43 protein-coding genes, 1 tRNA gene and 2 pseudogenes (2 of these 46 cut by a window edge) are annotated in these 57671 nt (G+C 50.2%); 24 read left to right on the forward strand and 22 right to left on the reverse strand.

Translation table 11 applies throughout. The annotated features are described in order from the left end of the window. Positions 1-989, forward strand: the 3' portion of a protein-coding gene (gene epmB, locus GW590_RS03360) for an EF-P beta-lysylation protein EpmB (protein WP_169401580.1). It extends 40 nt beyond the left edge of the window; the window shows 989 of its 1029 coding nt (coding positions 41-1029); its start codon lies beyond the left edge, outside the window; it ends in the stop codon at positions 987-989. A 118-nt stretch (positions 990-1107) separates the two neighbouring features. Here the strand turns inward: epmB and GW590_RS03365 are convergent, their stop codons facing one another. The 4 genes from GW590_RS03365 to GW590_RS03380 form a co-directional block, all read right to left on the reverse strand. Continuing rightward, complete coding sequence (locus GW590_RS03365) at positions 1108-1452, reverse strand: DUF4156 domain-containing protein (RefSeq protein WP_169401581.1); 345 nt, start codon at positions 1450-1452, stop codon at positions 1108-1110. A gap of 288 nt (positions 1453-1740) precedes the next feature. Next, positions 1741-3387 (reverse strand): chaperonin GroEL, encoded by a 1647-nt coding sequence (gene groL / locus GW590_RS03370; RefSeq protein WP_169401582.1) that lies wholly within the window; start codon positions 3385-3387, stop codon positions 1741-1743. A 52-nt stretch (positions 3388-3439) separates the two neighbouring features. Continuing rightward, the gene (locus GW590_RS03375) at positions 3440-3733 is read right to left on the reverse strand and encodes a co-chaperone GroES (RefSeq protein WP_009636718.1); all 294 of its coding nucleotides are present in this window, start codon (positions 3731-3733) and stop codon (positions 3440-3442) included. A 155-nt stretch (positions 3734-3888) separates the two neighbouring features. Next, positions 3889-4371 carry an FxsA family protein gene (locus GW590_RS03380; protein WP_169401583.1) on the reverse strand — a complete coding sequence of 161 codons (483 nt, stop codon included), beginning with the start codon at positions 4369-4371 and terminating at the stop codon, positions 3889-3891. 366 nt (positions 4372-4737) lie between these two features. Here GW590_RS03380 and aspA point away from each other — a divergent pair, with 366 nt between their 5' ends. The 4 genes from aspA to GW590_RS03400 all read left to right on the forward strand — a co-directional run bounded on the left by aspA (position 4738) and on the right by GW590_RS03400 (position 9332). Continuing rightward, a complete protein-coding gene (gene aspA, locus GW590_RS03385) occupies positions 4738-6174 on the forward strand; it encodes an aspartate ammonia-lyase (protein ID WP_169401584.1) in 1437 nt (478 codons plus the stop codon). Positions 6175-6484: 310 nt separating this feature from the next. Further along, the gene (locus GW590_RS03390; protein ID WP_328803032.1) at positions 6485-8227 is read left to right on the forward strand and encodes a protein-disulfide reductase DsbD; all 1743 of its coding nucleotides are present in this window, start codon (positions 6485-6487) and stop codon (positions 8225-8227) included. 333 nt (positions 8228-8560) lie between these two features. Continuing rightward, on the forward strand, positions 8561-9136 hold the full coding sequence (gene dicD / locus GW590_RS03395) for a division control transcriptional repressor DicD (RefSeq protein WP_169401585.1): 576 nt from the start codon (positions 8561-8563) through the stop codon (positions 9134-9136). Between the two features lie 120 nt (positions 9137-9256). Beyond that, positions 9257-9332, forward strand: a tRNA-Phe gene (locus GW590_RS03400). Between the two features lie 4 nt (positions 9333-9336). On the opposite strand, the gene GW590_RS24600 is transcribed toward GW590_RS03400, so the two are convergent. Both GW590_RS24600 and GW590_RS24275 read right to left on the reverse strand, forming a co-directional pair. Next, a complete protein-coding gene (locus tag GW590_RS24600) occupies positions 9337-9561 on the reverse strand; it encodes an integrase core domain-containing protein (protein WP_408014906.1) in 225 nt (74 codons plus the stop codon). Positions 9562-9672: 111 nt separating this feature from the next. Continuing rightward, a pseudogene (locus GW590_RS24275) lies at positions 9673-9895 on the reverse strand (transposase); the annotation flags it as partial. 158 nt (positions 9896-10053) lie between these two features. Between GW590_RS24275 and GW590_RS03415 the strand changes: the two are divergent. From GW590_RS03415 to GW590_RS24280, 3 genes are all read left to right on the forward strand, one after another. Continuing rightward, entirely contained in the window at positions 10054-10413 is a 360-nt protein-coding gene (locus GW590_RS03415; RefSeq protein WP_169401587.1) for a hypothetical protein, read from the forward strand. 179 nt (positions 10414-10592) lie between these two features. Next, positions 10593-10721, forward strand: a complete 129-nt coding sequence (locus GW590_RS03420) for a transposase (RefSeq protein ID WP_169401588.1) — start codon at positions 10593-10595, stop codon at positions 10719-10721. A gap of 148 nt (positions 10722-10869) precedes the next feature. Next, positions 10870-11037 (forward strand): hypothetical protein, encoded by a 168-nt coding sequence (locus GW590_RS24280; RefSeq protein WP_235955837.1) that lies wholly within the window; start codon positions 10870-10872, stop codon positions 11035-11037. Between the two features lie 602 nt (positions 11038-11639). On the opposite strand, the pseudogene GW590_RS03430 reads toward GW590_RS24280, so the two are convergent. The 3 genes and pseudogenes from GW590_RS03430 to GW590_RS03440 form a co-directional block, all read right to left on the reverse strand. After that, positions 11640-11828 (reverse strand): annotated as a pseudogene (locus GW590_RS03430) (Rpn family recombination-promoting nuclease/putative transposase); the annotation flags it as partial. Between the two features lie 187 nt (positions 11829-12015). After that, complete coding sequence (locus tag GW590_RS03435) at positions 12016-12780, reverse strand: DeoR/GlpR family DNA-binding transcription regulator (RefSeq protein ID WP_169401589.1); 765 nt, start codon at positions 12778-12780, stop codon at positions 12016-12018. Between the two features lie 130 nt (positions 12781-12910). Next, positions 12911-14179 (reverse strand): DUF1479 domain-containing protein, encoded by a 1269-nt coding sequence (locus tag GW590_RS03440; RefSeq protein ID WP_169401590.1) that lies wholly within the window; start codon positions 14177-14179, stop codon positions 12911-12913. A gap of 692 nt (positions 14180-14871) precedes the next feature. Here GW590_RS03440 and sgrT point away from each other — a divergent pair. Further along, entirely contained in the window at positions 14872-15030 is a 159-nt protein-coding gene (sgrT, locus tag GW590_RS03445) for a glucose uptake inhibitor SgrT (RefSeq protein ID WP_169401591.1), read from the forward strand. A 206-nt stretch (positions 15031-15236) separates the two neighbouring features. Here the strand turns inward: sgrT and fsa are convergent, their stop codons facing one another. Continuing rightward, the gene (fsa, locus tag GW590_RS03450) at positions 15237-15899 is read right to left on the reverse strand and encodes a fructose-6-phosphate aldolase (protein WP_169401592.1); all 663 of its coding nucleotides are present in this window, start codon (positions 15897-15899) and stop codon (positions 15237-15239) included. Between the two features lie 139 nt (positions 15900-16038). Here fsa and GW590_RS03455 point away from each other — a divergent pair, with 139 nt between their 5' ends. The 3 genes from GW590_RS03455 to GW590_RS03465 all read left to right on the forward strand — a co-directional run bounded on the left by GW590_RS03455 (position 16039) and on the right by GW590_RS03465 (position 20460). Next, complete coding sequence (locus tag GW590_RS03455) at positions 16039-16938, forward strand: glycyl-radical enzyme activating protein (protein WP_169401593.1); 900 nt, start codon at positions 16039-16041, stop codon at positions 16936-16938. A gap of 4 nt (positions 16939-16942) precedes the next feature. Then, the gene (locus GW590_RS03460) at positions 16943-19375 is read left to right on the forward strand and encodes a formate C-acetyltransferase/glycerol dehydratase family glycyl radical enzyme (protein ID WP_169401594.1); all 2433 of its coding nucleotides are present in this window, start codon (positions 16943-16945) and stop codon (positions 19373-19375) included. A gap of 131 nt (positions 19376-19506) precedes the next feature. Continuing rightward, positions 19507-20460 carry an ROK family protein gene (locus GW590_RS03465; RefSeq protein ID WP_169401595.1) on the forward strand — a complete coding sequence of 318 codons (954 nt, stop codon included), beginning with the start codon at positions 19507-19509 and terminating at the stop codon, positions 20458-20460. Positions 20461-20582: 122 nt separating this feature from the next. Here the strand turns inward: GW590_RS03465 and GW590_RS03470 are convergent, their stop codons facing one another. Beyond that, positions 20583-21689 carry a glycerol dehydrogenase gene (locus GW590_RS03470; protein ID WP_169401596.1) on the reverse strand — a complete coding sequence of 369 codons (1107 nt, stop codon included), beginning with the start codon at positions 21687-21689 and terminating at the stop codon, positions 20583-20585. A gap of 231 nt (positions 21690-21920) precedes the next feature. On the opposite strand from GW590_RS03470, the gene GW590_RS03475 reads away from it, so the two are divergent. Next, a complete protein-coding gene (locus GW590_RS03475) occupies positions 21921-22670 on the forward strand; it encodes a DeoR/GlpR family DNA-binding transcription regulator (RefSeq protein WP_169401597.1) in 750 nt (249 codons plus the stop codon). Between the two features lie 267 nt (positions 22671-22937). Here the strand turns inward: GW590_RS03475 and fucP are convergent, their stop codons facing one another. Continuing rightward, positions 22938-24191: an L-fucose:H+ symporter permease gene (gene fucP, locus GW590_RS03480; protein ID WP_169401598.1), complete on the reverse strand. Its 1254-nt coding sequence runs from the start codon at positions 24189-24191 to the stop codon at positions 22938-22940. Positions 24192-24561: 370 nt separating this feature from the next. Continuing rightward, positions 24562-25998, reverse strand: coding sequence for a PTS glucose transporter subunit IIBC (gene ptsG, locus GW590_RS03485; RefSeq protein WP_169401599.1), 1437 nt, complete (start codon positions 25996-25998; stop codon positions 24562-24564). A gap of 561 nt (positions 25999-26559) precedes the next feature. Between ptsG and GW590_RS03490 the strand changes: the two genes are divergently transcribed. Continuing rightward, the gene (locus GW590_RS03490) at positions 26560-30531 is read left to right on the forward strand and encodes an SET domain-containing protein (protein WP_169401600.1); all 3972 of its coding nucleotides are present in this window, start codon (positions 26560-26562) and stop codon (positions 30529-30531) included. Between the two features lie 607 nt (positions 30532-31138). Beyond that, positions 31139-32065: a glycosyltransferase family 2 protein gene (locus GW590_RS03495; RefSeq protein ID WP_235955838.1), complete on the forward strand. Its 927-nt coding sequence runs from the start codon at positions 31139-31141 to the stop codon at positions 32063-32065. 373 nt (positions 32066-32438) lie between these two features. Here GW590_RS03495 and dhbA read toward each other — a convergent pair whose 3' ends face one another. From dhbA to GW590_RS03515, 4 genes are read right to left on the reverse strand one after another with little or no spacing between them, the layout of a single operon-like run. Next, positions 32439-33197 (reverse strand): 2,3-dihydro-2,3-dihydroxybenzoate dehydrogenase, encoded by a 759-nt coding sequence (gene dhbA / locus GW590_RS03500; protein WP_169401601.1) that lies wholly within the window; start codon positions 33195-33197, stop codon positions 32439-32441. Then, complete coding sequence (locus GW590_RS03505) at positions 33197-34051, reverse strand: isochorismatase (RefSeq protein WP_169401602.1); 855 nt, start codon at positions 34049-34051, stop codon at positions 33197-33199. The genes dhbA and GW590_RS03505 overlap by 1 nt, the downstream gene beginning before the upstream one ends. A gap of 3 nt (positions 34052-34054) precedes the next feature. Then, entirely contained in the window at positions 34055-35683 is a 1629-nt protein-coding gene (locus tag GW590_RS03510) for a (2,3-dihydroxybenzoyl)adenylate synthase (protein ID WP_169401664.1), read from the reverse strand. A 9-nt stretch (positions 35684-35692) separates the two neighbouring features. Continuing rightward, complete coding sequence (locus GW590_RS03515) at positions 35693-36901, reverse strand: isochorismate synthase (protein WP_169401603.1); 1209 nt, start codon at positions 36899-36901, stop codon at positions 35693-35695. A 169-nt stretch (positions 36902-37070) separates the two neighbouring features. Between GW590_RS03515 and fepB the strand changes: the two genes are divergently transcribed. Further along, positions 37071-38033: a Fe2+-enterobactin ABC transporter substrate-binding protein gene (gene fepB / locus GW590_RS03520; protein ID WP_169401604.1), complete on the forward strand. Its 963-nt coding sequence runs from the start codon at positions 37071-37073 to the stop codon at positions 38031-38033. On the opposite strand, the gene entS is transcribed toward fepB, so the two are convergent. Further along, positions 38023-39291: an enterobactin transporter EntS gene (gene entS, locus GW590_RS03525; RefSeq protein ID WP_169401605.1), complete on the reverse strand. Its 1269-nt coding sequence runs from the start codon at positions 39289-39291 to the stop codon at positions 38023-38025. The two genes, fepB and entS, sit on opposite strands and share 11 nt — an antisense overlap. 224 nt (positions 39292-39515) lie before the next feature. Between entS and fepD the strand changes: the two genes are divergently transcribed. From fepD to GW590_RS03540, 3 genes are read left to right on the forward strand one after another with little or no spacing between them, the layout of a single operon-like run. Beyond that, entirely contained in the window at positions 39516-40529 is a 1014-nt protein-coding gene (gene fepD / locus GW590_RS03530) for a Fe(3+)-siderophore ABC transporter permease (RefSeq protein ID WP_235955839.1), read from the forward strand. Positions 40530-40531: 2 nt separating this feature from the next. After that, the gene (fepG, locus tag GW590_RS03535) at positions 40532-41554 is read left to right on the forward strand and encodes an iron-enterobactin ABC transporter permease (protein ID WP_169401607.1); all 1023 of its coding nucleotides are present in this window, start codon (positions 40532-40534) and stop codon (positions 41552-41554) included. Then, on the forward strand, positions 41554-42354 hold the full coding sequence (locus GW590_RS03540; RefSeq protein ID WP_169401608.1) for an ATP-binding cassette domain-containing protein: 801 nt from the start codon (positions 41554-41556) through the stop codon (positions 42352-42354). The genes fepG and GW590_RS03540 overlap by 1 nt, the downstream gene beginning before the upstream one ends. A gap of 57 nt (positions 42355-42411) precedes the next feature. Here GW590_RS03540 and GW590_RS03545 read toward each other — a convergent pair whose 3' ends face one another. The 3 genes from GW590_RS03545 to fes form a co-directional block, all read right to left on the reverse strand. After that, positions 42412-46305: an enterobactin synthase subunit F gene (locus tag GW590_RS03545; protein ID WP_211186626.1), complete on the reverse strand. Its 3894-nt coding sequence runs from the start codon at positions 46303-46305 to the stop codon at positions 42412-42414. 96 nt (positions 46306-46401) lie between these two features. Beyond that, positions 46402-46611, reverse strand: coding sequence for an MbtH family protein (locus GW590_RS03550; RefSeq protein ID WP_169401610.1), 210 nt, complete (start codon positions 46609-46611; stop codon positions 46402-46404). Further along, complete coding sequence (fes, locus tag GW590_RS03555) at positions 46598-47968, reverse strand: enterochelin esterase (RefSeq protein WP_169401611.1); 1371 nt, start codon at positions 47966-47968, stop codon at positions 46598-46600. Before fes ends, GW590_RS03550 begins: the two co-directional genes overlap by 14 nt. Positions 47969-48305: 337 nt before the next feature. Between fes and GW590_RS03560 the strand changes: the two genes are divergently transcribed. Beyond that, positions 48306-50597, forward strand: coding sequence for a TonB-dependent siderophore receptor (locus GW590_RS03560; RefSeq protein WP_169401612.1), 2292 nt, complete (start codon positions 48306-48308; stop codon positions 50595-50597). A 62-nt stretch (positions 50598-50659) separates the two neighbouring features. Then, positions 50660-51352 carry a 4'-phosphopantetheinyl transferase family protein gene (locus GW590_RS03565; RefSeq protein ID WP_169401613.1) on the forward strand — a complete coding sequence of 231 codons (693 nt, stop codon included), beginning with the start codon at positions 50660-50662 and terminating at the stop codon, positions 51350-51352. 127 nt (positions 51353-51479) lie between these two features. Here GW590_RS03565 and GW590_RS03570 read toward each other — a convergent pair whose 3' ends face one another. Continuing rightward, positions 51480-53132 carry a methyl-accepting chemotaxis protein gene (locus GW590_RS03570; protein WP_169401614.1) on the reverse strand — a complete coding sequence of 551 codons (1653 nt, stop codon included), beginning with the start codon at positions 53130-53132 and terminating at the stop codon, positions 51480-51482. 872 nt (positions 53133-54004) lie between these two features. Between GW590_RS03570 and acs the strand changes: the two genes are divergently transcribed. The 3 genes in view from acs to actP are tightly spaced (at most 54 nt apart) and all read left to right on the forward strand, a layout consistent with a single transcriptional unit that may run on beyond the window. Next, positions 54005-55966, forward strand: a complete 1962-nt coding sequence (gene acs / locus GW590_RS03575) for an acetate--CoA ligase (RefSeq protein WP_169401615.1) — start codon at positions 54005-54007, stop codon at positions 55964-55966. 54 nt (positions 55967-56020) lie between these two features. After that, positions 56021-56332, forward strand: coding sequence for a DUF485 domain-containing protein (locus GW590_RS03580; RefSeq protein ID WP_169401616.1), 312 nt, complete (start codon positions 56021-56023; stop codon positions 56330-56332). Then, positions 56329-57671: the 5' portion of a cation/acetate symporter ActP gene (gene actP / locus GW590_RS03585; protein WP_169401617.1), read on the forward strand. Its footprint extends 313 nt past the window's final position; only the first 1343 of its 1656 coding nucleotides appear in the window; it begins with the start codon at positions 56329-56331; its stop codon lies beyond the right edge, outside the window. Before GW590_RS03580 ends, actP begins: the two co-directional genes overlap by 4 nt.

The raw sequence follows: 57671 nt of genomic DNA on the forward strand, positions 1-57671 counted from the left end.
ATTGGTTGTATCAACTCGGCGATGTTATTACAGACCCGGACGAACTGCTTACGCTTCTGGCACTTAACGATCATGCAGAATTGCAGCAGGGCCGCGATGCCCGTCGTTTATTCCCGTTACGCGTGCCTCGCGCCTTTGTCGCGCGCATGCGGCCGGGCGATCCTCAAGACCCGTTACTTTTGCAGGTACTGACTGCCCGCGAAGAATTTCTCGCGGCACCCGGCTTTTCCGCCGACCCGCTTGATGAACAAAAAAGCGTGGTGCCGGGGTTATTGCACAAGTATAGCAATCGCGCATTGCTGCTGGTCAAAGGCGGTTGTGCGGTCAACTGCCGCTACTGCTTCCGACGCCATTTCCCTTATCAGGATAATCAGGGAAACAAAAATAATTGGTCTCAGGCGCTGGAGTATATCCGCACCCAGCCAGAACTGGATGAAATAATTTTCTCCGGTGGCGATCCATTGATGGCCAAAGACCATGAACTGGACTGGCTGATTGGCCAGCTGGAAGCAATACCGCATATCAGGCGACTGCGTATCCACAGCCGTTTACCGGTGGTGATCCCTGCGCGCATCACCCCAGGGCTCTGTCAGCGGCTTGCAGACAGCCGTTTGCAGGTGCTGCTGGTTACCCATATCAATCATGCCAATGAGATTGATGACGAGCTGCGTGAGAGCATGATGCGCCTGAAAAAATCCGGCGTCACCCTGCTTAACCAAAGTGTGTTGCTGCGAGGAGTTAATGATTGCCCGGATAAGCTGGCCAGTCTCAGTAATGCGCTGTTTGACGCCGGCATTCTGCCCTACTACCTGCACGTACTGGATAAAGTGCAGGGAGCCGCGCATTTTATGGTAGAGGATGACCAGGCACGGTTGCTGATAAAAGGTTTGTTGCGCCGCGTATCGGGCTATCTGGTGCCGACACTGACGCGTGAAATCGGCGGCGAGCCGAGCAAAACACCGCTCGATTTACGGCTAACCCAGAGCTGATAGACAACGAGTGGTGCGATGGCGCTGTATCGCGATCATCAACACCACTTTGTTATAAAACTAAGGGATGCTCACGGCATCCCTTTTTTATCAGACAGTGTTTATCAGTTGCGGATACTTATGGGCACTTATAAACCTGACCAACCATTTTGCTATCCAGCGGCGCAAGGCTGGACAAAATATTTTGCGTCGGGCTATTAGCTCCGTAAATGGTATTACCACCCATCTCAGCCGCTTTATTGCGTAAATCGTTCGCTGCACCGCGCATAGCGCTACCGTCGGCGTTAGTGCCTGACAACCAGTTGCTTTGTGTACCGGTTACGGTTCCCAGAAGCTGACAGTGGCTGCTTGGCTTATCATCGGTAAATTTTACTTGCTGGCCGGCAGAGCTTAACTGTTGTGTTGTGCTACAACCTGCCAGCAACATGGCTGCTGCAAGGCCAAGCAACATTTTAATCCGCATCTCTTTCCCCATTTGATGTTGAGAATTACCTAACGCCTATCAGATGACTTCTAGCGTAGTCAGGCATCCATTGCCACGTTTACCAAAAATTCAACGCATTATCTGACACGGAACCGTAGCTGCACTAGTTTACACGTTATTTAATCATGACGATGAGACTTATCTTACTGAACGCGACAAAATATAGGTACAAATAAAAAAACCCGACCTTCTCAGGCCGGGCTTCTTTATTCCTGCGAGTATCGAAACACCCGCAAGATCAAGCAGAAAAGCTGCCTGGGGGGATGATTACATCATGCCGCCCATGCCGCCCATTCCACCCATACCACCAGCGCCACCCATATCGACTTTATCGTCTTTAGGCAGGTCGGTGATCATGCATTCGGTGGTAATCATCAGGCCAGCGATAGAAGACGCGTACTGCAGAGCAGAACGAGTCACTTTCGTTGGATCCAGGATACCCATCGCGATCATATCGCCGTATTCTTCGGTGTAAGCGTTGTAGCCGAAGCTGCCTTCGCCCGCTTTCACTTTATTGGCAATAACAGAAGCTTCTTCACCGGCGTTGATAACGATCTGACGCAGTGGCGCTTCCATGGCACGCAGTGCCACTTTGATACCTACGGTCTGATCTTCGTTATCGCCTTTCAGGCCAGCCAGTTTGTGAGCTACGCGAACCAGCGCAACACCACCACCAGCAACCACGCCTTCTTCTACGGCAGCACGGGTTGCGTGCAGCGCATCTTCTACGCGTGCTTTCTTCTCTTTCATTTCAACTTCAGTTGCTGCGCCAACTTTCAGAACGGCAACGCCGCCTGCCAGTTTAGCTACACGCTCTTGCAGTTTTTCTTTATCGTAGTCAGAGGTTGCTTCTTCGATCTGTTGACGGATCTGAGTCACACGGCTCTGAATAGTTGCTTCGTCACCTACGCCATCGATGATGATGGTGGTGTCTTTGTTGATCACAACGCGTTTGGCCTGACCCATATCTTCCAAGGTGGCTTTTTCCAGCTCCATACCGATCTCTTCAGAGATAACGGTACCGCCAGTCAGGGTTGCGATATCTTGCAGCATTGCTTTACGACGGTCACCGAAACCAGGTGCTTTAACCGCAGCCACTTTCACGATACCGCGCATGGTGTTAACCACCAGCGTTGCCAGGGCTTCGCCTTCAACATCTTCGGCAATGATCAGCAGTGGTTTACCGGCTTTAGCAACCGCTTCCAGCACTGGCAGCATTTCGCGGATGTTAGAAATTTTCTTGTCAGCCAACAGGATGAACGGGCTTTCAAGTTCAATAGCACCAGTTTCTGGTTTATTGATGAAGTAAGGAGAAAGGTAACCGCGGTCGAACTGCATACCTTCAACAACGTCCAGCTCGTCGATCAGGCCAGTGCCTTCTTCAACGGTGATGACGCCTTCTTTACCCACTTTTTCCATCGCCTGAGCGATCAGTTTACCCACAGTTTCGTCGGAGTTGGCAGAGATAGTACCAACCTGAGCGATAGCTTTAGAGTCTGAGCAAGGAACGGAGAGCGCTTTCAGCTCTTCAACAGCAGCGATAACGGCTTTATCGATACCGCGTTTCACGTCCATTGGGTTCATACCGGCAGCAACAGCTTTCAGGCCTTCAGTGATGATCGCTTGTGCCAGCACGGTCGCCGTAGTGGTACCGTCACCTGCAGCATCGTTAGCTTTGGACGCGACTTCTTTCACCATCTGTGCGCCCATGTTTTCGAACTTGTCTTCCAGTTCGATTTCACGCGCTACAGAGACGCCGTCTTTAGTGATGGTCGGCGCACCAAAAGATTTGTCCAAAACTACGTTACGGCCTTTAGGGCCCAAGGTAACTTTAACTGCGTTAGCCAGAATGTTAACGCCGTTGAGCATTTTTACGCGGGCGTCATTACCGAATTTGACTTCTTTAGCTGACATTATAATTTCCCTTCAATTCGTTCAGTTCAGAATAAGTGATGGAGAGAGGCGATTAGGCTTCAACGATAGCCAGGATGTCGCTCTCAGACATGATCAACACTTCTTCATTGTCGATCTTCTCAGCTTTCACGCCGTAACCGTCGTTGAAAATGACGATATCGCCAACTTTCACGTCCAGCGCTTTCACTTCACCATTTTCCAGAATGCGACCATGACCGACAGCCAGGATTTCACCACGGGTTGATTTACCCGCAGCAGAGCCAGTCAGAACGATGCCGCCAGCAGATTTGGATTCAACTTCTTTACGCTTGACGATAACGCGGTCATGCAATGGACGAATTTTCATTGATAACTCTCCTGTGAGCAGGTCCATATCTAATAATTTAGGGTTGAATGCCAGGCATTAACGCTATCCTGACCTCGTGGTTTGTTTAATGGGGGCATTACGCGCCCCTTCAAGGGCAGAAAAGAAAAATTTTTGCATTTTCTTTATCTGCAATCTTAACGATCCTTAGGATCCGAGCCGCGATCATCACGCGGAGAAACCAGGCGCTCCGGGTTTTCATCCTTGCGCTGGAACTCTCCCTCGAACGTCTGCCCGTTGGCAGCACCGGCACCGCCAGAACGATAGATATTCAAATGCGGCATCAATTTTAGCGTCAGCGATTTTTGCACCGGCGGCAACAATAACAGCAGGCCGAGGATATCGGTGAAAAAACCCGGCACCAACAACAGGAATCCGGCGAAAACCAGCGAGACACTTTTCACCATTTCTGCGGCAGGGCTTTCACCCAGCGCCAGCTTTTGCTGCAACTGCATAATGGTTTTCATGCCCTGATTACGCACCAGAGACACCCCGACACAGGAGGTAAAGACCACCAGCAGCAGGGTTATCGCGACGCCCAAAACGGCCGCCACTTTAATAAATAAAGTTATTTCTATATATGCCAATAGAAATAACAACAGTAAAGGTAACCAGCGCACTGCGCTCTCCTTATAAGATTAAGCCCGGAACCATCGCTATCTGATGACGTTTCAGAACTCTGCAAGAGGGGCCCCATAGGCTTATCCTATGAAGACTGACACTAAGGAGATGGTATCGTTAGCAGGCCATTTCAACCTGTTGGCGAGATTTAATTCGTTAATGGGTGAATTGTGAGAAATTTCACAGATATGTAAACCTTTTGTCGAAAAGCATCACCATGCTCTACTTATTACGTGCATTTCGTCATGAGCAGCATATGATCGCACTGGCTAGCGGCTATTGTGGTGTAATATTTTATTTTCCCCGGCATCATTAACATATTTTTAATTAGCCCGTAACTACTTAGCACCAAAAAGAAGGTTCTCATGTCAAATACGATCCGTATCGAGGAAGATCTGCTGGGTACACGTGAAGTTCCCGCCGATGCCTACTGGGGTATCCATACCCTGCGCGCTGTTGAAAACTTTTATATCAGTAACACTAAAATCAGCGATGTACCGGAATTTGTCCGTGGCATGGTGATGGTAAAGAAAGCCGCCGCATTGGCCAATAAAGAGCTGCAAACCATCCCGCGCAAAATTGCCGATGTCATTATCCAGGCCTGTGATGAAGTGTTAAACAAAGGGAAATGCATGGATCAGTTCCCGATCGATGTTTTCCAGGGTGGTGCCGGAACTTCCGTAAACATGAATACCAATGAGGTGCTGGCCAATATTGGGCTTGAATTGATGGGCCATCAAAAAGGCGATTACCAGTTTCTCAATCCCAATGACCATCTCAATAAATGCCAGTCGACCAACGATGCCTACCCAACCGGCTTTCGTCTGGCCGTGTATGCCTCCTTGCTCAAACTGGTAGATGCCATTGCGCAACTGGGCGACGGCTTTGAACGCAAGGCCGTAGAGTTTGAAAAAATCCTGAAAATGGGGCGCACCCAGTTGCAGGACGCGGTCCCGATGACCCTCGGTCAGGAGTTTCATGCCTTCAACGTATTGTTGAGAGAAGAAACTCGCAATCTGCTGCGCACCGGCGAACTGCTGCTGGAAGTCAACCTCGGGGCAACGGCTATCGGTACTCGCCTCAATACGCCAGATGGTTATCAGGCGCTGGCGGTGCAGCGACTGGCCGAAGTCAGCAACCTGCCCTGCATACCGGCAGAAGATTTGATTGAAGCCACCTCCGACTGCGGTGCCTATGTCATGGTGCACAGCTCGCTGAAACGGCTGGCGGTCAAGTTGTCGAAGATCTGTAACGATCTGCGTCTGCTCTCTTCTGGCCCACGCGCCGGGCTTAATGAAATCAACCTGCCGGAACTGCAGGCCGGGTCGTCGATTATGCCGGCCAAGGTCAATCCGGTGATCCCGGAAGTGGTGAATCAGGTCTGCTTTAAAGTGATTGGTAACGATGTTTGCGTCACCATGGCGGCAGAAGCCGGTCAATTGCAACTGAACGTGATGGAACCGGTGATCGGCCAGGCGATGTTTGAATCCATTCATATTCTAACCAATGCCTGCTACAACCTGCTGGAAAAATGCATCAACGGCATTACCGCCAATAAAGAAGTCTGCGAATTTTATGTCTTTAATTCCATTGGGATTGTTACCTATCTCAATCCGTTTATTGGCCACCACAACGGCGATATTGTCGGTAAAATCTGTGCGGAGACCGGCAAAAGCGTACGCGAAGTGGTGCTCGAGCGCGGTTTGCTGACCGAGGCCGAGCTGGACGATATCTTCTCGATAGAAAACCTGATGCATCCGGCCTATAAAGCCAAACGCTATACGGACGAAAACGAGCAGTAATGGCTGTGTGGGTATGACGCAACCGCGCCATACCCACAATAGCCCCCTCAGGGCACGGCGTGATTCACTGCTATGCACGGCACTTTATCCGCCAGCGCCCCATCGTTTTTATTGTTTTAATTTCCCTCAGAGCAGCAGTATTTATTAACCATTTTTTTCTACACTGGCTGCTGATATGCCTTACTTTCGCGGTAAACACTCTTATTCCGGCGCTTCGGCCGTTCTCCTATCCTCCTGTCATGGGTATAATGACGGGTTAAAAAACAGGCGATAGCCAGCCTGCCGCTAAACAGAAAGAGAAAACCAACCCGTGACGGAACCACAAATTTTTAAAAAACTTTTCGCGCTGTGCTGCCTGCTGTTATGCAGCCTGCTATTGCTGCCGATCAGCAGCCAGGCATCACTGTTTGGCAATACAGATCAACCACGATTTGTGCCAGCCAATCAGGCATTCAATTTTGATTTCTCACAAAAAGGTTCGTCTCTGACCCTTAACTGGCAGATCCGCGACGGATACTATCTCTATCGTCAAAAGATCGACATCCTGCCTGAGAATGCCACCCTGGCCGCTTTTATCATGCCGCAGGGGCTGGCACATCATGACGAGTTTTTTGGCGATGCCGAGATCTATAAAAATCACCTGAGTCTGGTTATTCCTGTCAGGCAGGCGACCGCCCATGGCAAAGTCCGCGTCACCTATCAGGGCTGCGCCGCGGCCGGATTCTGCTACCCGCCGGAGACCCGGGAGGTGCCGCTGGACCAAGTGGTAGCCTTTACAGCGGCTAACTCCAATCCCGGCACCCCGGTCAGCGCACAGCCGTCGCCGCAGGTCATTCCCTTGCCCTTCTCCCCGCTTTGGGCGCTGATTATTGGCATCGGCATTGCCTTCACCCCCTGCGTATTGCCGATGTATCCGCTGATCTCCAGCATCATTTTAGGCCGCCAGCGCCCGCACAGCCTCAAGCGTATTTTCCTGCTGGCCATGCTCTATGTGCAGGGCATGGCGCTGACCTATACCCTGCTGGGGGTGGTAGTTGCCGTTGCCGGATTGCAATTTCAGGCCGCCTTGCAGAGCCCCTGGGTGCTGATAGGCCTGTCGGTGATGTTTATTGCCCTGGCGATGTCGATGTTTGGTCTGTTTAGCCTGCAACTGCCCTCTTCGCTGCAAACCCGGCTGGCGCTGATGAGCAATGAACAACAGGGGGGATCCCTGATCGGGGTATTGGTGATGGGAGCATTAGCCGGGCTGATTTGCTCGCCTTGCACCACCGCACCACTTAGCGCCATCCTGCTGTATATTGCGCAAAGCGGTAATCCGTGGGCCGGTGCCGGTACCCTCTATCTCTATGCCCTGGGGATGGGGATCCCGCTGATTGCCGTCACGCTATTTGGCAACCGCCTGCTACCCCGTAGCGGCCCGTGGATGCATTATGTCAAAGAGGGCTTTGGCTTTGTGATCCTCGCATTACCGGTGTTTCTGCTGGAGCGAGTGATCGGCGATACCTGGGGTCTGCGCCTGTGGAGTCTGCTGGGCATCGCCTTCTTCGGCTGGGCATTATTGCTGAGTTTGAAAAGCAGCCATGGCCTGCTGCGTATCCTGCAACTGGCGCTGCTGGCTGCCACATTGATTGTCAGCAGACCGCTGCAAGACTGGGCTTTCGCCACCGTACCTCCTACTCAGGTAAGCAGCCACGGGCTTAATTTCCAAAAAATCCGAAATATTGATGAATTAGATACGGCACTGCAACAAGCGCAGGGAAAACGCGTTATGCTGGATCTCTATGCTGACTGGTGCGTTGCCTGTAAAGAATTTGAGAAATACACCTTTACCACGCCCCAGGTGCAGGCCGAGCTGGCCGATACCCTGCTGATACAGGCGGATGTGACGCAAAATAGCCCCGAACAGGCGGCACTGCTTAAACGGCTCAATGTTCTCGGGCTACCGACGATCCTGTTTTTTGGATCCGAGGGAAAAGAATTGCCCCAAACCCGCGTCACGGGATTTATGGATAGTGCAGAATTTACAGCCCATTTGCACAATATCCGGCGGTAAACGACACTATATGCAGACATATTTAGATTGCAGTCAAACAGCTAACGCAGCTACGGCGTCAAGAACCAAGGGTTTTCCCAAAGTTATTGACGTTGTAGCAAGGCAGCAAACGAATGAATCCCGATGAGCTGACTCAAGTCAGTGATTCGGGTGAATGAGAGCAACTAACACAGCTACGGCGTCAAGAACGAAGGGTTTTCCCAAAGTTATTGGCGTTGTAGCAAGGCAGCAAACGAATGAATCCCGATGAGCTGACTCAAGTCAGTGATTCGGGTGAATGAGAGCAGCTAACACAGCTACGGCGTCAAGAACGAAGGGAAAAAGGAGGCAAAGGTGCTACGTGAACAGGTCCTGGACCAAACACTCAATTTATTGGAGCAACGCGGCTTAGCCACATTATCTCTGGAATCTATCGCCACACTGGTGGATGTTCCTCTGCATGAGTTGCAACTTTTCTGGCCAGACGCCGAAGCGCTGCTGTATGACAGCCTGCGCCATCATGGTGATCAGATTGATATCTGGCGTCGCCAGCTGTTGCTTGATGACACGCTAAGCCCCCCACAAAAGCTGCTGGCACGCTATAAGGTGCTGGATGAACAAGTCAGACAACAGCGTTACCCCGGCTGTCTGTTTATTGCCGCCTGTAGCTTCTATCCCCATAGCGATTCGGCTATTCATCAGTTGGCCGAAAAACAGAAGCAGGCTTCTTTCCAGTATACGCTGGAGCTGCTGCAAGAGATGGGATCGGACGACGCGGAAATGGTCGCCCAGCAGATGGAGCTGATCCTGGAAGGCTGTTTAAGCAAGCTGTTGGTTAAACGCCAGTTGCACGATGTCGAGGTAGCTCGTCGATTGGCCGAAGATGTGCTGAATATTGCACGCTGTCGTGAGCACGGCGCACTTTCCTGACCAAACAGTGCCCTGAATCGTCCATTTTGGCTGAAAAGCCAGCAATCAAGCGGCTTTTCTCCCATTTGTTGCATAAATGCGTTGACGGCGCAGGGCCAATACGGTTTAATGCGCCCCGTTGCCCGGATAGCTCAGTCGGTAGAGCAGGGGATTGAAAATCCCCGTGTCCTTGGTTCGATTCCGAGTCCGGGCACCATTATTCAGAATAACCCGCTTATGGCGGGTTTTTCGCATTTTGGGTTTAGCGATTTTTTTCTACCCTCTGCAAATTGCGTCAACGCTCTCTTTGTAGTCCCTCCTGTTTTTAGTACCACCGCTACGGGTGGCATATCACCCAGTGAGCTATGCGGACGTTCTTCGTTATATTCTGCGCGCCAGTCTTCTGTTAGCACTCGGACTTCTGACAGTGTTCTGAACAGATACATATCGAGTATCAGGCCGTGCAACTCTGCCCATTCGGCTAAAGTAGCGGCTGTAAGGTTCTGGCCCGTTATCGCGACGTATAAAAGCCGGATAGCCTCTTTCAGCACTTAACCGCTCAAGGAGGCATACATCTGCTTTAATCGGCGGTTTTCCTCTTCCAGCTCTTTCATTCGTTTGATATCAGAGGACTCCATACCGCCGTATTTAGATTTCCAGTTGTAATAGCTGGCTTCCGACACGCCGTTTTCGCGGCACACATCCTTAACATGCCGACCCCCCTTCAACTCCTTTTAGAACTCGCAGGATCTGAGTTTCAGTGAAACGCGCTTTCAGTATCTAATGCCGGATCAGCAGGTGCGGTAAGTGTCAAGGTAGATGGCATCCATACCAAACGTAACAGCAACAAGCATTACTGGCAGGGAATAGAGGATGACCACATAATCTCACAGTTGATATAGTGGAAAGGGATATGATGCAAACTAAAAGGGAAAATTATGGCCAACGGACCAATTTACTTCATTCATCGTCCAAGCCCTATGCTTGGTCGATCTCTCCTATCTGGCGGGTACTTCCCTTACTTCCTGAGTGATAAATTTATTAAAGGCCTGCAAAGAGAGTTAGACAGGAAGAGGCTACCCTGGAAGGTCATTCCGGATGACACGGAATCGGATATCGAAGTGCTCATCGCGCGTAACGCCGCACTGCTTGTTTGCGCTCCGGGTCTCCGGTTTCAGTTTTATCACCAGGGTTTTGATAAACGTAACATCATCTGGCTGGATGTTATCGAGTACATTTCTGTCGATAACTCAAAGATCATCAACAGACTTCACGAACTGGCATCAGTCAATTCGTAGCATGGGACATGATGGGAAAAGGGCCCCCCCAATGATGACCCCAATCCAACATGAAAACACGACTATTTGTACAGTACTGCTGTACCGTAAACCATGTTTTCACCTCCGACTGAGATGGCTTAATGATCTTGGACACATATTAAGGGTGATAAACTTCCCTTATACAAAAGAGGTGTCCAATGAGATCCAGCAGAACTTTTTCTCCAGAATTTAAATGTGAAGCAGCTGACCTTGTGCTTGACCGGGGTTACTCCGTCGCGCAAGCCTGTGAGGCGATGGGTGTCGGTAAAATTGCCATGCAGCACTAGGTCCGGCAGCTTAAAAGTAAGTTACCTTAATTAGTATAGTAACTGTATTGCCATTAAAAATGGCTTGCAGCTTATGTGTGTTTGTTGGTAATTATATAGTCAGAGGATATGATTTTAAGGGTAAGTTAAGAATAAATTAAGGACAGATATGTATTACAGCGACTCAATTATTACTACGATGCAAGCAAATAAAATACTAGCGTTAAAAGTGGAAGAGGCGCTGGCTGGCGTAAAAGATAAGATTATTTCTAATTTAAATCAGATTGGAGATGGTGCAACCAGAGCATTGTATTATACGTCTTCAGGAAGCAGCTAACAGCGCTAACGCATTAAAAACTCCAATGCTTTCTATTATGCTGTTTTATATGAAAGAAATCTTGAAATGATGTATTTCATAATTGAGCCATTCATTACCCAAAATATGTATTTAAATCCATTCTTCATAACTGACGATGAGCTTGCAGATTTAATTATTAAATTAGCCAGGTAATATATATGATAGTAAAAAAAGAATATAGGGCCAATATGTACTGGTGTGGATACTTAGCGCTGCTTAACCTTTTTTTTGCAATTTTCGCCACTCTTTTTTTGCAACCTATGGCTATTGAGCTAATAACATTATTTATTCTCTTTAGTGTATTTTTATTTGTGGCATTCAAATTTAAATGCATGTCTTTTTTTAGAAGGCAATTAAAAAAGGATATCATTTTCTCTTTCTGGATGTATGTTCCAACGCTCGCTGTTGTTATTTTTGCTTTATTTATTTCCCATTATCTCCCGTCTTTTGGGATAGAGATTGTTGGAATATTCATAATCATTATTCTCGTTTCTGTTTTCTGTTTCAATCTGAAACGATAGCACTTTAAATAAAAGGATATTATATGTCTACCCCAGCACATTTATGGTTAACAGATGATGATGACGTTGCATTGCCGCAATGGCATATCCCATGAGACGGAACGCCATGTGTTTATCTGGCGTGCTTTGATGTTCGAAGAGGCAACAAACATACCCTTCACTATTGCCTGCCTTCAGAGAGTACAGCACATCGAAATAGTACAAGCGCAGGTCGTCTTCAATGAAAGAACCTGACGCCAGTTGCAGCGAGATCACAAAGTTTAATTTCCGTCATAAAATTGACCGAAATGATGCGCAATAAGGGGCAAAGAGATGCCCTCTGCTGGCGTCCTTGCGTCAATGGCCGTTGAACTGCTTTTGATGAACGGTTTCTCTGTAGCCACAGGTTTTGACGCCAGCATGGTGAATTGCTGTTTAACCGTGAATGTCCCGGCAATCACCCGGCTTTTAGTGGGCGATCTGGCACGATATGCACGCGCGTATCCCGCTGTTCAAGTATTTCCTGATATTCAGTCGATAAGCCACTGTCGGTAATAACGTGACTAAAATGGTGACTATGGCTGATCGGGTACGGATGGATATGACCAAATTTTGATGAGTCGGTAAGCGCAAAGGTTTCCACGCCCTTATCCATCACCGCATTGACAATGTCACATCTGAGCATGTTTTTGCCGGTAAAGCCGGTATCGGGATGCCAGCCATCAATGCCGATAAAGGCTTTCTGAAAATGGACCTGTTGAATGCAACTGCGAGTTAATGGCCCCACCACGGACTCGCTGCTTTTCTGATACAAGCCACCCAGCACGATGATTTCGCACTGTGACTCTTTAAGCAGGCTGGCGATATAGTGACTGACGGTTACGATGGTGATGTCTTTGTTATTTGACAGAAAACGGGCCAACAGCGCATTGGTGCTTCCCCCTTCGATAAAGACCGACTCCCCCTCTTTTACAAATGAGGCGGCATATTCAGCCAGATCCTGTTTTAGCGGAAAACGCGCATGCATCCTGGCTTGCACATCATCACTCTCAGTGGAAACAGCAGCACCATGAATACGTTTAAGGTAGCTCGCCTTCTCCAGCATATTTAAATCCTGGCGAACCGTCACTTCTGATACTTCGGTAATCTTGGCTAATTCCCCTACGCTAATGCTACCCCGTTCATTAACAAGTTGAATTATCATTAGTTGTCTGGCATTCATCAAAAGCCTCGAAATTTGTTGCGGATGGGGGATTCTAACAAGTTCGAGGCAGGAACGCATTTCAGCATTGTGAAGCAGAGGTTGATAAGGCCCATGGCGTCTTGCTTATCGCAGAAGCCATGGGTGAATACTACCGGCTTTCCAGGCCAACACCCAGGCGACCATTTTCATTAAGGTCGCGATCCAGGAACCTGCCTTTCCAGTTCTCCTCATAGTTTTCACGAGGAAAATCAGCAGGCGAGCCCCCTTTCTTCAGTGCATCGAGCACCTTGCGTGCATAAGCGGCATTTTTGGCACACAGCGGCGCTGCCGGAATATACATTACGTTACCCCAGCCCTGCTGATTTTCAACCGCCGCGACGGAATGGATCACATCACAGTGCCACCAGACAGAGTCACCGGCCTGCAACTGCGGAATACTGGATAGCCCCTTGATAAGATGGGGATGCCATTTTTCTGATATCGGTAACACCCGGCCTGGGGCAACACCGCATAACTCGTCTTCAGGCACATCATCCAATAAAGGCCGCAGTAATACATAGGCCATAGCCTCGGGAACCGGCACTACGTGTAATAAACCCTGACCGATAGCCATATCAGATAACGCCGTCCATCCCTGGAAAGTACGAAATGCAGAACATTTTGTCGTGTTATCAACATCATATTCATTAACGTCGGGGCGGAAGGCTGCATCCCAGGGATCGTACTCGTCAAAGCGGTTGGTGAATATTTTGCGAAACACTTTCTGGTAGGCAGGTAACAACCAACGTTCTAAAGCACCGGAATCAGTGTGTGCTCCCAGGCCCTTGGAAGTGGTGCCGGGAAGGCGTCTGCGGATCCGATCCGGGTAAATAATATTAATATCAGGATCAAACCAGGCGCCCCCCGCATCACTGAATTTCCAAAGACGATTTAAAAACGACTGTACCACGCCGATTTGCTGACTCTGCCTGGCTTCCATTTGCGCCTTTGACCAGTAAATAGGATAGATTTCAGGACGTGAGGCTTCCAGGCTACCAAAGAAGTTATCGCCAGGCCCGCGATAAACCTCATCGAAATTGTTATCGTCCAGGTAGCTTAACATTGAGCGATCCATGGCCAGAGCGTCATCGCGTGGAAACGTCTGCCGCACCACCAAACAACCACGGCGTTTGACTTGCGCAATTTTAGCCTCGGAGATCTTACCCGCAGCCAGTTCTGACCAGGCGATTTCAGGCCAGGCGGTACCATTGGCTTGTTCTTCAGCGCGTGCCGCCGAGATCTCAGCCTCAATTTTTTGGCAAACCTGACGGAATAATCCTTCAACATCGCCGATTTGCTGGCGAAGCTGCTTTTTCATTTCAATGATATTTTGTTTGTAATCAATCGGTAATGTCGTGGAAGTGAACGTGTTATCCATAAAATTCTCCAGTAATCATAGCAAACGCAAATTATGAACGAAGATACATTAGATTTCATTCGTAACCAGTTAGCTAAATGTAACAAAATGGTTACTGGAAAATTTTGCAGTAGATCACGGTTTTTACAATTCTTGATAACCGCGATGACCAGGATAAAAACATGATGGAAAAAATGGTTTTTATTGAAAAGAGGAATTACAAGATGAGATACCGAATAAAAATAACTATTTGATATATAACATTAATAAGTAAATTTACTATAAAACACAAAAACTGACAGCAAAGAAAACAAAATATTTACTTCCTCTTTTTTCCCCTTTTAGACAAGAATGAGACCTGTATCACAACTTTTGACAAAGGTGCTTCCCGCTAAAGAAAAACATCATAACCCACTGTTAAACAAAAAATTTAAGGCAATTTCCCTAAAAATTTCACAACGTTTAAATGAGGTTGTTTTTTGATAAACCTATCAATTTTTCTCCCCCATATTTACCGCCATAATGTGTTCAGACCGGAATGCAGTGGCAAGAAGAAACAGTAGATTTTATATGCTGGACTTTAGGCGAGGTATTATTGATTGGGTTAACCGCTGTTTATCTGCATCCGATAACTATCTGTAAAATATATATTTATCTGAAATAAATATCCAATAAACCTGCAGTTATATTATCGCAACGTTCAGAGGTGCCAAATGAAAAACGCTATGCAAGAATTTTTTAATACTTATTTCAAAAATACTGAAAAAAATAACAATTGGGTAGTTTGGGTCCCCAATGCAAAACAACGTTGCGATATGCTGGAAACGATTATGCAATGGGAAGTCACGCATACCTTCTCAAAAAATGATTAATATTACCCATAATAAAAAGGGCGATGCAGAAGCATCGCCCTTTGAGTTTGATGACAAAGTCGTCTTGATGATCGAGATACCCGGGCATAGCACACCTGGGGGCGCTCCGGCGGGCAAGCCCGCTACGACCCCAACGGTGCACTCTCCCTAATAACGGACTTTGTCAGCAGTCTGAAAGAGCGATGCGGAAGCATCGCCCTTTTTTCTTACAGACCTTGGACGCCAAAGGCCGCCAACCAATCTTTTTCGAATTTCGCTACCGCAGCCGCAACGGCAGGTGTGGTAATGATTTGTTCGGCCACATCAAGCGGTAAGGTAATGGATTCACAACCGGCCAGCAGACAATCCAGCGCCTGGCGGGGGGTTTTAAAGCTTGCTGCCAATACTTTTGCCGCAGGTGCGTGAAGTTTAAGTAATTGCTGTAAGTCTTTCACGGTCTGAATACCATCGCCGCCCTGTGCGTCAATTCTATTAACATAAGGAGCCACATACTCGGCACCGGCCAGTGCCGATAATAATCCCTGCGATGCGCCGTAAACAGCAGTTCCCAGCGTCGGGATGCCTTCTTTTTTCAATATTTTGATCGCCGCCAACCCTTCAGCGGTTACCGGGATCTTCACCACAATATCGCTAATGATGGCGCGCAGTTTTCGAGCATCTGCCACCATTTGTTCTGCGTGCGATCCCATTACCTGGGCAAATAGCCGACTGTTGCCGCCCAGCGCTTCTTTTAGCTCAGGAAGAACCACATCCACAGGTATTTTGCCACTGGCGATAATACTCGGATTGGTGGTCACGCCAGCTAAAGGGAAGATGCGGGCAAGACGTTTTACGGCAGTAACATCAGAAGTATCGAGATAGAGTTCCATGATTTTTCCTCGGGAAAGATGTGACGTTAAGCAAGTTTCACTAAGTATATCCCTCAAGGCCACTTCTTTGTTGATCGGAATCAATGTTACTTTCGTTTGAAAGCACTTTAATTGTCATACGCAACAAGGAGTGATGATTATGATTTTTAATATCCAGCGCTATTCCACCCATGATGGCCCAGGGATCCGCACCGTAGTATTCCTGAAGGGATGCTCTCTTGGCTGCCGCTGGTGTCAAAATCCGGAAAGCCGTTCTCGCGAAAAAGAGTTGCTGTATGACGCGCGCCTGTGTCTGCAGGACTGCAATCTGTGCCAGCAAGCAGCACCGGAAGTCATCGAAAAAACCCTCTCCGGGTTGCTGATCTTCAGAGACAGAATCGAAACACGGCATATCGCAGCATTAGAACATATCTGCCCCACGCTGGCCCTGACGGTGTGTGGCGAAGAGAAAAACCTTGAAGAGATTATGGCGGTCGTCAGGCGTGACCAGCCTTTCTACCAGCGCAGTTCTGGCGGCATAACCTTATCCGGGGGAGAACCTTTTATGGCTCCTCAACTGGCGGCAGAGATATTTAAACAAAGCCATGAAGAAGGTATTCATACCGCCGTCGAAACTTGCCTGCATGTTCCCTGGCACTACATTGAGCCCTCACTGCCCTATGTTGATCTGTTCCTGGCAGATTTAAAACATGTAAATGACCAGGTGTTTAAACAATGGACCGATGGCTCGGCAAAACGGGTGATGGAAAACCTGCGAAAACTGGCAGCGGCAGGAAAAAAAATCATTATCCGCGTGCCCCTGATCCAGGGTTTCAATGCCGACAAAATATCCATTGCCGCCATTGTAGATTTTTCTGCTGATGTTTTAGCGGTGAACGACATTCACTTTTTGCCCTATCACACCTTGGGCATGAACAAATATGTCCTGTTAAATCAACCTTATCACGCTCCCGATAAGCCATTGGAAGACCCTGAATTATTAAGCTTCGCTCAGTCCTATGCCGAACATAAAGGCCTGACTGTTACCCTAAGAGGATGAGATCATGACGACATTGAAACTCGATAAATTAAGTGGACGTATTCAGGCGCATAAGAATGCCTTGATAAGTATCATCAAACCGCCTGTATGTACGGAACGCGCCCAGCATTACACCAGGATTTATCAGGAAAATATGGATAAATCAGTTCCTGTGCGTCGTGCGCTTGCCCTTGAATATCATCTGGCTAATCGCACTATCTGGATCAAACACGATGAACTGATTATTGGCAATCAGGCAAGTGAAGTGCGTGCCGCGCCGATATTCCCGGAATATACCGTTAGCTGGATTGAAAAAGAAATTGATGACCTGGCTGACCGCCCGGGTGCCGGTTTTTCTGTCTCTGAGCAAAATAAGCGTGTACTGCATGAAATTTGCCCATGGTGGAATGGCCAGACAGTCCAGGACCGCTGCTATGGCATGTTTACCAATGAACAGAAAGAGCTGTTAGCCACCGGTATTATCAAGGCTGAAGGCAATATGACCTCAGGGGATGCTCACCTGGCGATTAATTTCCCGCTGCTGCTGAATAAAGGCCTGGATGGTTTAATTGCTACCGTCGCCGAGCGTCGTTCACGCATCAACCTTACCGTTCTGGAAGACCTGCATGGTAATCAGTTCCTGCTGGCGATTGATATTGTACTGAAGGCAGTAAGCGATCATATTAAACGTTATTCCGCACTTGCCCGTGAGATGGCGGAAAGCGAGACCCGTGGCGGCCGTAAAGCCGAATTGCTGGCAATGGCAGACAACTGTGACGTGATTGCCCATGAGCCGCCAAGAAACTTCTGGCAGGCGCTGCAATTAAGTTACTTCATTCAGCTTATTCTGCAGATCGAGTCTAATGGCCATTCGGTTTCATTTGGCCGTATGGACCAATACCTTTATCCGTTCTACCGCCGTGATGTTGAAATAGAACAGAGCCTCGAGCGCGAACAAGCCATTGAAATGTTGCACAGCTGCTGGTTAAAGCTACTGGAAGTGAACAAAATTCGTTCAGGATCACATTCAAAAGCTTCAGCCGGCAGCCCGTTGTACCAAAACGTTACCATTGGCGGCCAGAATCTGGTCAATGGCCGCGGCGTGGATGCAGTTAACCCACTGTCCTATGTCATTCTTGAGTCATGTGGACGTTTGCGTTCTACACAGCCTAATCTCAGCGTGCGTTACCATGCAGGTATCAGCGATGACTTCCTGGACGCCTGTGTGCAGGTGATACGCTGTGGCTTTGGTATGCCGGCATTTAATAACGACGAAATCGTCATTCCTGAGTTTATTAAACTCGGCGTCGAACCGGAAGATGCTTACCAGTATGCGGCTATCGGTTGTATCGAAACCGCGGTAGGCGGCAAGTGGGGCTATCGCTGTACCGGGATGAGCTTTATCAATTTTGCCCGGGTGATCCTGGCAGCACTGGAAGGTGGCCGCGATGCAACCAGCGGCAAGATCTTCTTGCCACAGGAAAAAGCGCTGTCAAAAGGCAACTTTACGACCTTTGAAGAAGTGATGGCCGCCTGGGATACGCAGATCCGCTATTACACCCGTAAATCTATCGAGATTGAGTATGTTGTTGATACCATCCTCGAAGAAAATGCCCATGACATCCTGTGTTCGGCGCTGGTCGATGATTGTATTGAAAGGGCAAAAAGCATTAAACAAGGTGGCGCGAAATATGACTGGGTCTCCGGATTACAGGTAGGGATTGCCAACCTCGGCAATAGCCTGGCATCAGTGAAAAAACTGGTCTTTGAACAAGGGATCATCGGTCAGCAACAGCTGGCAGAAGCTCTGGATGCCAACTTTGAAGGGCTAAACCATGAACAACTGCGTCAGCGGTTGATTAACGGCGCGCCAAAATACGGCAATGATGACGATAGCGTGGATGCTCTGCTGGCCAGTGCCTACCAGACCTACATTAGTGAGATCGTCAATTACCATAATCCGCGCTATGGACGTGGCCCAATCGGCGGCAACTACTACGCTGGCACCTCGTCTATTTCCGCCAATGTGCCTTTTGGTGCCCAGACGATGGCAACGCCGGATGGCCGTAAAGCCAAAACACCTTTGGCTGAAGGGGCAAGCCCGGCTTCCGGTACTGACCACTTGGGGCCAACGGCGGTTATTAGCTCGGTGGCCAAGTTGCCGACCCACTCCATTCTTGGCGGGGTGCTGCTTAACCAGAAACTGAATCCTTCGACCTTGGAAAATACCAGCGATCGCATGAAATTAATGGCTTTGTTGCGCACATTCTTTGAGGTGCATAAAGGATGGCATATTCAGTACAACATTGTTTCGCGTGAAACCCTGGTAGAAGCGAAAAAACATCCAGACCAGTATCGCGATCTGGTGGTCAGAGTCGCGGGATATTCCGCGTTTTTCACCGCCCTTTCGCCGGACACCCAGGATGATATTATTGCTCGTACCGAACATACCCTGTAATTAAAACCTATGGCGTAGTGATTTTACTACGCCATTTTTATTTTATTGCCTACCCCAAAGAAATTCTATTGATAGGCTTTTATTGGCTAACAATCCAATTTTATTAACACATAAAGTCTCAGAGGCATGTTATGTCTATTTATACTATTGGCGTTGACGTTGGCGGAACAAAAACCGCCTATGGTCTTTTTGACGAGCAGAAAAAATTAATTTACAAAAATATTTGCACTACCCATACAGACATGAATGGTGAAGAGCTATTTGATGAAATCGTTGAAAATATCAATACCATTATGGGCGATTTTAATATCTCCACTGACGATTTAAGAGGTATCGGTATTGGTATGCCTTCTTTTGTTATGTATGAAGAGGGCAAAATTGTAAAAACTGCCAACATTAAAAGAATTCGTAATTTCCAGGCAAGAAATTATATGATAAAAAAAATGGGTGGCAATGTCAGAATAATGCTGGACAATGACGCCCATACGGCAGCCCTTGCGGAACATCGTAATGGTGCTGGCAGAGGCTTCAAACATATGCTTTACTGCCCGGTAAGTACTGGCATTTCATGCGGTATTATCATTAACAATGAGCTGTTTCGCGGGCGTTATGGTTGGGCCGGTGAAAGTGGCCATATGATTATAACGCCGGGTCAAGGGATAGAGTGTGGCTGCGGTAATCAAGGCTGCCTGATGTCGTGGTGTTCTGGCTCAATGATTGTCAAACACGTGCAACAGCGTCTGGCTAACGGCGAGAAAAGCATCATAGAGGAACTGGCCAGGGATATAAATAATATCAGCGCCATGCATATTAACGCCGCCTGGGAAAAGAACGACCCGCTGGCTATCTGGGCTGTTGAACAGATGGCCCAGTATATGGGGGTATGGTTATATAACATGTACACCACGTTAAATATTAACTGTTTTATCCTAGGTGGCGGACTGCTTAACTTTGGTGATAAGTTACTTGACAGAGTACGGGAGGTTTTTGATCAATATAATCATTGCGACCTTCCTGTTTACTTTAAGAAAGCCGAACTGGCGGACGACCACGGCATTATTGGTGCGGCAGAGTTATTATTCTGAATGCTGCTCCAACCCTATTCAAACAATAATATTGTAATGGACTACCTCTGACGAGATGGAATATTAGCCCCAGATTAACCATCTGGGGCCTTTTTATAGTACAGAGGCTTGATGTGGGTAGCTTAATTAATTTTACAAAGTGAGCGACTAATGGCGTCTACCGCCAGCAGAGCATTGGCCACATCTTCCCCGGATAGCGTGGAGTCAAGATTTCTTAGCGTATCCCCTTCATTATTGGCCTGATTGCCAATCTTCACCAAATCTGCCCAGGCCACCCCTTCCAGATGCATCTCCTTCATAGTGGTAGGCATTTTTATCGAACGATAGAAGCGAATATATTCGGCAATCTCACTATCAGGGCGTTGCTCAAGCACCAGTTGTGTCAGCGTACCATAAGCGACTTTTTCCCCATGAGTCAGGTGATGGATATCCCCGCTGATGGCGGTAAACCCATTGTGGATAGCATGAGCACCGGCTAAACCGGCATTTTCAAAACCCAGCCCGGAAAGAAGCGTATTGGCTTCGACTACCGCCTCTACTGCCGGGGTCACCACCTTGGATGCCACTGACTCATAGGCACTTTTCCCCCAGGTTAGCAGCGTTTTTTCACAAGCTTCCGCAATTGCCATCGCAGCGACTGTCGGGGATCCTTCAACCATCGACAGAGAATGGCTGCGTTTAACCGCGGCGGCTTCAATGTAAGTGGCAAGACCGTCAGCGATACCCGAAGCAAAAAGTCGCACTGGAGCATTGACACAAATTGCGGTATCAACCAGCACCAAATCGGGGTTTTTAGTGTAGAAACGGTATTTTTCAAAAACGCCTTCATCGGTATAGATCACCGACAAGGCGCTACAGGGCGCATCTGTGGACGCCACCGTCGGCACAATGATCACCGGTTGCTTCAGCTCATCGGCAATAGCTTTCACCGTATCTAACGTCTTACCCCCGCCAAGGCCAATAACCGTGGTGGTTTTATATGAGCGCGCTAATTCACTCAGACGATGGATTTCACTGGCCGAGGATTCACCATTAAATACTTCGTATTGAAAACTTACCTCAGCGACATCCAGTGACTGTTTAACCGCAGAATGTACGATCTCCCAAACAATGCTATCCGCAACCACTAATGCTGAGCAGCCCAATTCGGCAACATATTTGCCCAGTTCATTAATAACGCCGCTGCCTTGAATATATTTGCGTGGAGATGAGTAAACAAATTTCGACATAGGTATCCCTCAGAATAAAAGAGTAGTTAGGTTGATGTAACAAAATTCCTGATCTGGATAAGGGATATCATGACAGCTTTGCTTTCGTTCGTAAATATAATTACTTTTGAATGATTGAATTTTTGCTTTCTTTTCTTCTTTCATTTATTTCTTTCGTGTAAGATATACGAAAGATTTTAAAATTAGCTTATCGCTTATATTCAACTTTATAGCGTTTTTGGATTATTAATAATGAATACCAGACAACAACTTATACTGCAAAATGTGATCGAAAAGGGAAAAATTTCGGTAGCGGAGTTAGCCGAAGCGACGGGAGTTTCGGTAGTTACCGTGCGTCATGACCTGAATTATCTCGTTGAAGGTGCCTACTTACGTCGGGTGCATGGTTCAGCGGTGGCTATTGACACGGATAATGTCGAAACCCGGATGATGAATAACTTTAATCAGAAAAAAATTATGGCCGAGTTTGCCGCTTCCATTGTTGAAGACGGGGAGACCATTTTTATTGAGAGCGGTAGCACCAATGCCGTTCTTGCCAGATTATTGCGGGACAGAAAGAATCTCACCATTGTGACGGTAAGTTCTTATATTGCTAATTTGCTGCGCACCAGCCACTGTGAGGTCATACTTCTGGGCGGAATTTTGCAAAAAAGAAGTGAAAGTATGGTGGGATCGTTAACCCAGCTCGCACTCGAAAACGTCCATTTTAGCAAGGCATTTATTGGTATTGATGGTTTCCGGCCTGAAACAGGCTTTACCGGGCGTGATATGCTGCGGGCTGACATAGTCAATTGTGCGCTGCGTAAAAATGCGATGAATATCGTTCTGACCGACAGCTCAAAATTCGGTCATATTCATACTCATCCTCTCGGCCCTATCGGTTTGGTTAATCATGTAATATCAGATGGCCAATTAAAAGAGTCTTATAAAAAAAGTCTTGCCGATCAAGGTATTAAGGTTACGTTACTGCCTAATGTATAATTTTTGCCGTAACCGCGAATCGGGCAAGCACACGGCAAAATTACCACCTAAAATATATTCATTCAGGGAGATACACGTTAATAAGCCCGATTAAATCGGGCTCAGACTGCTGACAAAGTCCGTTATTAGGGAGAGTGCACCGTTGGGGTCGTAGCGGGCTTGCCCGCCGGAGCGCCCCTAGGTGTGCTATGCCCGGGTATCTCGATCATCAAGACGACTTTGTCATCAAACTCAGCCCGATTAAATCGGGCTTTAACGATCGATGATTCAGTTTTTACTTGCTGTTTTGTATCCCGACATACCAAACCAGGCAATATAGAGATAGCAAATGACGGGAACTGTGAATGAAATCAATAGGCTGAAGCGATCAGCAATCGCTGCCTGCACCATCGGCATTAACGCCCCGCCAACAATCCCCATACACAATAAGCCGGAAGCACGTCCAGTTAACGACCCCATTTTATTGAGTGCCAGAGAGAAAATAGTCGGGAACATTATCGAGTTAAACAACCCAATGGATAAAACCGCCCACATTCCAAAATGACCAGCAAAGAAGATTGCTGAAAGTAACAACAGAATGATTATTGCTGCATTAAACGCCAACAACTTGTTCGCCGGAATACGCGTCATTACATAGCTGCCAATGAAACGCCCAATCATTGCGCCCCCCCAATACAGGGCTAGATGTTGGCTGGCATCGAGAGCGGTTAATCCGGCAATCGCTGGGTTTTGCATAAAATTGATCAGGTAACTGCCGATCGAAACCTCTGCGCCAACATAGGCAAAAATACCGACTACCCCGAATATCAAGTGTTTATGCTGCCATAAACTATGGCTGGCTTTAGAAGTAGAACTTTGCTTTTCATCTGCAAGTTTGGGTAGCCGACAAAACCCTATAACGATAGCAATCGCAATCAAAATCGCAGTAAGAACAAGGTAGGGAGATTGTACCGAGGCCGCTTCTTGCGCGAGATAACCTTGAACATCCTGCGGAGAAAGGGCCGCTAACTGGTCTGAGGTTAAAATGACACTCGACAAAATAAAGATCCCGCCGAGCATCGGACCGATGGTCGTACCCAAAGAGTTAAATGCCTGGGTAAGATTTAGCCTGCTGGCGGCTGTTTCAGGGCTACCCAACGAGTTGACAAAAGGATTGGCGGAAACCTGAAGCAAAGTGAGCCCTGAAGCCAGGACAAACAACGATATCAAGAAGATAGGGTAAGAACGCATACTGGCAGCTGGGTAAAACAGCGCACATCCGCAAGCCGCTACTAACAATCCAAAAATAATCCCCATCTTATAGCCAGCTTTACTGACTATTTTTCCTGCCGGATAGGACATAACAAAGTAAGCAAAAAAGAAGCAAAACTGAATCAGCGATGCCTGGATATAGTTTAATGAAAACAATGCCTTGAGATGAGGCACTAAAATATCATTGAGTGAGGTGATCAGTCCCCATATGAAAAACAGGGCAGTTAAAATAGCAAGAGAACTTCTATAGCTTTTGCTTTGATGATGCATTTTTATTCCAAATTAATCAGTTACTTAGATGGTTTTCGTCTTCAGTTTAGAAAGCTGAAGAAAAGAGAATGTACAGTAAATTTATTTCATATGAAAGTTAATATAATTTCAATCGAAGATTTGTATGTTTTTATTACGCCTTCAACATCGCGATAAGCAGCACTCGTGCATGCGCCCTGTTTTGCAGAGCAAAGTGTCTGCAATGTGCAATAGGGGTAACGATGGTCAGGATTAAGGAAGGAACGAAGGGATAGGAATTTTATGAATTCATTGGCTAAGAACTTTTTTACATACTGTCTACACCGCGCTGATTAACGCGGTGTAAACACAGAGATATTATCTAACTGTTTCGTTAAACCGGGTTATTATCTCAGCCCAGAGTTTTGATATAATCATCCATATCTGTTTTCAGGTTATCCGAACGGGTACCGAAAATGGCCTGTACTCCGCTGCCAGCCATAAGCACCGCCGAAGCACCTAATTTGGTAAGACCCAGTTTATCTACTTTTGAAATATCATGAACCGTGACACGTAAACGGGTTATACAGGCGTCCAGGTTAGTAATATTTTCTTTGCCACCAAATGCTGCAACTAATGCCGGAGCCATTTCATTAACGCTTTCGGTTACTGCCTCGCTGGTAACGTCTTCACGACCTGGGGTTTTGAAATTGAATTTCAGGATCATAAAACGGAAAACACTGTAGTAAACCAGCGCATAGCCCATACCAATAACTGGGAACAACCACAACCGGCTACCGTTACCACCCAGTACAATAAAATCGATCAGGCCGTGAGAAAAACTTGTCCCATCACGCATACCTAACAAAATACACAGCGGAAATGCCAAACCCGCCAGAATAGCGTGGATAACATATAGAACAGGGGCAACAAACAAGAAACTGAATTCGATCGGCTCGGTGATACCCGTTAAAAAAGAGGTCAGCGCGGCAGAGATCATGATCCCCCCCACCTTTGCTCGGTTCTCTGGTTTAGCGGTATGCCAGATGGCAATCGCAGCCGCAGGCAGACCATACATTTTGAAAAGAAAGCCCCCTGACAGCATCCCGGCAGTAGGGTCACCAGCCATATAGCGAGGAATATCACCATGGAATGTCTGGCCAGCGGCATTGGTGAATTCGCCAATTTGCATCCAGAATGGGAAATTCCATATATGGTGCAAGCCAAATGGCACCAAAGCGCGTTCGATAACACCATAGAAGGCAAAGGCAATGACTGGGCTTTGATATGCCGCCCAGTGCGAAAATACCTGAATAAGGTTTCCAATATAGGGCCATACGAAAGCGAGTAACAAACCGAAAAATATAGCCGCTAAACCGGAGATAATAGGAACAAATCTTTTACCCGAAAAGAAGCCCAAATACTCTGGCAGCTTGATTTTATAAAATCTATTGAACATGTAAGCGGCTAATGCGCCCGCGATAATCCCCCCGAGCACACCGGTATCAGCCAAGTGTTTTTCTGCTATTTCAGCCGCAGGGAGATGCAATATTAATGGTGCCACCACAGCCATGGTTTTAACCATTATGCCATAGGCAACAACCGAGGCCAGCGCCGAGACACCATCATTATGGGTAAAGCCGAGGGCGACGCCAATGGCAAACAACAACGGCATATTGGTAAAAACGGAACCCCCGGCCTCAGCCATAATATTTGAAACAATAGCGGGTAACCAACTGAAATTGGCAGAACCCACGCCCAGCAATATTCCCGCAATCGGTAATACAGAAACGGGCAGCATTAATGATTTACCGATTTTCTGTAGGTTGGCAAATGCATCTTTCAACATGTTAATCCCCTTATTTTCAGCACAGGATGTCTCTATCTTTTTAAGCAACAAATCAGGTAATGGTTATATCTTTTTGTTTTTTAATGAAAAAACCTCACATCCTCTTATGCAGATGTGTTTTTTTCTGTGGGTACCAGGACGGTCAACTCAACACATAATGTTCTTATGTTCGCAATATTTTATGATTTCGATCAATGGCGCAATTGCTTTCTAACGAAGGTTGTCGAATCTTCGAAGTTAATCACAATTTAAGCAGCTGGCAAAATGGGAGGGACATGCAGCAGGTAACGGCAGGACTGTTCACCAGGCTCAATCCATCTTCTTCAGAGGGCGAAGGTTTATTTTTCGATTAGGTTATGCAGGTAGCGTGAGGATCTTTGCTGTGCTGTTCCCACTTCGTTAAGGAACCAGAAACCTCTCTCATACACATAAAATACTCACTGTTTCTGGCAACTCGCCCCCTCAAAGCAGAGCCAGGGAAGCGCTAAACCCGATAAAAAGTCCCCCATTACCGACCAGACTATCTGCGCAAGCAGGTGGTGTTACTGTGGAGAAATATTTATGCCATCGATACAAGGCTCGCCGTTTATTCCTTCAACAATTGTCGATCAGCCAGCTCATCCTCCTGTTACGCCACCTGAAAATAAAACCGCAGACCACGCAGCTACCCAATCTTCAGCAGCCGCCTCCCGGCAAAGACGTGAGTTATCGAGTAGCGCCAACACACCGCGTGTCTCGTCCCGGCAAGGATCGGCACCCCTTCCGCCAGCCTCGGCAGGCATCGGACACAGTGAGTCCAACCATTTGCAGCAACAGATCTACGTCATGTCTGAAAACCCTGCAGGTTTTGCTACCGCATTCGACCTGTTTCTTGCCGGGACAAATACCGTGCTCACTGAGGCCCAAAAGCAGCAATTCAAAAAAAACCTGGCGGGTAAAGATTTGACAATTATTCCCCCCACCACGCAGCCAACCGTAGCGACCTCTTCCCGATCAAAACGCATTTCTGAACAACAAAGTCAGCAAAGGCAGCGGCAGTACTTAATCAACAAGTGTCATGTCCAGTTAATGGATGAGTATGGGACGCCTGGCGGAGAGTTATTAAGCGACGCCGCCAGTGGATGGAGTATTTTTGTCCACACACTGAAAAGCTGGTATTACACCAACAAGGCAGAAATAAGTAATATAATCAAGGTACTACAAAGCGACGATGCACAATGTCATAGCGGCTACTTTACGCCAGACAAGGTACTGGAACTGGTCAGTAATCTGGTTACTCCACCAGAACGCCCAGGCGCTTTTACTGCCATACGTTTGAGTAAGCTGCCCGCGGGGGTTGCTGCCAGCCCTTCCACGCTTTCAGTCAGTACCGTCTCAACGGGTTTAGGCTCCCGCCTGAGCTCAGTGCCTGCATTAACTAAATTTTCCGGACCTACGGTGAAACTGCCTTCAGGGCGACAGATAAGCTTTCATTTTGAAGCCAGCATCCCCCATCAGGGAAACAACCAAATCTGGCGTCTGTCTCAACAGCCAGGGCAACCGGTTGTGGCCCAACAATTAACGACCACTGGATCTGCCGACGCCAGGACGGCTATTTTTAATAGCAGTACGCAAAAATGGAAAATAGAAGGATTTAGCGAGGAATACGCATTTACTCCCGTTAAAAGTGCGGAGTCGATAAAAATTGATGACAAGAATTATGCTGCAACCTGGGATGCCGCCAGCGACAATTACCAATTAAACGATCAGCTAACTGTCTACTTTAGTGAATACTCTCAGCAATGGCGTCTGCTACCGCAATATAGCTATTTACGAGTCAACGGCGGCCGCAGTATCCCGGTTTGCTTTGACAGCCAAAGCCGACAGATGAAAATTGCCAATCTGGAGTATTATCAAATCAGCGCACAGGAAGCCCCTCGGGGTTCCGAAATGACCGAAAACTATATTGCTGCACAGTCAGGTAAAACCTATATAAAAATCGATAATAACTACTATCAGGCAGAAACGGGCTTGAGTCAGACAGTTATTATTGACCCCGATGGCAGACATCCCCCCATTCCCGTGCAGCGGGAACAAGACGGCTGGAAACTGCAGGATATTCCTGTTTATAGCATGAGCAAAAGTATGCCGGGTTTGCGGATAGAAAATGAATTTTTGTTAAAAGGGCGAGAGGTCACGGTTACTGCCCCGTCACTCACACAAGGCAGGGTACTGGTGGAGCAAAAATGGTATGCCGCTGGCGAACTAGGTTACTATCCGCTCGAGTCAAGGAACGGCCAATGGTTTATTAAAGACTCATCTATCTATATGCACTATCAACCAGAAACGGATGCCTGGAGAGCGTCGAGGGTGTCATTTGATATTTTTAACACCCTGCCAGACTCGTTTAAACAACAAGTGTCCGATCCCCTTTACCCCATAAACAGTTACATTGGGCTTTATCGTAGCGATGATAATAAAATGTGGCTGTGGTGTGGCAATCAGAGTGGAAAGGCGAAATATATCCAGGTTAACCTGAAAACCAGCCGTGACCTTGAATTGGTGTTGCCTGATCAGGATACGACTGATACCAACCGACTGCCGCTGTCCTATATATTTGAGAATAATACCTGGCGACGATATGAAGGCATCAGAGGCGGCGGTAATCAGCAGAATGAACCGCAAGCGGGTCCTTCTCGCCAAAGAAGCCCCTCAATTGAAACGGTCAACAAACGTTCCCGTACATTATCACCCGAAGCCAAACTCTGGCTAGAAAATCATGCTATTGCCGACGGAGAAAATAAAGTAGAAGCCGTAGAGATATTATATTTGCAAAACCAGCATATCATTGGCCCTCTGGATATCACCGCTGAGGTTATGGCAAACTATTATTCCGTTAATCTTTTTTCTCTTAATCAGGGGATCAACCATAAACTCGCTATTGGTGTCAATTATCGGATCAAAGAGGGTATCGATGTCACAACGATATCCGAAACCGCCAGAAAATGGCTTGACCAGCAGCCCGATCTTGATATGCAAGGCGGCCCCGCAGCGGCAGCGAGATTTTATGTAAAGCACCGCGAAGAGCTTAATAAACATGGCATTATGTTTGAGTATTTGGCCAATTATTATAGATTTAAGCATACCAGTATCTTTAACTCCATAAGATCTTTCCCTCCAGACCTTTCAACTCAGGCTAAGAATTGGCTTAATACCATGACTGTACCTGACGACCAGAATAGAGTAGTGACTGTCGCCAAAATATATACGGAAAACAGGGAAGTTTGCAGTATGCTGGGTATCTCATACCGTAATCTGGCAATACAGTATAATATCAAATTTTTCGAGCTGGAAAAAACAATAAGAGAAATATTAGGTATGCAAAAGCAAGATGAAAAAATTAAGATTGCAGCCAATATAAAACCCGATCCTGATGCTCCCTCTAACCAGGAAATTATCTGGGGGGAATATAAAACATTTTTCCAAAAAGTAAATAACATCAATAGACCTGCCATACTTTTGCAAGATCCCGTGACAGGCAGAAGCCTGACAAAAGAATTTTTGGGAAATGATGTCCAATTGGTATATGTTGATGAACTACTCCAGGAAATGAAAATACCAAATTCCGAATGGGAAACAAAAAAGAAAATATGGAAAAATATAGCGCAGCAAATTGTTGACAGTGACGGCGAAAGCCAAAAGGCCATTTTAAAAAAATACACTGAAATCCTCTATGACGATGAGGAGAAAAATATTGGCCTACAAATCACGGCGAAAGAAGATATCCCCGCGGGAACCATTCTGGGCGGTTATAGTGGTGTGGTGCACAAACCTGGCAGCGAATCTTATAATTTGGCGACTAAAAACAATGGCTACCGTTCGATTGCCACCTATCTGTTTGAAAGCGAAAGCGGCAGCTTAAATATAAGCGGTTATGAAAACCCCAATAGATTGGCACTGCTCAATACCGCAGATTTTTCTGGCTATGCCAGCAGAGGAATGAATAATGTCAGTTTATTCTATCTAAAAAGCGCCACAGGTAGTGAAGGTATCTTACCCGTTTATGTGACTAATCAGACTATCAAAGCAGGGGAGGAACTGCTGATTAGCTACGGTCCTTACTATAACAAGAACTTCCTGGATTTTAACAAACAATTCGACATGGGGGCAGATATTATTCGTCGCATTGCCAAAAAGGAAAAAAAATATATTATTATCGAAAATGAAGACAAAGTCCCTATCGCCTGTTTTAATCCTGAAGGAAAAGAAGTAAAAAAAAATCAAGATACCAATAATAAAATTCCTTTTCGCGGGCTAAAAGAGGTGCCAAGCCAGCAAATTGCCACTCTGCGATTTTGGCAAAATAAAAAAGGTGTCCTTCGTTATAATGCGGTGATAGATAATACAAAGATAGGCAATCGAAATAGCCTGGATAATATTTTCCATGCTTTGGCACAAGCTCTTTACCGCAACAAAAAAGATCAAATTAACAGCAAAACCATCGAGTTTCGGATCCATGCCAAAGTCAAAGAGGAGCCTGCAGAAACGGAATAAACCCAGACCGCGTAAGTGTTGAGCTAAGCAACATCTGTAGGGCATCGCATTTGCCCTCTCTCCTTTGCCGGATTTTTGGCGCAATCTTACAGAGGGCCAAAAAACAGGGTTGAGTTTTTAGCGCCACGGTCTTTTTTGTCAATACTTGCACTGCAACGGCGATCTACCGGAAAAATGCAGTCACCTCAGCCAGCCCAAGGCAACACCGATCAGTCGAAGGGTTCCCCTGCTTACGTCACCCCGGCGGTTCTGCCCAGCCCTGCCTGCTTTTTAATTTTTCCGCTGCCAGGCATACCCGTCATGCGATAAATGAGCAAATGGGAAGGCTGAGGTTTTAATCTGTTTAAGCCTTTTCTCATTGAGGAATAAATTATCGACTACTAGTCTATTGATAGACTTGGTTGGCATTTTCGACATTAAACATCAGTTGCTAAAATGCCTTTTATGCTAAATCTCAATAAGATTATGCTTTTTGCATTACTATCCCGCAGCAGAAAGGATGGATTTTTTTATCTCAAAGACAGAGATGTTTTGCAGTGCTAAAATGTTTAGAAATTTAGTGTTAAAATTGCACCCAACTTTTTGGTTACCTAAGAAACGATAAATAATGATGAAACGATACGACCTGAGTGTCATCGTAACTGCACACAACTGTGGTAGCTACCTGACATCATGCTTAGAATCCATACGTGTTGCCTTAGGGGAAAAGTTTGCTCTCTGCGAAATCGTACTGATCAATGATTCCTCTACCGATACAACCGAAAGCATTTTCGCCAGTTTTGCGGAAGGTCATAGTAATATCGTCAAATTTAACGTGGCCTATAAAAACATCGGGAAAGTCAGGAACTTCGCGGTCTCCAAGGCGCAAGGCGAGTACATTACCATGGTCGATGGCGACGATCAGCTCCAGCCCGGCTCGCTGGTTGAGATCCTTGATTTTCTCAATAATCATGCCCCCGATATGTTGATCACCAAGTTGATTGAAGTGCGTGAAGACCAACCGGCCCCCTCTCCACAGCCGCTGCTGGCCCGGCAGATGTCTACTGATATTGCGATAAAAAAATACCTGATTCATCAGGCTTTCCAGGCACATTTTATTGGCAAATTTATTAAACGCAGTATTTTATTGCGCTGCAAATTTCCTAACTATATTTGCTATGAAGACGCCTTTGTTTTTCCTGATGTATTAAAGAGCTGCGAGAAGATCTATTTTTCCGCCACCGGCCCTTATATGTATTTTAAACGTAATAATACGTTATCCAGCGATATTGATGAAGAAAAAATCAAGCTTTGCAGATATGGTTTGGACCGCATGTCTTTCGTCCTTAAGGATAAATATAAATTCCTTCAGGTCTGCCATTGGATTGAATTTATTAACCGTAATCATTTGATTATTTCCAAATGGAAAGACAGAAGCTCAATAAAACAAAATATAGAAGAAGTAAATACCCTGCCCTTTTTATTAGATCCTGCCGTAAGAATGAGTTATAAAAGAAAACTGATAAAAGTCAAACGACTGATCCGTTCCTGGTGATAACCAGAAGACGCTAACTCATTGAAAGTAAATACTTAATCACAATAAAAATGCAGTGATTTCGATCATTGCCTTTGGCGTTACTAACAGACTTCTAACGCCCCTTAGGTTTGCAAAGACTTCACCATTCTCTCGCAACTCACCGGTTAAAAATAACAGTGGGTTGCCTCTCCTACGTTGAGTGCAGATTGCACCTCAATAATGCATAAACAATTTATATGTAACTTGGCCATTGTAGATAACAAACTGATAAAAGCAGCAGATTGTGACCCTTTTCTCACAAATCCGTGGTCAATCTTCATCAAAAAACCATAATTGCAAAAACCCGCGTTATGCGCGGGTTAGGTGTGGGATTCGCGAACCAGGGCTATATTCAGGCGGCCAGGGTGGCCCCGCCATCAATAACAATATCCTGCATGGTGATATGCCCGGCACGGTCAGATGCCAGAAATAATATCGCCTCGCTAATATCCTGTGGGGTGGCAATCTTGCCCAGCGGAATACCCAGCTTGAATTGTTGCGGGAAGCCAGCAATGGTTTGTTGCTCTGCCGTGTCGCTGCTCCACATGCCGCGCTGCATGGGGGTATCGGTCGAACCGGGAGAAACCAGATTGCAGCGCACGCCATAAGGGGCCATCTCCAATGCAACGCTCAGGCACAAACTGCGCAGCGCAGCCTTGGAGGCACAATAGGCCGACATACCGATACGGGGAACGTGCGCCGCATTGGATGCCACGCTGACTATTGCGCCATGTTGCTGGCGACGGAAAACCGGTAAGGTATGGCGGAACATATTGAACGCACCACCGGCATTGACCGCCAGGCAGTCCTGCCAGTCGCGGTCGCTAAGGGCATCCGTCGCCCCCATCCGCAAGATGCCGGCACCATTGACCAGTACATCCAGTTGCGGATGTTCGGCCAGCAACCGCTGACAGACTTCTCCTACCGCCTGAGCATCAGTGACATCCAGCAACTGAGTCTGGAAAGGATACTCTTCACCGGCGAAGTGGCGATCAAAACCCACCACCACGGCACCGGCCTGGCTAAAGGCCAAAGCCGTGGCATAGCCAATACCCTGCCCGGCACCGGTCACCCAGACGCGTTTTTGCAAAAAATTGTCGTTGCTGGTCATCAATGGGTTGCTCCTGACAGCAAGGCCCACCAGCCATTGATGGTCGGCGTTTTAGCCAACGCGACAAAATCAATGTCCGCACGGATTTTACGCCAGCGCGTCGCCAGCGCCATCATGCGCACCGAGTCCAGACCGTAATCAATCAGATTATCGTCATTATCAAGTTCGTCGCTATCTTCATCCAGCAGCGGCAGGATCTGGCTACGCAGTTGCTCTTTGCTGGCGATTCCCGGCAATAAATCTGCCGTCATCACAACGCGCCCACAACGTCCTGCGGTGTAGCGCAGCGCCATCAGATGCTCTTCGCGAGAAAAATCTGCCAAACCATCGGCCACCATAAAGGGCTGGATATTACGCATAAAGCCGTCGATAGCGGTGGTCAGGCAGCCAATATGCGCGTACACCCCGCAAATAATCAGCTGGTCACGCCCGGTTTCCTCGAGGATTGCCTGCAAAGGCGAACGGTGGAAGGCGCTGTAGCGCCACTTGACCAATACCTGGTCGTCTGGCTCCGGTGCCAGCTCGGCGATCACCGCCTGCTGGTCCGGATGTTTATTCAGCCCCGGTCCCCACATATCATTGAGCAGCGCCCGATCGGCATCACTTTGGTTGTTGGGTTGCGCGGTATAAAACACCGGGATGCCCTGCTGTTTGCAGTAACGACGCAAACTGGCGATATTGGCTACCACCTGACGAATTAGCGGACTGTCTTCGCCCCAAAAGTTTAAAAAATACTTCTGCATATCATGAATTAACAACGCCGCGCGCGAGCTATCCAACTGCCACTGCACTTTGTTTTCTGGTAATTCTGCTGCCAGCGGCAGCGCATAGGAATCAAGTTTGGGAATGGCCATGATTTATTCTCCTGTAACCCTGGCAGGCGACTGCGCATCAAAGCTCTGGCGCAGGCGCTTTTTATCGATTTTCCCGACCGGCGTCAGGGGTAATTGTTCAACCCGCACAAAGCGGTCGGGCAGTTTGAATTCCGCCACACCTTGTTCACGGAGATGGCGACGCAGCACAACGGATTTCAGCTCCTGGTGCGACACCACAAAGGCACAGCTCTTCTCGCCCATCAGCTCATCAGGCATCGACACCAGCGCCACATTGATCACTTCAGGATGGCGCAACAGCAGATTCTCTATCTCCTCGGCGGCGATCTTCTCTCCCCCACGGTTGATCTGATCTTTTTGTCGCCCTTCGACTTTGACGTAGCCGTCGTCGGTAAGGGAAATCAGGTCGCCGGAACAATAGAAGCCGTTGTCATCAAAGGCTTCGGCATTGTGTGCCGGACTGCGGTAATAACCGCGGAAGGTATAAGGCCCGCGCGTCATCAGGCGACCAATATGACCGGCAGGCAGCGGATTACCCTGCTCGTCCGCCACCCAGAGTTCGTCATCCGGCGACATCGGACAGCCCTGAGTGGTTAAAATATGCCGAGAATCATCGTCAAGTCGGGTGTAATTCACCAGGCCTTCCGCCATGCCAAACACCTGTTGTAGCTGGCAGCCTATTTCCGTTTGAATACGCGCAGCGAGGGTTTCACCCAGTTTTGCGCCGCCAACCTGTAACAGTTGCAGACTGGCAAGCGCCTGGTTACTGCCTTTTTGCTCAATGGCCTGCAGCCACAGGGTGACTGCCGGGGGGACCAGTGCCGTAACATTGATTTGATGTTTTTCTATTAGTTGAAAACACCCTTGTGCGCTGGGATCAGTGGCAATCACCATCTGCCCACCGGCATAAAACACCCCTAATCCCCCCGGTGAACTCATCGGATAGTTGTGGGCAATGGGCAAGGCACATAAGTAGCGGGTCTGCTGGTCAAAGCGGCACACTTCGACGCTGCGACGAATACTGTAGTAGTAATCGTTATGGGTACGCGGGATCAGCTTGGGCGTGCCGGTGCTACCACCGGAAAGCTGGAAAAACGCCACCTGATCGGCCGCCGTCGGCGACGGGGAAAAGGTGGGATGTTGCTCGGCAATCCACGCCGCCAGCGAACACTCGCTCTGTGCTTCATGCAGCAGCGCCACCTGGCGAAGCGACGGATGTTGATCGCGAAAGGCATCGAGGAAATCATCGTTGGCAAACAGCGGATGCTGGCGGTCGGCAATCAACAGTGCCGGTTGAATTTGCCCGGCATAGGCTTGCAGCTCATTGCGTTGATGGCTAAACAAGGCGTTAACCGGCACCACGCCCAATTTCAGCAAAGCAAAAAACACCACATAAAATTCGTTGCGGTTGCCAAGCTGCACCAGCGCGGTATCGCCGGCCACCAGCCCGCGGCGGGCAAGTGCGCCAGCCAGACGGTCGGATTGCTGATTGAGCTGTCGATAGCTCAGGGAGCCTTGCGCATCAATCATCGCCACCGCGTCATTATTTGCCTGGCGCAATAAAATATCGGTCAGCGGCTTATCGATCCAGTAACCGCGCTCGCGGTAACGCTGGGCAAAGTTGTCCGGCCAGGGGGTAAAGGCAATGCTCATCATATTTTCTCAGATCTGATTAAAACCAAAAGCACGCAGCATGGTGTCCAGCTTGACGCCGGTTTCACGCCATTCAGATTCGGGGGAGGAATCCGGAACAATACCGGCACCGGCAAACAGCCGCACCCGGTCTGCCACAATGGTGCCGCAGCGGATAGTGACCACCCATTCACCGTTACCAGCGTCGTCGCACCAGCCGACAATGCCGCCAAACAGACCGCGATCGAAAGGCTCCAGCCTGGCAATCAGCTCACGGGCCACGGTCGTTGGCGAGCCGCAAAGCGCAGGGGTGGGATGGAGTAAGCAGGCGAGGGATAACGCATTCTCCTGTCCATTCAACACTTCACCATCGATGGGGGTCGACAAATGCCAAAGGGTTGGCGTGCTCAGTAATTCGGGGGAGGTCGGCATATGCAGGTGACGGCAACGCTCAGCCAATACTTGCTGCATGCCCTGGGTAACAATCTGATGCTCATAGCGATCTTTGGCAGAATCAAGCAAGCGTTGGCTTACCGCACGATCCTGCTGTGGGTTGCTTTCGCGCCGGGCAGAGCCTGCCAGCGGATTGGAATAAAATTGATCACCCTGTTTGCGCAGTAACAGTTCCGGACTGGCACCGATCAACGCCCCCTGCTCCAGCGGCACATGAAAATGGAAACCGCTCGGGTTTTGCGCCATCATCCGGCCGATTAACGCTGAGCTGGCCACCGGGCCATGGGTTTTTATCTCCAGCAGCCGCGACAGCACGACTTTGCTCAGCCGTTTATCCGCCGTCGCCTGCACCGCATCGCTGACCATCTGCATAAATTGCTGTTGCCCGGGCAGCTCGGTTTTACTGACAATTTCAGCCAGTTGCCGATCTGGCGTAGCCAGGGTAGCCATCACCGCTGCTCGCTCAAACCAACGCGTGCGCTGCGGAATAAATAGCGCCGAAGGCTGGCGTTTGTCAAAGGGGATCGCCCCGCATACAACCGGACGCGTAATGCCCGCAGCCCGCGCCTGGCTAAAGGCCGCAGCGATAGCCTGCTGAAAGCTGCCATCCAGCGCATCACCATCAAAGGCGGGGGCGGTGACTTTCGTCAGACAGCCTTCAGTGCTCAGACTACGAAAAGGCGAGGTGAAGAAAAAACCCGATCCGGGTGAAAGTTCATCCAGGCCAAGAGGATCAATCTGGCTTTGCGGCCTGCATTGCACCAGCCCCTTTGTCACAGTTTCCATCCGTATACTCCCATTTAATATAATGATAATATACATAAGAATTATTATCATTTGCATTTAATGTAAATCAAACTACGTGACGAGGTCAACGCTGTCAATCAGCAATGGTTGCCGGGAATAACGATTTGGTCAGTGGAATATTCACTTTTAAAAAGCAAGGTGTCAGGAAATGAAGAGCACGTTATTTCGCCTGCTGGCGGGGGTTTTCGCGACATTCGCCCTGTCGATCGGCGCCAGTCAGGCGGCTGAAGGTTGGCCACGAGAGATCGCCACCTCCCACGGGGTTATCCACTTGTCAGCCCCGCCGCAGCGCATTGTTTCCACCAGCGTCACTGTCACCGGCACACTGCTGGCGATCAATGCCCCGGTGATTGCCAGCGGGGCCACCAGCCCTAACAGCCGCATCGCCGACGACCAGGGCTTTTTCCGCCAATGGTCAAGCGTTGCCAAACAGCGCGGGGTGAAACGTCTGTATATCGGTGAAGCCAACGCCGAAGCAATTGCCGGTGAAGCGCCGGATTTAATTATTATCGCCGCGACCGGCGGTGACTCGGCACTGCGCCTGTACGACCAACTGTCTGCCGTTGCGCCGGTGATGGTGGTTAACTATGACGATAAAAGCTGGCAGCAACTGGCTGAACAACTGGGTCAGGCCACCGGCAAAGAAGCGGATGCCGCACAGACCATTGCCAGCTTTGCGGCTCACCAGCAGACGGTAAAACAAAGCATGCATCTGCCTGCACAACCGGTCTCTGCCCTGGTATATCGCCCGGACGGCAAAGCCGCCAACTTGTGGACGGCAGCCTCACCGCAGGGGCAAATGTTGCAGCAGTTGGGTTTCACCCTCGCCGTACCGCCGACGCAGCTGGCCAGCAGCCAGAGCCAGGGCGTGCGTAAAGACATTGTGCAACTGGCCGGGGAAAATATGGCCAGCGGACTCAACGGCAACACGCTGCTGCTGTTTGCCGGCGACAAAAGCGATGTGCAGCGCCTGCAGAGCAATGTCTTTCTGGCGCACTTGCCTGCGGTAAAAAATCAACAGGTCTACGCGTTGGGTGATGATACCTTTCGCCTCGATTACTACAGCGCCAGCAATTTGCTGACGCAGTTGGCCAGCCAGTTTAGCGGTTAGGCAGCGAGGTGGCAGGCTCAGAAGCGGTCTCCGACTCGCTAAAACTGACCTGACGCAAGGCGCGCAACAACATGGCCAGCAGCACCCCAACCACCGCCGCTCCCCAGCCAAAGCTGGCGGCGGTGGTTGCCGGGAGCATCATAGTGGTCATCGACCCCAGTAATAAAGCCCCCAGGGCATCACCGGTAACATTCTGCGCCGTCCACAGTCCGTTGATCCTGCCCAGATAGTTATCCGGCGTCAGACGCTGGATCAATCCATACTGCAATAGCGAGTTGATGGCGCTCAGATAGCCGAACACTATCAGGCAGAGTAACGCCGCGCCAAACCAGGGCAGCAGGCTGAACACACCGATGGCGACAAACGCCAGGATTGCCGTCACCAGCATCAACCAGCCAGGTCGGGCCACATTGGCCACGCGCCCGCTGGTAAAAGCACCGATCGCCGCGCCCAGCGGCACCGCCGCATACATCAGCCCCAGGCTTGAGGCACTCACCTGCCAGACGGCAGACAACGCCGGATAGAGGATGCGCACGGCGCTGGCCATGGTCAGTAATGCCCCAATCAGTGCCACCATGCCAATTACTTTATTTTTAAACAGAAAAGCAATGCCGCTGACCAGTGAGCGTAACGGATGTTCTCGCGGCTGAGGGGGCGGGGCCAACTGCGGTAAACGCAGCAGCGGCAACAAGGTCAGCAGGGTGCCCAATGCCGCCAGGGCATAGTTCCAGATCACCCCGCCGCTGGCAATAATCAGCCCGCCCACCGCCGGGGAAAGAATCGACCCAAAGCGCACCGTCAGCATACTTAACGCCCCCGCCTGCACCAGATTTTCTCTGCCGACCAACGCCGGGGTGGCCGCCAGCAAGGCGGTAACCCCTACCGCGCCAAAAAAACCGTCCCACACTGATAGCAGGTAAATCACCGTCAATGAAGGGGCAGGCAACGCCGCATTAAGGCACAGACCAATAAACCCCAGGCCACAGGTAGCACGGGCAAACAGGATCAACCGCCGACGTTCATAACGGTCAGCCATTACGCCGCCCAGCAGCAAACCAATAAACATCCCGCTACCGGCCAGGGTCACCGCCAGCCCTACCAACAGGGTTGACCCGGTCAGCGCCTGAATTTGTACCGGCAAGGCGATAGCCAGCAGACCCAGCGCCAGAATGGAAATAAATCGCGCGCAGAACACCGCACGGAAAGCGGCATGCGTTTTTAGCAAACTAAAATCGAGTAAAATTGAAGGCTTATGCAAAACGAAACCCCATAGCCAAAGTGAGAGTAATAACCGCAAGAATACTGCAAGTAAATACACAGTCATGCTACCATATACAAACACAAGCAATAATGATAATAAATATCATTTAGATTACAGTTTTTCGTTGTTTGCCATGATGTTCGGCGAAGGACTGTGTAGAGCAAAATGGATTTCGGATAAAGGCTGCTATGTCCCGGCTTACGCGCAGTGCTGCGCTCACAATGTCATCTCCTCGTCCTTATCTCTCGCGCCAGGCAGGCGGCTTTCTGCTGGCATTACTGCTGCTGCTGGTCATGATCGTCCTGAGTCTGTCGCTCGGTGCGCGGTCCATTCCGTGGCACAGTGTGCTACCAGCCTTGCGCGGGCAGTGTTCCAGCGCTGACTGCGTACTTATTGCCGATGCACGATTGCCCCGCACCCTGCTTGGGTTACTGGCCGGAATGGCACTCGGGCTGTCAGGGGCGCTGATGCAGATCCTGACGCGCAATCCGCTGGCCGATCCCGGCATTCTCGGCGTTAACGCCGGGGCCGCATTTGCGGTAGTGATCGGTATCGCCTTTTTTGGTGCCAGCGATATTGATCACTACCTTGGCTTTGCCTTTAGCGGCGCGTTGTTCGCCACCCTGCTGGTCGCGATGATTGGGACCCTGGGTCGAGGACGCCTTAACCCTATCCGCCTGACGCTGGCAGGCGTGGCGTTAGGCGCAGTGCTCGAAGGCATGGCTTCCGGTATTTCGCTGCTTAATCCGCAGGTGTTTGATCAATTGCGTTTTTGGCAGGCTGGCTCACTGGATATTCGCAGTATGGCGGTGATCCGCGCGGTGACGCCGCCAATTATTTTCGCCTGTGTGTTATCGCTGTTGCTTAGTCGTTCCCTGCATAATCTGACCATGGGCAGCGAACTGGCCACCGCCCTGGGCACGCGTATGGTCTTGACGCAGTTAATGGGACTGCTGGCTATCACCCTGCTGTGCGGCAGTGCCACCGCAGCGGCAGGTCCCATCGCATTTGTCGGCTTAATGATGCCGCATATTGCCCGCCGGCTGTCCCGTAGCGATCCACGCTGGCTGTTGCCCTGGACGCTGGTGCTCACCCCCTCTTTGCTGCTGGCCGCCGATTTGCTTGGTCGCATGCTGGTGGTTGGCGAGCTGCGAGTTTCGGTGGTCACTGCCTTTATTGGCGCACCGGTGTTGATATTTTTGGTGCGCCGCACACGCGGATTAAGCCGAGGATAAGCATGAGTCAGACAACCCTCCCGGCGTCAACACGCCCACGCCAGCGAAAGATCCGCCCCGGTATGACTGCATTGGCGCTGTTGCTGTGCTGCGCAGCGTTGGCCATTTATGCTCTCGGCAGCGGCACATTATCTCTTGGCCCTCAGCAGGTAATAGATGCACTGCGTGGCGAAGGCGCAAAGAATCTGGCGGTAATTGTCACCCAGTGGCGTCTGCCGCGCGTGGCAATGGCGTTGATCCTCGGTGCGGCACTGGGCATCAGCGGCGCAATTTTTCAGTCCCTGCTACGCAATCCCCTTGGCAGTCCTGACGTAATTGGTTTTAACACCGGAGCCTACAGCGGCGTATTGGTGGTGATTGTGCTGTTTAACGGCAACATCGGCGAGATCACCGCCGGGGCGATGGCGGGCGGCCTGATCAGCGGGCTGCTGGTCTATTGGCTGGCCTGGCGGCAAGGGGTAGAAACTTTCCGGCTGATTATTGTTGGCATTGCCATTCGCGCCTTGCTGATTGCCGCCAATACCTGGTTAATCATTAATGCCTCGCTGGAGTCGGCGCTTACTGCCGGGCTATGGAGCGCCGGGTCACTTAACGGCGTCACCTGGCAAAAAAGCCTGCCGGCCATCGCCGTCATTGCCATTGCCATGGTCGCCGCCCAGGGATTAGCCAAAAGAATGCGTTTGCTGGAAATGGGCGATGACACCGCCTGCGCCCTCGGCGTTCCTGTCGAGCGCTCGCGGTTACTGCTGATGCTGACTGCGGTGTCACTGACCGCCATGGCCACCGCCGTCGCCGGTCCGATCTCATTTATTGCGCTGGTAGCACCACAAATTTCGCGGCGGCTGGGTGCCGGGCAACGGCAATCGCTGCTGCTGACCGCCCTGACCGGTGCCCTGCTGCTGTTAGCCGCCGACGTGATGGCCCAGCGGCTATTCCTTCCCTATCAATTACCCGTCGGGGTGCTGACCGTCAGTCTGGGCGGTATCTACCTGATTGGGTTGTTAATTCGAGAGTCTCGACGCTAATGAGCACTGAATCGCTTTCCCCATTACGGGCACAGGACCTTACTCTCAGTTATGAAAAGAAGGTGGTCGCCCGCAATTTATCGCTGTCGATCCCGGAAGGGAAACTGACGGTGATTATTGGCCCTAATGCCTGTGGCAAATCGACACTATTGCGCACCCTAAGTCGTTTGATGCAACCACAACAAGGCGCCGTCTGGCTGAATGGCAAAATGATCGGCGAATACGCCACCAAAGAGGTGGCAAGGCAACTGGGATTATTACCGCAAAGCTCCACCGCTCCCGGTGATATTAGCGTTGCCGATCTGGTTGCTCGCGGACGTTATCCTCACCAACGGATGTTCCGCCGCTGGCAGAACGAAGATAGCCAGGCGGTCGAGGACGCCATGCGCGCCACCGGCGTTGATCAACTGGCGGACAGCCTGGTAGATACTTTGTCCGGAGGGCAGCGTCAGCGGGTATGGATCGCCATGGTATTGGCGCAGCAAACCCCTTTGCTGTTGCTGGATGAACCTACCACCTGGCTGGATATCGCCCATCAGATTGATTTAATGGAACTGCTGTGTCGTCTTAATCAGCAGCATAAGCGCACGCTGGTGGTGGTGCTGCACGATCTCAACCACGCCTGCCGCTATGCCGGTCATCTGATTGCCATGCGCGATGGTAAAATCATCGCCCAGGGCGCACCGGCAGAGATTGTTACCCCGGCGCTGATCGAGCAGGTGTTTGGCCTGCGCTGCCAGATTATTGATTGCCCGGTTTCCCATACGCCGCTGATCATCCCTCTCGGACATAGTGCCTAAACAAAAGCCGCCCCGCATAATGCAGGGCGGCCCGGATTGCTGACAAAGTCCGTTGATTTACAAGGCTCTTAACAGGCGGTTAAGCAGCGGTCCCAGTACGGTGAAAGACGCCGGGGAAACGATATCGACATGGGCGCAATCGAGCTCATAAACCCGCAGGCTATCAACGTACTGTGACCAGGTTGCCTGTACGTCCATATCCTGTTGCAAGGTTTTACGTGCCACAAACAGCGTCGCTTCGCCACCAAAGCGCGCGGTGCGGGTAGCCGACAACAGACGTACCGAATCGGCATAGTTAGCCTCGATTTTATCGAACATCCCTGGTTTTTCACCGCCCGCCGTCGGATCCAGCGCCTCTTGCGAGACGGCGATAAACTGCTGTCTTTCCCGCTGGATCTCTTGCAAAACGTTGTCATCGAGCATCACATCCCAGTTTTGCGTTTCCGGCGGATAAGTGTCGAGCAAACCCAGGAACGCCACTTTCTCGCCCCGAGCCTGTAGCCGTGCGGCGATCCCTTGCGCCAGCGTCCCTCCCAGCGAGTAGCCGATAAAATGATAAGGGCCATGAGGCTGAACGCTCAGGACCGTGTGCAGATGGGCTTCGCACACTTGCTCCATATCCTGGCTGCTGGCTAAGGGTCCGTCAGGATGCGGTGACTGAATACCGACCAGCGACCAATGCTGGTCGAGATAACGTGGCAGCACGCTAAACTGCCAGGCAAAACCGGAGGCCGGATGCAGACAAAACAGTGTTGGCCCGTTAGCGCTGCGCAGCGGCAGCAGCGCCTCGAAACCACAGTTATCGATTTCGCTCTGGCTTTGCTGCTGGCCAAGTAATATCGCCAGTTGCTCAATTTTCGAGGCGACCATAATCTGCCCGACGCTAACCGGTCGACCCAGCTCACGTCGCAGTTGCGCCGCCAGACGCATCGCCAACAGCGAATGGCCGCCCAGGGCAAAGAAATCGTCATCGGCAAACACCTGCTCGCGACCGAGCAACGCGGCGACCAGGTTGGCGATCTGTGTTTCAAGCCCGGGCTGCGGCTGACGCCCGGCGCTTGCTTGCACCGCCTGCGGCGACGGCAAGGCTTTACGATCCAGTTTACCGTTGGCACTCAGCGGCAGCGCGGGCAGTTCCACCAGCGCTACCGGCAGCATATGCGGCGGCAAGCGTTCGGCCAGAACAGCGAGCAATGCAGCAACATCCAACTGCACATCAGGTTGCGCCACCAGATAGCCCACCAGCTGACGGGCATCACCGAGCAGCGCATCCTGTGCGCTGTTGCCCAGCGTCAGGGCATGGGTTACCGCCTGGGCAACGCCGGGCAGTGACAACAATGCATGGTCGATATCGCTAAGCTCAATGCGCTGACCGCGGATTTTTAGCTGAAAATCACTGCGCCCGAGATAGTCCACCACGCCGGATGGCAACCAGCGCGCCACGTCCCCGGTGCGGTACATCCTTCCGCCGTTGCCCTGAGGATCAGCCACAAAGCGGCTGGCAGTCAGATCCGGACGCCCAAGATAACCGTGCGCCAGTTGCACCCCGGTCAGATAAAGATCGCCAGCGACGCCGGGCGGCACCGGTTGCAGTCGGGCATCGAGGATCCGCAGCCCGGTATTCCATACTGGTAAACCAATAGGCACATTGCTGCCAGTCACCGCGGCCAGCGCGTCCCCCCATGCCGGATGCCAACTGACATCTACTGCGGCTTCGGTGGGACCATAGAGATTATGCAGCGGTACGCCGGTGCGCCGTTGCCACAGGCGGCAAAGCTCGGCTGGCAGTGCCTCACCGCTGCAAAACACCTGGCGCAGTGTGGCACAGCGACTGACGGCCTGTGTCTCGTCCAGCGTGGCGACAAAGGCGGCCAGCATTGAGGGCACAAAGTGCAAAGTGGTCACCTGATAGTCGGCAATCAACTGCTGCAACAGCTCGGGATCGCGATGTGCCTCCGGTGGTGCCATCACCAGTCTGGCACCTACCATCAGCGGCCAGAAAAACTCCCATACCGAGACGTCAAAACTGCTCGGCGTTTTTTGCAGCACCACATCGTCGGCACTGAGCGGATACTGATGTTGCATCCACAACAGGCGATTGACGATCGCCTGATGGCCGACCAGCACGCCTTTCGGTCTGCCGGTCGAGCCTGAGGTGAAGATCAGATAGGCCGCATGATGAGCAGAAGGCCCGGCAAACGCCTGCGGTAAATCTTCTCGCAGCGCCAGCAGTGCGTCGTACAGCATCACGTTGCCGCGATCGGCAAAGCGTGCCATCTGGCCAGGTTCGCTAATAATCAAACGCGGAGAGGCATCTTCCAGCATCATCGCCAGGCGTTCATCGGGGTAGCCGGTATCCAGCGGCAGATAGGCCGCACCCACTTCGACAATGGCCATCAACGCCAACGACAAATATACCGAACGCGGCAGCGCGACGGCGACAATATCCCCCGGTTTGACCCCCTGCTCCACCAACCGTTGTGCCAACGCGATCACCTGCTCGCGGGTCTGCTGATAAGTCAGTTGATGCCGGTCATCGGCCAGTGCCGCCCGCGCGGGCGTACTTGCCGCCTGTTGAGCCAGCAGGCTGCTTAGCGTGTTATCGGCAACCGGGAAGCGGGTGTCATTGACGCGCGCCAGCAGGGCATGATCCTCCGCCAACAGCATATCGGCATCACCGGTTAATAATTGTGGATTAGCGGCAAACTGACTGAGCAACAACGGCAAACGCTGCAGATGCGCACGCAGCGCGTCAGGCTGATAACGCTCGGCGTTGGCCAATAAATCCACCGTCAGTTGCCCGCCTTCATCAAGGTAGAGCGCAATCTCCAAATCTCTTACCGGCCCGGAAGCCAGTTCGTGGGTAACGCCCTGTATGCCGTTAAAATCGAGGCGAAAATCGAACATTTTAAAATTGAAAACCGTGCCATACAGCGGCTGGCTGTCACCAATATTGCCCAGATCGCGCGGGATCTGCTCGGCATCATAACGCTGATGGCGACGGGCGCTTTTCAGTTCACGGCTGATTTTTCCCGCCACTTCCACCAGCGTTTGCTGGGGCGCAACCTCAAAGGCCAAGGGTAATACGTTGATCACCGGACCGGTGGCACAGAGCGCCGCCGAACCCATCCGGCGCATAAAGATAAAACCGGCAGTAAAAGCGCTCTGTCCACTCAGTCGGGAGACCCATAGCGCCACCAGCGCCAGCGCCATATCCGCAGGCGTTAGCGTATTGGCCGGAACATCACTGAGCAATTGTGCAAACTGTTGGCTGTCACAGACCTGGGAGAGCCGGAAAATCTGCGTTGTCGGCGACTGTCCGGCCAGCGGCTGCGGGCTGATGCTGGCGGCAGGCGGCAATCGGGCAGCTTTCTCGCGCCAGAACTGCTGATCGCGCTGACAGGCCGAAGACAGCTGATAGTTCTGATACTCCTCCACCACCTGGCGGAAAGGAACAAAGGGAGAAGGATCCGTCGTCTGCTGCAGACAAAGCGCAGAATAAATGGCGGCAATGCGGCGGGCAATGGCGGTAAAACTGAAAGCATCGACAATCAGATGATGATAACGCTGATACCAGAACCAGCGATCTTCCGCCACTCGGATCAGCATATGGCGAAATAGCGGCACGCCCTGCGCAATGCGCAATGGCTGTTGCAGATCCTGATGCATCAGCGCCAACGCCGCCGCTGGATCGCTGGTGCGAAGATCGATCCATTCGATCGTCACTGGCGGCAGTGTCTCGTCGATCCATTGCACCGGGACACCATCACACTCATCAAAGCGCATATGCAGCGTATCGGCTTCCGACAGCCCTTGGCTTATCGCCTGTTGCATCCGGCCAATATCAAGAGAGCCGGTGAGTTCAATATAGTGGGCCACCGCATAGGCATTATCGTGGGGAGAGAGTTGGTCGGCAACCCAGATCCCTGGCTGTGCGGCCACCAGCGGCATAACATTTTTGTCTGATAACTGTGGTTGAGCGACGCTTAATGTAAATTCTTGCACCCTGTCCTCCTGGGATCCTGACATAGGTAAATGCTTGCTGGGCTAGGACGCGGTACGCAATGCGGCAGAGCGCATATCCAGCCAATGATGTTGCAGCCAGCCGAGACACTCGCCATGGGAAGTCGGGCCAAAAACTGCGCTCCAGCCGGGCGGGATGGGACTGAAATCGGGCCACAGGCTGTACTGTAATTCACGGTTAGCCAGTACCAGACTGCGCTGCTCCGTATCGTCAAAGGGATTAAGCTTTTCCATGGTCAGCTCCTGTGGTGGGTGAAAGAAGATAAGTGCGCGGCCGATCGCCCCATAGCGTCTGCAGGCCGTCGAGTAATCCACCGCGCCAGCACAGCGCATCGTGTCCCCCTTCCACCAGACGATAGTGCAACTGATGACGCGTGGTCCCCAGCATCGCCACCAAACGTTCGTTCACCTGATGGATCAGGCCTTCGTGTCTGCCTGCTTCCAAAAAGATTTTCAGCGCACTTTCTTCGCCAAGCCCCTGCCCTAGCTGTTTGAGCAACCAACAGGCATCGGCGGGTGTTTCACCGGCTTGCAACATATCCCGCCGCGGCCACCAAAAAGAGCCTGACTGCGCCAGAACACAGCCAAAGCGCGTCGGCCAGGTCAGCCCGGCATAGAGCGCAGAAAGTCCGCCAAAGCTCTGCCCGGCGACCACCGTTTGTTCGGCCGCGTCACTATGCGGGGCGAGGCGGCCAACTTCAGGCAACAGCTCCTGTTGTACCGCCAGCCAGAAATCAGGGTTACAGGTCAGTTCCTGGCTGCGCCGTTGGTTATCAATCACCTCTATCAGCACATACACGGCCGCCGGTAATTTTCCCTGGGTAGTCTGCTGCATCAGCGGGTCCCATATCGGCATTTGCTGCGACCAGAACTGGCCGTCGAGCAAGATAGCCAGCGGGCGAGAAGCGGGGTTTTCCCCCTCGCCGGTGGTGTAGATCCAGACGTTACGTCGATTGCCCAGGCGAGGACTCTGCCATTGATAACACTGAATCAACGCCGGTGGCGCAGGCATGCAGCGCCCGCTGGCGGTGGCAAACTGGTCAAAGTCCCGCCAGGCGGGCTGCGGCGGAGCATCGGGTAAATGGACGCCGGATAAGGTATGTCCCTTGGCCCCTGGCCATGAACGCTGCGGATTGAGCAAGTCGTGCGTGGCGCTGGCAGAGACGCCACGCCACCAGTTGCGCAGTGCCAGCATTTGCTGATAGTCATCGCCGGTCTTATCGGCCAATGGTCGATCTTCAACGCCGGGAACAAAGCAATAACTCCCGCGCCAGTCGGACTGAAGTTCGGTCTGCCAGAACCAGACATCGGTGCCGCTCAGCCGCTGCAAACTCTGCGGTGGCGTTGATTGATGATGGTCTGTCAGACAGTTGATGTTGATCCACACTCGCTGATAAGCAGAAGTGAACTCACTGCCCTGCGGATCGCGCCAAAAGAAGGTGACGATGCAAAATCCCTGGGTAGAGGGCTCCACCAGGGGGGTTCCCTGACGGGCAATTTCCAGCCACCAACTGTTACTACCGACATGCTTGCTGGTTAGCTGCCTGTAGCTCGCAGACGCAGACGGCCTGTCTAAACACTGTGATTTCAAAACACTCACTCATTGTATGGTTAATAAATATCAATATTAAGAAGCAGTTGCCTTCTGTTGCCTCATTAACCCCGCGCATAAGCGTAAGAAGAATAGTATTGATAATTATTTTCATTTGCAATAGTGTGTTACAGCCCGGTGAGCGGGCCGGTTCAATTCCCTTTGGAAAAGCCGTTATTTATGTGCGGTCCTGAGGTTGTGGTTTAACCAATAACGGCTTGGCAGCAACAGGATTGAGCACTGACAACTTTTATTTCTTAGCCACACACAACAGGCCATCCAGCTGTTCAGCGTTGACTTATGCAGCACGAGGATGGAATTCAGGGTAGATACCATCATGACTTACAGGATTTCTCGCTATTCTTTAGCCACACTTATTGGACTGGGACTGGGAACCACGGCGTTTACTATTCCGGTAAGGGCCGCAGAAAACGTCAGTACGGTGACCACTGACAGCGGCGCTGAGGCAAAACCAACGGCGTCCAAAGCAAAGGCCGACAACGGCGACACCATCGTGGTTACCGCCGCGCAGCAAAACCTGCAGGCACCCGGTGTCTCCACCATCACCGCCGATCAGATCAAGAAAAAACCCCCTGCCCGTGATATCAATGAGCTGATCCGCACCATGCCTGGTGTCAACCTTACCGGCAACTCCACCAGCGGCCAGCGTGGTAATAACCGCCAGATCGATATCCGCGGTATGGGACCGGAAAATACTCTGATTCTAATCGACGGTCTGCCGGTCAGCAGCCGCAATTCAGTACGTCAGGGCTGGCGTGGTGAACGTGATACCCGCGGTGATACCAGTTGGGTACCACCGGATATGATCGATCATATCGAAGTGATCCGTGGCCCTGCGGCCGCACGCTACGGCAATGGTGCCGCCGGTGGCGTGGTCAATATCATTACCAAGAAAGACAGCAAAGACTGGCACGGTTCGTGGAATACCTACTTCAACGCACCGCAACATAAAGAAGAAGGCTCGACCAAACGTACCGACTTCAGTTTGTCTGGCCCCCTCAGCGACCAGTTCAGCTTCCGCCTGTTTGGTGGCTACAGCAAAACCAAGGCCGATGCGCAGAATATCAATGACGGTCATCAGTCAGAACGTACCGGCACCTACGCCGATACCATACCTGCCGGCCGTGAAGGGGTGATCGATAAAAATATCGATGCCATGCTGCACTGGGATTTTGCCCCCATGCAGTCGCTGGAATTTGAAGTATCAAGTGGTCGTCAGGGTAATCTGTACGCCGGTGATACGCAGAACACCAACACCAGTGCGCTGGTGCAAAGCATGTATGGCAAAGAGACCAACCGTATCTATCGCCAGACCTATGCCTTGACCTATCGCGGAGCCTGGGAAAATGGCGTCAGCACCACCAACTATGTGCAATATGAGAAAACGAAAAACTCACGCATGGATGAGGGGCTGGCAGGCGGTACCGAAGGGATTTTCTCCGACAGTAACTTTAATACCATCTACCTGGGCAATGTGCTGGCCCACAGCGAAGTCAGTATTCCGTTCGATCTTGGCGTAACGCAAACCGCGACCCTCGGCACCGAATGGAATCAGCAGAAGATGAAGGATCCCTCTTCCAATACCCAGAGTATGCTCGGTGGCGCTATTGCCGGCGTTGACAGCAGCAATCGCAGCCCCTACTCCTCGGCACAAATTTTCTCGCTGTTTGCCGAAGACAATATCGAGCTGACCGACAGCACCATGCTGGTACCCGGCCTGCGTTTTGATCATCACTCGATTGTCGGTGATAACTGGAGTCCATCCCTTAATCTGTCGCAAGAGCTGGGCAGTGACTTTACCTTGAAAATGGGGATTGCCCGCGCCTATAAGGCCCCAAGCCTGTACCAGACCAACCCGAACTACGTTCTTTATAGTAAGGGGCAAGGTTGTGCCGCCAGCAGCGGCGGATGCTATCTGGTGGGTAACCGCGACCTCGAGGCCGAAACCAGCATCAATAAAGAAATTGGCCTGGAATTCCATCGCAGCGGTTATCAGGCGGGTGTAACCTATTTCCGCAACGATTATCGTAATAAAATCGAAGCCGGTTATTTGCCAACAGGTACTTCAACCAACGGCAGTTCCGATGTTTATCTCTGGCAAAATGTGCCGAAAGCCGTAGTACAGGGCCTGGAAGGCACCTTGAATATTCCGGTAAGCAGCACTATTTCCTGGAATAACAACGGTACCTATATGATTGAAAGTAAAAACAAGGAGACCGGCGACTACCTGTCGATCATTCCTAAATTTACTATCAACTCCACTCTGAGCTGGCAGGCGACCGAAGATCTCTCCCTGCAAACCAGCATGACCTGGTATGGCCGTCAAAAGCCAAAAAAATACAACTACAAGGGTGAAGCAGTAACCGGCAGCGAGAAAAATGAGGTCAGCCCCTATGCGGTATTTGGTTTAAGCGGCACCTACACCGTCTCCAAGTATGTCAGCGTCACCACCGGGATTGATAATCTGTTCGACAAACGCGAGTTCCGCGCCGGTAATGCGCAAACCGTGGGCAACGCCACCACTAATGCCTATATGTATGGGGCCGGTGCTGCTACCTACAACGAACCGGGAAGAACCTTCTATATGAGTGTAAATACTCACTTCTAAGTTCGTCACACGACTGTCGGGCGCACCTTTGGCCCGACAGTTTTAATAATCAGACGATGCCAATGAATACGACCTTCTGCCAACTACAAATCCCCCTACCGGAAGGCATGCAACGCATCACGGTAGTACAATATGATATCAAGACGTTTCAGCCTGAAGATTTAATGATTTTACCTCACCGTGCAGCCCTGCAACGCGCCGTACCGCTACGCTGTGCCGAACATCTGGCTGGGCGTTTGGCTGCCCGACAGGCCCTGCGGTTATTGGGGGTCGCCGCACCATTTCCCGCTATTGGTCATCACCGTCAGCCACTATGGCCAGCGGGCGTTATCGGTTCCATTAGCCATACCCGGCAATGGGCGCTGGCCGCGGTGGCTAAATCACCCGGCGGTATGGCCGGTTTAGGTATTGATCTTGAGCCACAGTTAAGCTCGCAACAAGCCCATGAGATTGCCGATACGGTGATGCAAGGCGAAGAGAAGGAAATGGCCAGCAACAGTGGTTTGCCGTTTGAACAGGCAGTGACGCTGGTTTTTTCGGCCAAAGAGAGTCTGTTTAAAGCGCTGTTTGCCCATGTGGGCGATTGGTTTGATTTTTCTGCGGCGGTGATAACGGATATCTCGCTTAGCGATCAGCGTTTTACCCTCAGACTGGCGCAGGATTTAACACCCAAATTGCCTGCAGGTATGGCCTTTAGCGGCCAATGGCGCGATTTTCATGGCGATATGATGACGTTGCTGCGCTTTGCGCTCTGACCAGCAGGTTGCCCGCTTTAGGCCAGAGCCTGAATGCCCGTATTGATTGCAACGCGGCGCAAACGACAAATCCTGTCAGGATCTGCGCTGGCGCCGAGTTCAGCGGCTATTGCCAATTCTGTTAGGGTTAGAACTTTTCCCAGTTATCACTGCCGCTTGAGGTGCCAATACTTAACTGTGGCATCCGCCCGAGATTACGCACCTTAGCGACAAGCTGCGCGTCCTTGAGGTTACCCAGTTCAAAGGTGGCGATGGTATTGCGCAGTTGCTCGGCTTCCTGCTCCAGATCCGCGGCATTAGTCGCCGCTTGCTGTACCAGGGTGGCGTTTTGATGCGTAACCCCATCCATTTCAGTCATTGCCAGGCCGATTTGTTCAATACCACGGCTTTGCTCTTCAGAGGCAACGGAGATTTCTCCCATCAGATGGTTTACCTGCTCTACCGATTGAATAATCATCGACATCGCATTACCCGCATCCTGAACCTGTTCTACCCCTGCTTTTACCCGCACAACCGATTCGTTGATTAATCCTTCAATTTCTTTGGCGGCACTGGCACTGCGCTGGGCCAATGCCCGGACTTCACTGGCCACCACGGCGAAACCACGTCCATGCTCACCGGCACGGGCTGATTCTACCGCCGCATTCAGTGCCAGGATATTGGTCTGAAAGGCAATGCTGTTTATCACGCTGGTGATATCAGAGATTTTCTTGGAGTTTTCAGAAATGGTATGCATGGTGTTCACCACCGTGGAGGTGGTATCGCCGCCCTTTTTCGCCGTCAGTTGCGTGGTTTCGGTCAGACGTCGCGCCTGACGCACATTTTCGGCATTATTTTTAACGGTTGAGGTAAGTTCTTCCATACTGGCGGCGGTTTGTTGCAACGCAGCCGCCTGCTGATCGGTGCGACCCGAGAGTTCTTCATTGCCCTGTTTTATCTGATTGGTGCTGGTGTAGATACTGTCGGAGCTTTGCGAAATGGCCTCGACCGTATCACGCAGATGTTTTTGCATGGCGCGGATATAGGGGATCAGTTGGCCGACACTGTTACGACCAAAATCACTCAGCTCAATGTCCAGCTTGCCTGCCGTCAGTGTCTCCAGGTGTCTTTTAATCATGGAAACCGGCTTATCGAGAAAGTTAACCAGATAGCGGTCGGTTAACAGCAGCGTGATAATGCCGGCGAATAACGCACTGAGTAAAATATACTTATTGTAGGCAACCTGGGCCTGGGACTGTTCCACCAGGATATTGGACTGAATAGCCTGACTGTATTTTTCAGCGGTTGCGCCAAACTGCACACTCAGCTGTGGATATGTCTTTCTGAACAGATCGCGAAACTGGTCTGGCTGATTATTTTTCGCGGCGGCCAGCATAGGCACAATGGCTTTATTGAGCAGGGCATCCCAGTCGCCGACCATTGCCTGTATGACCTCGTCACTCACTCCCGGATGTTGACTGACACGAAACTGCGCCAGCATATCCTGACTAATTTTTACGGCAGCATCAGCAGATGCAAAGGTTTTGTCAGCCTCGGCATTATCCGCGGTCTGGCGATAATCCATTGCACGTAACATTCTGGTGGTTGCGCGAAAATACTGATCATTGCCTCTTACCAGCAGCCGATAAGAACCTTTTTGTAATAGGGTCTGGTTCAACAAACCATCAATGGTATTAAAATTATTAAAGGTGAGATAAGTTGTCATCCCCCAAATCAAGCTGAATATAGTAAGAATAATCATTATCATTTTTCTAAAAGAAATATTTTTCAGTACTTTCATAAGCCCCCCCGGTATATTCTATTTATAATTGATTTTCTTGACTTTTTTGGGCTAATCTCTTCAACTCGAAAAGAAGCTAGCTGCAATTATACTTTTTATTCAATAGCTTAATAATGATCATCCAAACAGTGATGTTACCGATATCATTGTCTGCTGTGGCGCATTCCATAGCCTGGTATTAATATTTTCATTTATTGTTAATAAACCGATGAAAAAGCATTGAGCAGAAATAACCACGAATGTCCCAATAACATTTTTATCTGTTACCCACCGAGTATCCAGCCTGGCGAGCTCGACACTATGGGTTGATAAGACGTGTATTTTGATGGATAGAGCGCAGTTACAGGCTGCCGCTACCATAGTCGTGGCAGTCAAAGCCAAGGTTGAAGGTAATCCCAGGATCCGTCGGACTGAAAAATTCATTTTCAACAGCTCACAGGTTGTATGATTTACCTATATCGGCAAAAAAATAATTATATTTAGCACTATTTTTACAAATTGTAATATGTTTATCCTTACAGTTTTAGTGGTTATGTCACACCGCCGCTGTCAAGGCATCGAATATTACCCCTCCTCTGGGTAGCCAAATGCAAATTGATTTTGCACGGCAGAAAATCAGTCTAATTTCTCCTTATCTCACTGCATAAAGTTAACAGTCTGTTGCTTTGGCGGAATGCTGAGATATTAATTTTCTTTTAACATAGAAGACTTAACAGCAATTTCCCGATTTAACTCTCCTGCTTTGTTGCAATTAAATTTCTTCCCATGCCATTGCGTGATCTGCCACCCAAAAACCAAACAAAGCTTGTGGTCAAACTAGAACTACCCGTTGATTGACATAGTATTAACATATTCAAAAAGGGAGAATAACGATGAGCCAATCCTACAAACACCCTATTCCTGCCGCTATTGCGGAACGTACCCTGATTACGCCAGAAAAATATCATCAATATTATCAACAATCTGTCGAAGATCCTGAGGCCTTTTGGGGTGAACAGGGAAAAGTGATCGATTGGATCAAACCCTTTACCAAAGTAAAAAATACTTCCTTTGCACCGGGTAACATTGATATTCGCTGGTTTGAAGACGGCACGCTGAACCTGGCAGCCAATTGCCTGGACCGCCACCTGGCGGAACGCGGCGATCAGGTGGCGATCATCTGGGAGGGTGACGATCCGCAGACGGCAAATAAATTTATCACCTATAAACAGCTGCATCACGATGTCTGCAAGTTCGCCAATGTGCTCAAAGATATCGGCATCAAAAAAGGCGATGTGGTCGCCATCTATATGCCGATGGTGCCAGAAGCGGCAGTCGCCATGCTGGCCTGCGCACGCATTGGCGCTGTGCATTCGGTGATCTTCGCCGGATTTTCCCCGGAAGCCGTTGCCGGACGTATTGTCGACTCCAACTCCAAACTGGTGATCACTGCCGATGAGGGACTACGCGCCGGTCGCACGATCCCGCTAAAACAAAATGTTGATGATGCCCTGAAAAACCCGGCGGTGGTCAGTGTCGAGCATGTGATTGTCTATCAACGAACCGGTAAAAAAGGCGAGTGGAAGCAAGGCCGCGATCTATGGTGGCATGAGGTTACTGCCAACGCCTCTGACGACTGCCCGCCAACAGAAATGAAAGCCGAAGATCCGCTGTTTATCCTCTACACCTCGGGGTCTACCGGCAAACCAAAAGGTGTCCTCCACACCACCGGGGGCTACCTGGTTTATGCCGCCCTGACCTTTAAATATGTTTTCGATTATCACCATGGCGATGTTTATTGGTGTACCGCCGACGTTGGTTGGGTAACCGGTCATAGTTACCTGCTGTATGGCCCGCTGGCCGTCGGCGCCATTACGCTAATGTTTGAAGGCGTGCCCAATTATCCCGGCACCAATCGCATGTCGCAGATTGTCGATAAACATCAGGTCAATATTCTCTATACCGCTCCTACGGCCATTCGTGCCCTGATGGCAGAAGGGGATAAAGCCATTGAAGGTACTAGCCGCAGTTCATTGCGCATTATGGGATCGGTGGGCGAGCCCATTAACCCCGAAGCCTGGGAGTGGTATTACAAAACCATCGGTAATAGCCGCTGCCCGATAGTGGATACCTGGTGGCAAACAGAAACCGGCGGTTTTATGATCACCCCGCTGCCGGGAGCAACCGAACTAAAAGCCGGTTCGGCAACGCGCCCTTTCTTTGGCGTACAACCGGCATTGGTGGATAACGAAGGCAAACCGCTGGAAGGGGTATGCGAAGGCAACCTGGTGATCGTTGATTCATGGCCAGGGCAGGCGCGCACCCTGTATGGCGATCACGATCGCTTTGAACAGACCTATTTCTCCACCTTTAAAAACATGTATTTCAGCGGCGATGGTGCTCGCCGTGATGAGGACGGTTACTACTGGATCACCGGCCGCGTCGATGATGTGCTCAATATTTCCGGGCACCGCCTCGGTACCGCCGAAATCGAATCCGCCCTGGTTTCCCATCCAAAAATTGCCGAAGCCGCCGTGGTGGGTATTCCCCATAGCATTAAAGGTCAGGCTATTTATGCCTATATCACCCTCAATCATGGTGAAGAACCCTCTCCCGAACTCTATAAAGAAGTCCGTGACTGGGTGCGCAAAGAGATAGGCCCGATCGCTACCCCGGATATTCTTCACTGGACTGATTCATTACCGAAGACCCGTTCCGGCAAAATTATGCGCCGTATCTTGCGCAAAATTGCCGCCGGAGATACGACCAACCTGGGAGATACCTCAACACTGGCCGATCCTGGCGTTGTTGAGAAGTTACTGGAAGAACAACAATTAATGAAAGCGTCGTCATAATTTTCACCGCACTTTCGCGGTGAACTCAGTCAATACCTTATAGGAGTGGTATCAATGAATGATCTCATTTATCAAAAGGTTGAAAATAATCCGCGCTTTAAGGAGCTGGTTCATAAGCGCAGCCGGTTCGCCTGGCTGCTCTCTTTCATCACTCTGGTGTTGTACGTATCTTTCATTTTACTGATTGCCTTCGACCCTCAGTGGTTAGGGACGCCGTTATATCAAGGCGCCACTATTACCCGAGGTATTCCGGTAGGTGTCGGTTTGATTGTTATCTCATTTCTGCTTACCGGCATTTACGTGTTTCGTGCCAACGGTGAGTTCGATCGTCTGACTGCGGACATCATCCGTGAGGTGCAACCATGAACGCCCGTCGCCTTGGTCTGCTGGCGGGTCTGGTATTGAGTTCAAATGCGTGGGCGGAAGGCATTTCCGGCGAGGTAAATCGTCAACCGCTCAATATTGAAGCCATTATCATGTTTATTCTTTTTGTGGGGGCTACGCTTTATATCACCTATTGGGCATCGAAACGCACCCGCTCGCGTCAGGATTACTATACCGCTGGCGGGCAAATTACCGGTTTGCAAAACGGTATGGCGATCGCCGGTGACTTTATGTCGGCGGCATCCTTCCTGGGGATCTCGGCGCTGGTCTATGGATCAGGCTATGACGGATTGATCTACTCGATTGGTTTTCTGATCGGATGGCCAATCATTCTGTTTCTGATAGCAGAACGCCTGCGTAATCTCGGGAAGTACACCTTCGCCGATGTGGCTTCTTATCGTCTTAAACAAAAACCCATACGCACCCTGTCTGCCTGCGGTTCGCTGGTAGTGGTAGCACTGTATCTGATTGCGCAAATGGTCGGTGCCGGTAAGCTGATCCAGTTACTGTTCGGGCTCAACTACCATGTGGCCGTAGTGCTGGTCGGCATATTGATGGTGTTGTATGTGCTGTTTGGCGGTATGTTGGCCACCACCTGGGTGCAAATCATCAAAGCGGTATTGCTGCTGGCTGGTGCTACCTTTATGGCGCTGATGGTGCTCAAATCCGTTGATTTTGACTTCAACAAGTTATTCACCGAAGCAGTGGCTATTCATCCTAAAGGTGTGGCCATTATGAGCCCAGGGGGACTGGTATCGGATCCTATATCCGCACTATCACTCGGTCTGGCGCTGATGTTTGGTACCGCCGGGCTACCTCATATCCTGATGCGGTTCTTTACGGTAAACAATGCCAAGGAAGCACGTAAGAGTGTATTTTATGCCACCGGATTTATCGGCTATTTTTACATTCTTACCTTTATTATCGGTTTTGGTGCCATCGTTCTGGTCAGTTCCAACCCGGCGTTTAAAGATGCTCACGGTATCTTGCTGGGTGGCAACAATATGGCCGCGGTACATCTGGCCAATGCGGTAGGCGGTAGCTTCTTCCTCGGCTTTATCTCTGCCGTTGCCTTTGCCACCATCCTGGCGGTTGTTGCCGGTTTAACCCTGGCTGGTGCTTCGGCGGTATCGCACGATCTCTATGCCAGCGTGATCAAAGATGGCAAGGCTACGGAACGCAATGAGCTCCGTGTTTCTAAAATTACGGTTATTATTCTCGGTATTGTCGCTATTGCTTTAGGGATCCTGTTTGAGAAACAGAATATTGCCTTTATGGTCGGATTGGCTTTCTCTATCGCAGCCAGCTGTAACTTCCCGAT

Source organism: Rouxiella aceris, from assembly GCF_012933545.1.
In the GTDB taxonomy this organism is placed as follows: Bacteria; Pseudomonadota; Gammaproteobacteria; order Enterobacterales; family Enterobacteriaceae; genus Rouxiella; species Rouxiella aceris.

Excerpts from the sequence above, each read along its gene's own strand:
- GW590_RS03365 (WP_169401581.1), bottom strand. The coding sequence starts at position 1,452 with ATGCGGATTAAAATGTTGCTTGGCCTTGCAGCAGCCATGTTGCTGGCA.
- groL (WP_169401582.1), bottom strand. The coding sequence starts at position 3,387 with ATGTCAGCTAAAGAAGTCAAATTCGGTAATGACGCCCGCGTAAAAATG.
- GW590_RS03375 (WP_009636718.1), bottom strand. The coding sequence starts at position 3,733 with ATGAAAATTCGTCCATTGCATGACCGCGTTATCGTCAAGCGTAAAGAA.
- aspA (WP_169401584.1), top strand. The coding sequence starts at position 4,738 with ATGTCAAATACGATCCGTATCGAGGAAGATCTGCTGGGTACACGTGAA.
- GW590_RS24600 (WP_408014906.1), bottom strand. The coding sequence starts at position 9,561 with ATGTATCTGTTCAGAACACTGTCAGAAGTCCGAGTGCTAACAGAAGAC.
- GW590_RS03415 (WP_169401587.1), top strand. The coding sequence starts at position 10,054 with ATGGCCAACGGACCAATTTACTTCATTCATCGTCCAAGCCCTATGCTT.
- GW590_RS03420 (WP_169401588.1), top strand. The coding sequence starts at position 10,593 with ATGAGATCCAGCAGAACTTTTTCTCCAGAATTTAAATGTGAAGCAGCT.
- GW590_RS24280 (WP_235955837.1), top strand. The coding sequence starts at position 10,870 with ATGTATTACAGCGACTCAATTATTACTACGATGCAAGCAAATAAAATA.
- GW590_RS03435 (WP_169401589.1), bottom strand. The coding sequence starts at position 12,780 with ATGAATGCCAGACAACTAATGATAATTCAACTTGTTAATGAACGGGGT.
- GW590_RS03440 (WP_169401590.1), bottom strand. The coding sequence starts at position 14,179 with ATGGATAACACGTTCACTTCCACGACATTACCGATTGATTACAAACAA.
- sgrT (WP_169401591.1), top strand. The coding sequence starts at position 14,872 with ATGAAAAACGCTATGCAAGAATTTTTTAATACTTATTTCAAAAATACT.
- fsa (WP_169401592.1), bottom strand. The coding sequence starts at position 15,899 with ATGGAACTCTATCTCGATACTTCTGATGTTACTGCCGTAAAACGTCTT.
- GW590_RS03455 (WP_169401593.1), top strand. The coding sequence starts at position 16,039 with ATGATTTTTAATATCCAGCGCTATTCCACCCATGATGGCCCAGGGATC.
- GW590_RS03460 (WP_169401594.1), top strand. The coding sequence starts at position 16,943 with ATGACGACATTGAAACTCGATAAATTAAGTGGACGTATTCAGGCGCAT.
- GW590_RS03465 (WP_169401595.1), top strand. The coding sequence starts at position 19,507 with ATGTCTATTTATACTATTGGCGTTGACGTTGGCGGAACAAAAACCGCC.
- GW590_RS03470 (WP_169401596.1), bottom strand. The coding sequence starts at position 21,689 with ATGTCGAAATTTGTTTACTCATCTCCACGCAAATATATTCAAGGCAGC.
- GW590_RS03475 (WP_169401597.1), top strand. The coding sequence starts at position 21,921 with ATGAATACCAGACAACAACTTATACTGCAAAATGTGATCGAAAAGGGA.
- fucP (WP_169401598.1), bottom strand. The coding sequence starts at position 24,191 with ATGCATCATCAAAGCAAAAGCTATAGAAGTTCTCTTGCTATTTTAACT.
- ptsG (WP_169401599.1), bottom strand. The coding sequence starts at position 25,998 with ATGTTGAAAGATGCATTTGCCAACCTACAGAAAATCGGTAAATCATTA.
- GW590_RS03490 (WP_169401600.1), top strand. The coding sequence starts at position 26,560 with ATGCCATCGATACAAGGCTCGCCGTTTATTCCTTCAACAATTGTCGAT.
- GW590_RS03495 (WP_235955838.1), top strand. The coding sequence starts at position 31,139 with ATGATGAAACGATACGACCTGAGTGTCATCGTAACTGCACACAACTGT.
- dhbA (WP_169401601.1), bottom strand. The coding sequence starts at position 33,197 with ATGACCAGCAACGACAATTTTTTGCAAAAACGCGTCTGGGTGACCGGT.
- GW590_RS03505 (WP_169401602.1), bottom strand. The coding sequence starts at position 34,051 with ATGGCCATTCCCAAACTTGATTCCTATGCGCTGCCGCTGGCAGCAGAA.
- GW590_RS03510 (WP_169401664.1), bottom strand. The coding sequence starts at position 35,683 with ATGAGCATTGCCTTTACCCCCTGGCCGGACAACTTTGCCCAGCGTTAC.
- GW590_RS03515 (WP_169401603.1), bottom strand. The coding sequence starts at position 36,901 with ATGGAAACTGTGACAAAGGGGCTGGTGCAATGCAGGCCGCAAAGCCAG.
- fepB (WP_169401604.1), top strand. The coding sequence starts at position 37,071 with ATGAAGAGCACGTTATTTCGCCTGCTGGCGGGGGTTTTCGCGACATTC.
- fepD (WP_235955839.1), top strand. The coding sequence starts at position 39,516 with ATGTCATCTCCTCGTCCTTATCTCTCGCGCCAGGCAGGCGGCTTTCTG.
- fepG (WP_169401607.1), top strand. The coding sequence starts at position 40,532 with ATGAGTCAGACAACCCTCCCGGCGTCAACACGCCCACGCCAGCGAAAG.
- GW590_RS03540 (WP_169401608.1), top strand. The coding sequence starts at position 41,554 with ATGAGCACTGAATCGCTTTCCCCATTACGGGCACAGGACCTTACTCTC.
- GW590_RS03545 (WP_211186626.1), bottom strand. The coding sequence starts at position 46,305 with ATGCCGCTGGTGGCCGCACAGCCAGGGATCTGGGTTGCCGACCAACTC.
- GW590_RS03550 (WP_169401610.1), bottom strand. The coding sequence starts at position 46,611 with ATGGAAAAGCTTAATCCCTTTGACGATACGGAGCAGCGCAGTCTGGTA.
- GW590_RS03560 (WP_169401612.1), top strand. The coding sequence starts at position 48,306 with ATGACTTACAGGATTTCTCGCTATTCTTTAGCCACACTTATTGGACTG.
- GW590_RS03565 (WP_169401613.1), top strand. The coding sequence starts at position 50,660 with ATGAATACGACCTTCTGCCAACTACAAATCCCCCTACCGGAAGGCATG.
- GW590_RS03570 (WP_169401614.1), bottom strand. The coding sequence starts at position 53,132 with ATGAAAGTACTGAAAAATATTTCTTTTAGAAAAATGATAATGATTATT.
- acs (WP_169401615.1), top strand. The coding sequence starts at position 54,005 with ATGAGCCAATCCTACAAACACCCTATTCCTGCCGCTATTGCGGAACGT.
- GW590_RS03580 (WP_169401616.1), top strand. The coding sequence starts at position 56,021 with ATGAATGATCTCATTTATCAAAAGGTTGAAAATAATCCGCGCTTTAAG.